The sequence below is a fragment of the Microlunatus sp. YIM B11417 genome, assembly GCF_059617205.1.
The window spans coordinates 114,084-168,822 of the sequence record NZ_JCAMPJ010000004.1 but is presented as its reverse complement, the minus strand read 5'-3'; the positions used below and the strand labels follow the sequence as shown (position 1 = coordinate 168,822).

At 70.6% G+C, this 54,739-nt stretch carries 56 protein-coding genes (2 of these 56 only partly in view); 23 read left to right on the top strand and 33 right to left on the bottom strand.

The features are described from left to right. From AC6CCG_RS20360 to AC6CCG_RS20350, 3 genes are all read left to right on the top strand, one after another. A protein-coding gene (locus AC6CCG_RS20360; RefSeq protein WP_496656458.1) for a winged helix DNA-binding domain-containing protein crosses the window boundary here: on the top strand, window positions 1-697 show its 3' portion. Its footprint begins 302 nt before the window's first position; 697 of the gene's 999 nt are visible here — the last part of the coding sequence; its start codon lies off the left edge, out of view; the stop codon is at window positions 695-697. 70 nt (window positions 698-767) lie between these two features. Further along, complete coding sequence (locus AC6CCG_RS20355) at window positions 768-1,364, top strand: NADPH-dependent FMN reductase (protein ID WP_496656457.1); 597 nt, start codon at window positions 768-770, stop codon at window positions 1,362-1,364. Continuing rightward, window positions 1,361-2,821, top strand: coding sequence for a DHA2 family efflux MFS transporter permease subunit (locus AC6CCG_RS20350; protein ID WP_496656456.1), 1,461 nt, complete (start codon window positions 1,361-1,363; stop codon window positions 2,819-2,821). The genes AC6CCG_RS20355 and AC6CCG_RS20350 overlap by 4 nt, the downstream gene beginning before the upstream one ends. On the opposite strand, the gene dnaB is transcribed toward AC6CCG_RS20350, so the two are convergent. Further along, window positions 2,822-4,183 carry a replicative DNA helicase gene (gene dnaB / locus AC6CCG_RS20345; RefSeq protein ID WP_496656455.1) on the bottom strand — a complete coding sequence of 454 codons (1,362 nt, stop codon included), beginning with the start codon at window positions 4,181-4,183 and terminating at the stop codon, window positions 2,822-2,824. A 600-nt stretch (window positions 4,184-4,783) separates the two neighbouring features. Here dnaB and AC6CCG_RS20340 point away from each other — a divergent pair. Beyond that, window positions 4,784-5,086: a metal-sensitive transcriptional regulator gene (locus AC6CCG_RS20340; RefSeq protein ID WP_496656454.1), complete on the top strand. Its 303-nt coding sequence runs from the start codon at window positions 4,784-4,786 to the stop codon at window positions 5,084-5,086. A gap of 18 nt (window positions 5,087-5,104) precedes the next feature. Here the strand turns inward: AC6CCG_RS20340 and AC6CCG_RS20335 are convergent, their stop codons facing one another. The 10 genes from AC6CCG_RS20335 to AC6CCG_RS20290 form a co-directional block, all read right to left on the bottom strand. Then, complete coding sequence (locus AC6CCG_RS20335) at window positions 5,105-8,887, bottom strand: LysM peptidoglycan-binding domain-containing protein (RefSeq protein ID WP_496656453.1); 3,783 nt, start codon at window positions 8,885-8,887, stop codon at window positions 5,105-5,107. Between the two features lie 124 nt (window positions 8,888-9,011). Further along, window positions 9,012-9,908 carry a type II secretion system F family protein gene (locus AC6CCG_RS20330; RefSeq protein ID WP_496656452.1) on the bottom strand — a complete coding sequence of 299 codons (897 nt, stop codon included), beginning with the start codon at window positions 9,906-9,908 and terminating at the stop codon, window positions 9,012-9,014. A gap of 13 nt (window positions 9,909-9,921) precedes the next feature. Then, window positions 9,922-10,794 (bottom strand): type II secretion system F family protein, encoded by an 873-nt coding sequence (locus tag AC6CCG_RS20325; RefSeq protein ID WP_496656451.1) that lies wholly within the window; start codon window positions 10,792-10,794, stop codon window positions 9,922-9,924. After that, complete coding sequence (locus AC6CCG_RS20320; RefSeq protein WP_496656911.1) at window positions 10,794-12,308, bottom strand: TadA family conjugal transfer-associated ATPase; 1,515 nt, start codon at window positions 12,306-12,308, stop codon at window positions 10,794-10,796. The genes AC6CCG_RS20325 and AC6CCG_RS20320 overlap by 1 nt, the downstream gene beginning before the upstream one ends. Window positions 12,309-12,310: 2 nt before the next feature. Beyond that, window positions 12,311-13,093, bottom strand: a complete 783-nt coding sequence (locus tag AC6CCG_RS20315; protein WP_496656450.1) for a CpaE/TadZ family protein — start codon at window positions 13,091-13,093, stop codon at window positions 12,311-12,313. Between the two features lie 2 nt (window positions 13,094-13,095). Then, window positions 13,096-13,830, bottom strand: coding sequence for an SAF domain-containing protein (locus AC6CCG_RS20310; protein ID WP_496656449.1), 735 nt, complete (start codon window positions 13,828-13,830; stop codon window positions 13,096-13,098). A gap of 73 nt (window positions 13,831-13,903) precedes the next feature. Then, window positions 13,904-14,317, bottom strand: a complete 414-nt coding sequence (locus AC6CCG_RS20305; protein ID WP_496656448.1) for a pilus assembly protein TadG-related protein — start codon at window positions 14,315-14,317, stop codon at window positions 13,904-13,906. Further along, a complete protein-coding gene (locus AC6CCG_RS20300; RefSeq protein WP_496656447.1) occupies window positions 14,314-14,766 on the bottom strand; it encodes a TadE/TadG family type IV pilus assembly protein in 453 nt (150 codons plus the stop codon). The genes AC6CCG_RS20305 and AC6CCG_RS20300 overlap by 4 nt, the downstream gene beginning before the upstream one ends. Beyond that, complete coding sequence (locus AC6CCG_RS20295) at window positions 14,763-15,140, bottom strand: TadE/TadG family type IV pilus assembly protein (RefSeq protein WP_496656446.1); 378 nt, start codon at window positions 15,138-15,140, stop codon at window positions 14,763-14,765. Before AC6CCG_RS20295 ends, AC6CCG_RS20300 begins: the two co-directional genes overlap by 4 nt. Window positions 15,141-15,146: 6 nt before the next feature. After that, window positions 15,147-15,338 (bottom strand): hypothetical protein, encoded by a 192-nt coding sequence (locus AC6CCG_RS20290; protein ID WP_496656445.1) that lies wholly within the window; start codon window positions 15,336-15,338, stop codon window positions 15,147-15,149. Between the two features lie 738 nt (window positions 15,339-16,076). Between AC6CCG_RS20290 and AC6CCG_RS20285 the strand changes: the two genes are divergently transcribed. After that, window positions 16,077-17,318, top strand: a complete 1,242-nt coding sequence (locus AC6CCG_RS20285; RefSeq protein ID WP_496656444.1) for an MFS transporter — start codon at window positions 16,077-16,079, stop codon at window positions 17,316-17,318. 22 nt (window positions 17,319-17,340) lie between these two features. Here AC6CCG_RS20285 and AC6CCG_RS20280 read toward each other — a convergent pair whose 3' ends face one another. Continuing rightward, on the bottom strand, window positions 17,341-17,775 hold the full coding sequence (locus AC6CCG_RS20280) for a cytidine/deoxycytidylate deaminase family protein (RefSeq protein ID WP_496656443.1): 435 nt from the start codon (window positions 17,773-17,775) through the stop codon (window positions 17,341-17,343). A 50-nt stretch (window positions 17,776-17,825) separates the two neighbouring features. Here AC6CCG_RS20280 and AC6CCG_RS20275 point away from each other — a divergent pair, with 50 nt between their 5' ends. The 3 genes from AC6CCG_RS20275 to AC6CCG_RS20265 are packed head-to-tail and all read left to right on the top strand — an operon-like array spanning window position 17,826 to window position 21,016. Then, a complete protein-coding gene (locus AC6CCG_RS20275; RefSeq protein ID WP_496656442.1) occupies window positions 17,826-19,196 on the top strand; it encodes a dihydrofolate reductase family protein in 1,371 nt (456 codons plus the stop codon). A gap of 33 nt (window positions 19,197-19,229) precedes the next feature. Next, a complete protein-coding gene (locus AC6CCG_RS20270) occupies window positions 19,230-19,883 on the top strand; it encodes a TetR/AcrR family transcriptional regulator (RefSeq protein ID WP_496656441.1) in 654 nt (217 codons plus the stop codon). Next, on the top strand, window positions 19,880-21,016 hold the full coding sequence (locus AC6CCG_RS20265) for an acyltransferase family protein (protein ID WP_496656440.1): 1,137 nt from the start codon (window positions 19,880-19,882) through the stop codon (window positions 21,014-21,016). Before AC6CCG_RS20270 ends, AC6CCG_RS20265 begins: the two co-directional genes overlap by 4 nt. On the opposite strand, the gene AC6CCG_RS20260 is transcribed toward AC6CCG_RS20265, so the two are convergent. Next, entirely contained in the window at window positions 21,009-21,563 is a 555-nt protein-coding gene (locus tag AC6CCG_RS20260) for a TetR/AcrR family transcriptional regulator (protein ID WP_496656438.1), read from the bottom strand. The genes AC6CCG_RS20265 and AC6CCG_RS20260 overlap by 8 nt on opposite strands. Before the next feature lie 84 nt (window positions 21,564-21,647). Here AC6CCG_RS20260 and AC6CCG_RS20255 point away from each other — a divergent pair, with 84 nt between their 5' ends. Continuing rightward, window positions 21,648-22,019, top strand: a complete 372-nt coding sequence (locus tag AC6CCG_RS20255) for a nuclear transport factor 2 family protein (RefSeq protein ID WP_496656436.1) — start codon at window positions 21,648-21,650, stop codon at window positions 22,017-22,019. 37 nt (window positions 22,020-22,056) lie between these two features. Here the strand turns inward: AC6CCG_RS20255 and AC6CCG_RS20250 are convergent, their stop codons facing one another. Then, window positions 22,057-23,049 (bottom strand): LLM class F420-dependent oxidoreductase, encoded by a 993-nt coding sequence (locus AC6CCG_RS20250; protein ID WP_496656435.1) that lies wholly within the window; start codon window positions 23,047-23,049, stop codon window positions 22,057-22,059. A gap of 78 nt (window positions 23,050-23,127) precedes the next feature. Between AC6CCG_RS20250 and AC6CCG_RS20245 the strand changes: the two genes are divergently transcribed. Next, a complete protein-coding gene (locus AC6CCG_RS20245) occupies window positions 23,128-24,240 on the top strand; it encodes a hypothetical protein (RefSeq protein WP_496656434.1) in 1,113 nt (370 codons plus the stop codon). Here AC6CCG_RS20245 and AC6CCG_RS20240 read toward each other — a convergent pair. After that, window positions 24,163-24,672, bottom strand: coding sequence for a 2'-5' RNA ligase family protein (locus AC6CCG_RS20240; protein WP_496656432.1), 510 nt, complete (start codon window positions 24,670-24,672; stop codon window positions 24,163-24,165). The genes AC6CCG_RS20245 and AC6CCG_RS20240 overlap by 78 nt on opposite strands. Window positions 24,673-24,754: 82 nt before the next feature. On the opposite strand from AC6CCG_RS20240, the gene AC6CCG_RS20235 reads away from it, so the two are divergent. Continuing rightward, entirely contained in the window at window positions 24,755-27,115 is a 2,361-nt protein-coding gene (locus tag AC6CCG_RS20235) for a phosphoketolase family protein (RefSeq protein WP_496656431.1), read from the top strand. 7 nt (window positions 27,116-27,122) lie between these two features. Here AC6CCG_RS20235 and pyrH read toward each other — a convergent pair whose 3' ends face one another. The 4 genes from pyrH to AC6CCG_RS20215 form a co-directional block, all read right to left on the bottom strand. Beyond that, entirely contained in the window at window positions 27,123-27,845 is a 723-nt protein-coding gene (pyrH, locus tag AC6CCG_RS20230) for a UMP kinase (RefSeq protein ID WP_496656430.1), read from the bottom strand. Further along, entirely contained in the window at window positions 27,845-28,369 is a 525-nt protein-coding gene (locus tag AC6CCG_RS20225) for an SRPBCC domain-containing protein (protein ID WP_496656428.1), read from the bottom strand. The genes pyrH and AC6CCG_RS20225 overlap by 1 nt, the downstream gene beginning before the upstream one ends. After that, window positions 28,366-28,746 (bottom strand): ArsR/SmtB family transcription factor, encoded by a 381-nt coding sequence (locus tag AC6CCG_RS20220; RefSeq protein WP_496656427.1) that lies wholly within the window; start codon window positions 28,744-28,746, stop codon window positions 28,366-28,368. Before AC6CCG_RS20220 ends, AC6CCG_RS20225 begins: the two co-directional genes overlap by 4 nt. A 76-nt stretch (window positions 28,747-28,822) precedes the next feature. Continuing rightward, window positions 28,823-28,963, bottom strand: a complete 141-nt coding sequence (locus AC6CCG_RS20215) for a DLW-39 family protein (protein ID WP_496656426.1) — start codon at window positions 28,961-28,963, stop codon at window positions 28,823-28,825. Between the two features lie 72 nt (window positions 28,964-29,035). Between AC6CCG_RS20215 and AC6CCG_RS20210 the strand changes: the two genes are divergently transcribed. The 5 genes from AC6CCG_RS20210 to AC6CCG_RS20190 all read left to right on the top strand — a co-directional run bounded on the left by AC6CCG_RS20210 (window position 29,036) and on the right by AC6CCG_RS20190 (window position 35,220). Beyond that, on the top strand, window positions 29,036-29,650 hold the full coding sequence (locus AC6CCG_RS20210; protein WP_496656425.1) for a hypothetical protein: 615 nt from the start codon (window positions 29,036-29,038) through the stop codon (window positions 29,648-29,650). 144 nt (window positions 29,651-29,794) lie between these two features. Beyond that, window positions 29,795-31,099 carry a sensor histidine kinase gene (locus tag AC6CCG_RS20205; RefSeq protein ID WP_496656424.1) on the top strand — a complete coding sequence of 435 codons (1,305 nt, stop codon included), beginning with the start codon at window positions 29,795-29,797 and terminating at the stop codon, window positions 31,097-31,099. A gap of 10 nt (window positions 31,100-31,109) precedes the next feature. Then, window positions 31,110-31,769, top strand: coding sequence for a response regulator (locus tag AC6CCG_RS20200; protein ID WP_496656423.1), 660 nt, complete (start codon window positions 31,110-31,112; stop codon window positions 31,767-31,769). Between the two features lie 181 nt (window positions 31,770-31,950). Further along, window positions 31,951-32,739 carry an ABC transporter ATP-binding protein gene (locus AC6CCG_RS20195; RefSeq protein ID WP_496656422.1) on the top strand — a complete coding sequence of 263 codons (789 nt, stop codon included), beginning with the start codon at window positions 31,951-31,953 and terminating at the stop codon, window positions 32,737-32,739. Beyond that, complete coding sequence (locus AC6CCG_RS20190) at window positions 32,740-35,220, top strand: ABC transporter permease (protein WP_496656421.1); 2,481 nt, start codon at window positions 32,740-32,742, stop codon at window positions 35,218-35,220. A gap of 22 nt (window positions 35,221-35,242) precedes the next feature. On the opposite strand, the gene AC6CCG_RS20185 is transcribed toward AC6CCG_RS20190, so the two are convergent. Next, entirely contained in the window at window positions 35,243-35,629 is a 387-nt protein-coding gene (locus tag AC6CCG_RS20185; protein WP_496656420.1) for a winged helix-turn-helix transcriptional regulator, read from the bottom strand. A gap of 55 nt (window positions 35,630-35,684) precedes the next feature. Here AC6CCG_RS20185 and AC6CCG_RS20180 point away from each other — a divergent pair, with 55 nt between their 5' ends. After that, on the top strand, window positions 35,685-36,527 hold the full coding sequence (locus AC6CCG_RS20180) for an NAD(P)H-binding protein (RefSeq protein WP_496656419.1): 843 nt from the start codon (window positions 35,685-35,687) through the stop codon (window positions 36,525-36,527). A gap of 22 nt (window positions 36,528-36,549) precedes the next feature. Here the strand turns inward: AC6CCG_RS20180 and AC6CCG_RS20175 are convergent, their stop codons facing one another. From AC6CCG_RS20175 to AC6CCG_RS20165, 3 genes are all read right to left on the bottom strand, one after another. Further along, a complete protein-coding gene (locus AC6CCG_RS20175; RefSeq protein WP_496656418.1) occupies window positions 36,550-39,426 on the bottom strand; it encodes a helix-turn-helix transcriptional regulator in 2,877 nt (958 codons plus the stop codon). A gap of 66 nt (window positions 39,427-39,492) precedes the next feature. Continuing rightward, window positions 39,493-39,795 carry a hypothetical protein gene (locus AC6CCG_RS20170; protein ID WP_496656417.1) on the bottom strand — a complete coding sequence of 101 codons (303 nt, stop codon included), beginning with the start codon at window positions 39,793-39,795 and terminating at the stop codon, window positions 39,493-39,495. A 147-nt stretch (window positions 39,796-39,942) separates the two neighbouring features. Further along, window positions 39,943-40,539, bottom strand: a complete 597-nt coding sequence (locus AC6CCG_RS20165) for an acyl-CoA-like ligand-binding transcription factor (protein ID WP_496656416.1) — start codon at window positions 40,537-40,539, stop codon at window positions 39,943-39,945. Window positions 40,540-40,644: 105 nt separating this feature from the next. Here AC6CCG_RS20165 and AC6CCG_RS20160 point away from each other — a divergent pair, with 105 nt between their 5' ends. Then, window positions 40,645-41,535 carry an SDR family oxidoreductase gene (locus tag AC6CCG_RS20160; RefSeq protein ID WP_496656415.1) on the top strand — a complete coding sequence of 297 codons (891 nt, stop codon included), beginning with the start codon at window positions 40,645-40,647 and terminating at the stop codon, window positions 41,533-41,535. A 26-nt stretch (window positions 41,536-41,561) separates the two neighbouring features. Here the strand turns inward: AC6CCG_RS20160 and AC6CCG_RS20155 are convergent, their stop codons facing one another. Next, a complete protein-coding gene (locus AC6CCG_RS20155) occupies window positions 41,562-42,389 on the bottom strand; it encodes a phytanoyl-CoA dioxygenase family protein (RefSeq protein WP_496656414.1) in 828 nt (275 codons plus the stop codon). 113 nt (window positions 42,390-42,502) lie between these two features. Between AC6CCG_RS20155 and AC6CCG_RS20150 the strand changes: the two genes are divergently transcribed. After that, on the top strand, window positions 42,503-43,030 hold the full coding sequence (locus AC6CCG_RS20150) for a PadR family transcriptional regulator (protein WP_496656413.1): 528 nt from the start codon (window positions 42,503-42,505) through the stop codon (window positions 43,028-43,030). After that, complete coding sequence (locus AC6CCG_RS20145; RefSeq protein ID WP_496656412.1) at window positions 43,027-43,413, top strand: hypothetical protein; 387 nt, start codon at window positions 43,027-43,029, stop codon at window positions 43,411-43,413. Before AC6CCG_RS20150 ends, AC6CCG_RS20145 begins: the two co-directional genes overlap by 4 nt. On the opposite strand, the gene AC6CCG_RS20140 is transcribed toward AC6CCG_RS20145, so the two are convergent. From AC6CCG_RS20140 to AC6CCG_RS20120, 5 genes are read right to left on the bottom strand one after another with little or no spacing between them, the layout of a single operon-like run. Then, the gene (locus AC6CCG_RS20140; protein ID WP_496656411.1) at window positions 43,397-44,416 is read right to left on the bottom strand and encodes a Gfo/Idh/MocA family protein; all 1,020 of its coding nucleotides are present in this window, start codon (window positions 44,414-44,416) and stop codon (window positions 43,397-43,399) included. The genes AC6CCG_RS20145 and AC6CCG_RS20140 overlap by 17 nt on opposite strands. Further along, window positions 44,409-45,203, bottom strand: coding sequence for a ThuA domain-containing protein (locus tag AC6CCG_RS20135; RefSeq protein ID WP_496656410.1), 795 nt, complete (start codon window positions 45,201-45,203; stop codon window positions 44,409-44,411). The genes AC6CCG_RS20140 and AC6CCG_RS20135 overlap by 8 nt, the downstream gene beginning before the upstream one ends. A gap of 22 nt (window positions 45,204-45,225) precedes the next feature. After that, complete coding sequence (locus AC6CCG_RS20130) at window positions 45,226-46,044, bottom strand: carbohydrate ABC transporter permease (protein WP_496656910.1); 819 nt, start codon at window positions 46,042-46,044, stop codon at window positions 45,226-45,228. Beyond that, complete coding sequence (locus AC6CCG_RS20125) at window positions 46,044-46,958, bottom strand: carbohydrate ABC transporter permease (protein WP_496656408.1); 915 nt, start codon at window positions 46,956-46,958, stop codon at window positions 46,044-46,046. Before AC6CCG_RS20125 ends, AC6CCG_RS20130 begins: the two co-directional genes overlap by 1 nt. After that, window positions 46,955-48,151 carry an extracellular solute-binding protein gene (locus AC6CCG_RS20120; protein ID WP_496656407.1) on the bottom strand — a complete coding sequence of 399 codons (1,197 nt, stop codon included), beginning with the start codon at window positions 48,149-48,151 and terminating at the stop codon, window positions 46,955-46,957. Before AC6CCG_RS20120 ends, AC6CCG_RS20125 begins: the two co-directional genes overlap by 4 nt. A 162-nt stretch (window positions 48,152-48,313) precedes the next feature. On the opposite strand from AC6CCG_RS20120, the gene AC6CCG_RS20115 reads away from it, so the two are divergent. Further along, window positions 48,314-49,330 carry a LacI family DNA-binding transcriptional regulator gene (locus AC6CCG_RS20115; RefSeq protein ID WP_496656406.1) on the top strand — a complete coding sequence of 339 codons (1,017 nt, stop codon included), beginning with the start codon at window positions 48,314-48,316 and terminating at the stop codon, window positions 49,328-49,330. A 102-nt stretch (window positions 49,331-49,432) separates the two neighbouring features. Continuing rightward, the gene (locus tag AC6CCG_RS20110) at window positions 49,433-50,668 is read left to right on the top strand and encodes a DUF418 domain-containing protein (RefSeq protein ID WP_496656405.1); all 1,236 of its coding nucleotides are present in this window, start codon (window positions 49,433-49,435) and stop codon (window positions 50,666-50,668) included. Here AC6CCG_RS20110 and AC6CCG_RS20105 read toward each other — a convergent pair. Continuing rightward, window positions 50,641-51,168: a hypothetical protein gene (locus AC6CCG_RS20105; protein ID WP_496656404.1), complete on the bottom strand. Its 528-nt coding sequence runs from the start codon at window positions 51,166-51,168 to the stop codon at window positions 50,641-50,643. The genes AC6CCG_RS20110 and AC6CCG_RS20105 overlap by 28 nt on opposite strands. A 35-nt stretch (window positions 51,169-51,203) precedes the next feature. On the opposite strand from AC6CCG_RS20105, the gene AC6CCG_RS20100 reads away from it, so the two are divergent. Continuing rightward, window positions 51,204-51,530, top strand: coding sequence for a hypothetical protein (locus tag AC6CCG_RS20100; RefSeq protein WP_496656403.1), 327 nt, complete (start codon window positions 51,204-51,206; stop codon window positions 51,528-51,530). Window positions 51,531-51,637: 107 nt separating this feature from the next. On the opposite strand, the gene AC6CCG_RS20095 is transcribed toward AC6CCG_RS20100, so the two are convergent. The 3 genes in view from AC6CCG_RS20095 to AC6CCG_RS20085 are tightly spaced (at most 22 nt apart) and all read right to left on the bottom strand, a layout consistent with a single transcriptional unit that may run on beyond the window. Then, window positions 51,638-52,954, bottom strand: coding sequence for a family 43 glycosylhydrolase (locus AC6CCG_RS20095; protein ID WP_496656402.1), 1,317 nt, complete (start codon window positions 52,952-52,954; stop codon window positions 51,638-51,640). A gap of 22 nt (window positions 52,955-52,976) precedes the next feature. Then, a complete protein-coding gene (locus tag AC6CCG_RS20090) occupies window positions 52,977-53,999 on the bottom strand; it encodes a glycoside hydrolase family 43 protein (protein WP_496656401.1) in 1,023 nt (340 codons plus the stop codon). Between the two features lie 22 nt (window positions 54,000-54,021). Further along, window positions 54,022-54,739, bottom strand: partial view of a glycoside hydrolase family 43 protein gene (locus AC6CCG_RS20085; protein ID WP_496656400.1) — the end only. It continues 1,529 nt past the right edge of the window; only the last 718 of its 2,247 coding nucleotides appear in the window; its start codon lies beyond the right edge, outside the window; it ends in the stop codon at window positions 54,022-54,024.

Below are 54,739 nucleotides of genomic sequence, written 5' to 3'. Positions count from 1 at the left end.
CGGGCTGTGGCAGCAGGTCGATCATGATCGACTCCTGGACGCCGGCACCCGGCTGCTCCGGGACCGTCCCGGCCTGTCCCGCACGGAGATCGGCGCGGCGCTCACGGACGCCTTTCCCGGACCCGAACCGCGACGACTGGGCTTCGCGATCCGGATGTTGCTGCCGGTGGTGCAGGTCGCCGACCCGTCCTGCTGGTCCCCCGGCCGGACCCGTTACGTCCTCGCCGAGCAGGTGATCGACGAACCTCTCACCGACCCGGACGACGGCGTTGCGGACCTGATCCGGACCTTCCTCCGCGGCTACGGTCCGGCGACGGTTTCCGACGCCGGCTACTGGTCCGGGCTGACCCGGCTCCGGCCGGTGCTGGACGAGGTGGCCGACCGGAGGACGGCGGAGGCGTACGACGTCGAGCCGATCATCGACGAGCCGCCGCGGCGCACCGTCGTGCTGCCGGAGTTCGACAACATCTACTTCTGCTCCAAGGACGACTCCCGCGAACTCGTCGCGGCGAAGCGGCGCCTGGTCCACGGCGGGGCGATGCCCGGCTCCATGATCACCGACGGCGTGGTGCGGGCCGACTGGACCGCCACCACCACGACGGCACCGGAGCTGCACGCCTGGGACACAGCTCTGGACGAGCGCGAGGAAGTCGAGTTCGCCCGGTTCCGGGCGTGGTGGTCGGACCAGGCTCGGTGACCGTACTCACAGGCCGTGGCCGGGACGCGGCCTTGACCTGAACCTCGCTTGAAGTCCTACCGTGCTGATCATGACCTTGCCCGATCAGCACGGTGATCCGCTCCGCCTCGTCGTCCTGCAGGGCAGCGTCCGCTCCGAACGGGTCGGGCCGGCGATCACCGACTGGGTGCTGGACCGGGTGGAGCGCAGCGACCGGTTCGTCCTCGACGTGATCGATCTGGCCAAGGTCCGGTTGCCCGAGCCGGAGGAGCTGCGGCCGGGCGGGGCCGGCGAGCGCAGCGAGATCGCCGACCGGATCGGAGCCGGCGACGGATTCATGATCATCACACCGGAGTACAACCGCGGGCTGCCGGCGACCCTGAAGCACGCGGTCGACTGTCATTACGTCGAGTGGATGTTCAAGCCGGTCCTGCCGGTGACGTACGGGATGACCGGCGGGGTTCTCGCCGCCGAACACCTGCGCAGCGTGTTCGGCGAGCTGCATGCCGTCACCACCCGCCGGGCCGTCACCATCGCCGAGCCCTGGGCCCACCTTGATCAGCACGGTCGGCTCGAACCGACCGCGACCGCCGAGCGGACCCTCGGCTTCGCGCTCGGTGAGCTGGCCTGGTGGGGCGCCGCGCTCCGGCGACAGCGTCTCCTCGAACCGTTCCCGCACCCGCAGTGAACGGCGTCCGCCGGCTCGCGCTGGTCCTGGTCCTGGGCGGACTGCTGGTCGTCCTCGACGCGGTGGCGACGATCATCGCGCTGCCCGCCATGGTGGCCGAGTTCACCTCGACACTGCCGGTCCTGCAGTGGGTCACCACCGGTTACACGCTGGCGATCGTGGCGATCCTGCCGGCCACCGCGGCCTTGACCGGGCGGTACGGGACCAAGCCGGTCTACCTGGGCGGGCTGGCCGTCTTCACGGCCGCGTCGGCCCTGTGCACCATCGCGTGGCGCCCGGAGTCACTGATCGCGTTCCGGGTGCTGCAGGGTCTCGGCGGCGGTGTCCTCAACCCGGTCGGCCAGACCATCGCCCTCGGCGCCGTCGCGGCGGAGCGTCGCGGCCGGATGATGAGCTACCTGGGCCTGCCCGTCCTGATCGGCCCCCTGGTCGGCCCTCTGCTGGCCGGCTGGCTGATCGACGTGTCGTCCTGGCGCTGGATCTTCGCGATCAACCTGCCGCTCGGGGTCGTCGCCGTGATCTGCGCGGCCAGGCTGCTGCCCCGGCAGCCGAAGCCGGACCGACGGCCGTTGGACGTACCCGGGCTGGCCCTGCTGCTGCCGAGCGTGGTCGCCCTGGTGCTCGCCGCCTCGCTGATCGGGGACGCCGGCGGCCGGGTCACCTGGCCCACGCTGACCACCCTGGCCGCCGCCGGTGCGCTGATCATCGTGTTCGTCGTACGTTCCCGACGGCTGGACCATCCGCTGCTCCGGATCAGGCTGCTGCAGACTCCGGGCTTCGCCCCCGGGGTCGCGGTCCTGTTCTGCTTCGGCGCGGCGTACTTCGGGGTCGGCACCGTGCTGCCGATCTACGTCCAGGCCGTGCGCGGTGACTCGGCGGCGCAGGCCGGGCTGCTCGGCATCACCACCGCGCTCGGCGCCGGCCTCACCATGCAGGTGGCGACCCGGCTGGTCGACCGCTTCCCGGCCCGCCGGATCGTCCTGTTCGGTACCGGTGTCGGTCTGCTCGGCCTGGCCGGCCTCGCCGTCTCGGTCGGGCTCAACGCCGCGTACCCGGTGATCATGATCGTGAACCTGGTGCTCGGCATCGGCTCCGGCGCCGCGATCCTGCCCACGATGGCCGCGACCCTGCGCCGGCTGGACGGCGACCAGACCCCGCACGGCGCGGCGATCATGGGCACCCTGCAACAGATCGCCAGCGCCCTCGGCATCGCCGCCAGCACGGCGACCCTGACGATCATGCTCATCCAGGCGGCACCGGACCTGACCGGAGGCCTGAGCACCCTGCTCGAGCTCGGCCCCGCTCAGCGTGCGGCGCTGCTGCCTCGCCTCGGTGGTGCCGCCGGGCTGACGTACCTGATCATGCTGGTGCCGATGCTCGCGTCCTGGCTGATCGCCCTGATCCTGATCAGGGAACCGGCCCGCGCCGAACCCGTCGGCGCACCTCGGCGCTCGTGATCAGTGCTGCATGTCGACGAAGCGGGAGTAGTGACCCTGGAAGGCCACGGTGATCGTCTTCGTCGCGCCGTTACGGTGCTTGGCGATGTCGAAGTCCGCCTCGCCGGCCCGCTCCGACTCCTTGTCGTAGAGATCGGGCCGGTTGAGCAGCATGACCAGGTCGGCGTCCTGCTCCAGCGAGCCGGACTCGCGGAGGTCGGACAGCATCGGCTTCTTGTCGGTGCGCTGCTCGGGGCCGCGGTTCAGCTGGGACAGCGCGACGACGGGGATCTCCAACTCCTTGGCCAGCAGCTTGAGCTGCCGGGAGAACTCCGAGACCTCCAACTGGCGGGACTCGACCTTCTTGCCGGACGTCATCAGCTGGATGTAGTCGATCAGGACGAGCTTGAGGTCGTGCCGCTGCTTCAGCCGGCGGGCCTTGGCCCGGATCTCCATCATCGTCAGGTTCGGCGAGTCGTCGATGTAGAGCGGCGCCTCGGACACCTGGCCCATCTTCGTGGCCACCCGCTGCCAGTCGTCGTCGCTCATCCGGCCGCCACGGATGTGCGACAGCGGGATCGACGCCTCGGCGGACAGCAGCCGCATGGTGATCTCGATCTGGCTCATCTCCAGGGAGAAGATCGCCGAGGTCAGGCCGTTCTTGATCGAGGCGGCGCGGGCCAGGTCGAGCGCGAGGGTCGACTTACCGCAACCGGGCCGTGCCGCGACGATGATCATCTGGCCGGGATGCAGCCCGTTGGTCAGTTCGTCCACCTCGGCGAAGCCGGTGGGCACACCGGCCAGGCCGCCGCCGCGGGAGGAGATCGCCTCCATCTCGTCCAGGGTCGGCTGCATCAGCTCCGACAGCGGCTTGTAGTCCTCGCTGGCCCGCCGGTCGGTGACCGCGTAGACCTCGGCCTGGGCGCGGTCGACGATGTCGTCGGCGTCGCCCTCACCGGCGTAGGTCAGCTGGGAGATCCGCAGCGCCGCGTCGGCGAGCCGGCGCAGGATCGCCTTCTCGCGGACGATCTCGGCGTAGTAGCCGGCGTTGGCGGCGATCGGCACGCTGGCCAGCAGCGTGTGCAGGTACGGGGCGCCACCGACCCGGGTCGTCTCACCCCGCTTGGTCAGCTCGTCGGCCACCGTGATGGCGTCGGCCGGCTCGCCCCGCCCGTACAGGTCGAGGATCGCCTCGTAGATGAGCTCGTGGGCCGGGCGGTAGAAGTCGACGCCGCGGATCACCTCGACCACGTCGGCGATCGCGTCCTTGCTCATCAGCATCGCGCCGAGGACGCACTGCTCGGCCGCCATGTCCTGCGGCGGGGTGCGATCCGGGGATCGCGGAGCATCGTCGTAGGACGGGACCACCTCGGCTACGCTCATCACACCTTCTGTTCGTGGCTCGTTCGTACGCCGGCGACACCTCCGACCGGCCGTCGCCGCGCACCTGGCGGTGCGACTCCCGGAGGGGTCACAACCACCCGCGAGAGCCGCTGACGCCGGTGCATGAACAACGGTAGGACCGAGGACTGACAACCCCGCAGCAGGTCGCCGTTCCGGACGCGTATCGCTCGACTTCGCGCAACCGTACGCCCTGCAAGAGCCACCCCGAAAGCCAGTTATCCACAGGTCCTGGGGACAACTTCGTGCAGCCTGTGCGGGACACGCTCAGGCGTTGTGCGCAGCCTGGGTACGAAGTTGGGGACAACTTCGGAACAACTTCGCTAATCACCGTTTGACCAGGGAGAACGTGATCTACACACGGTGGACGAAAATCGGTGGGCGAGAATCTCCAAGGACCCGGACGACCCCGGTTCAACTTGACACCGACACCGTCCGACCAGTAGTTACGCACAGCGACTGGGGATAACCAAAGCAGTCCATCGCTAAGTCCTTTTATCGACATATCGCCGTATGACCAGCTTCCATCGACGGGTTCGCTTGAATACCCTAGGGGGGTACACTGCCTGGTGGAGGTGCAGGATGACCGAAGAGCACGATCACAGTCACGGCTACATCAGCAACAAGGACGCCTACCTGAAGCGGATGCGTCGGATCGAGGGGCAGGCCCGTGGCCTGCAGAAGATGATCGACGAGGAGAAGTACTGTATCGACATCCTCACCCAGGTGTCCGCGATGACCAGCGCGCTGCAGTCCGTCGCCCTGGGGCTGTTGGAGGAGCACCTGAATCACTGTGTCGCCGGGGCGCTGGAGAACGGCGGGGCCGAGGCCGACGCGAAGCTGAACGAGGCGACCCAGGCGATCGCCCGACTGGTGCGTTCCTGATCTCCTTTCCGAGCCGGGTCAGACGAGCCGGGCCCTGACCTGGCCCTCCATCACCTGCTGCAACACCCGGACCGTCTCCGGGTCCAGATCCACGCCGAGGACCCTGGCGTGCCCGGCCAGTTGCAGCGCCAGCCGCTCGGTCTCGGCGTGGTTGCCGGCCTGGTGTTCGGTACGGATCCTGGCCACCAGCAACAGTTCGTCGCCCGGCGCCGCGACCAGGGCGCGCGACGCCGACCACCGCGCCAGATCCAGATCGTTCCGGTCCAGGGCGCGGCGGCACAGTTCGACACCGAGGTCGCGCACGACGGACACCATGTCGGTCCGCAGTTCCTCGGCCCAATGCCACTGTCCGGGCGCGGCGTCGGCCAACGGGGCGCCACGAACCAGTTCCAGCGCGGCGAACAGCGCGTCGTCGTCGGCCCGGTTCACGCCGCCGAGGGTCAGGATCTGGAGCCGATGCCAGTCCGAGCTGACCGCCGGATGCAGCGCGATCCGGCCGCTGTACGCATCGGGCAGATAGGGATCGCCGTCGCTCGACGTACCGAGCCAGGTCCGCAGCCGGCTCATGTTCGACCGCCGGGTGCCCTCGGCGACCGCGAGCGCCGCGGCCATCGCCCGAGCCGTACTGCCGGGATGTTCCAACAGCCAGCCGCAGTACTCCAGGCACTGCTTGTCGGCGCGCGGCGGGATCGGGCCGGAGGCGCCGGCGAGCTCGATCGGGCCGAGGATGCGCAGGGTCGGGTGATGAACCGTGCCCGGTCCATTCGCTCCCGATCCGTCCATCGCCACCCTCGCTCGTTCGTGCCCTGTCGTTGACTCGCCCCAAGCCCCGCCCGTCACCGGGTCCGGGGGATCGGCGCCGAGCGGTGGCGACTCGGTCACGTTGTCGGGCGGCGAACCCGCCGCCGGGGTCGGCAGGGTGAGGGGCGCCTGGTCCAGCCGGTGTCCGTGGGCCGAATGTCCGTTGGTCTCGTGCCGCCACCAGGGCGCCGGTACGGTCTCCTCGGTGCCGGTCGCCGTGATCAACTCGACCACGGCATCGACGGCAGCGGGCCGCAGCAGTTGCGGGACGAGTTCGAGCCCGAGCGGCAGCAGTTCGGCACGGACGGCCGGCGCGGTGGGGTCGGACGGGTGCAGCCGCAGGGTCCAGTCCGAGCCTTCCGAACCGCCCGGGACGACGATCGCCATGGTCACGGCCGGGAGTTCGCCGACGATCCGGCCGATCCGCTCCAGCTGGTGGTCGGTCGGCCGGCGGTCGATCAGGACGATCTCCGGCGCCCACGGGTCGGCGAGATCGGGATCGCTGCGCAGTAGTGCGACCGGGCGCTCCCCCTGCTCCCGGCGTTGCACCGCGGCTCGCCGTTCGAGTTGGGTGAGCAGACCGTCGAGGTTGTCGGTGTGGGTGACGTTGTGCCGGCCGAGCGGTCCGACCAGTCGCGGGTGGTCGCCCACCAGGGTCAGCACCATCTCGTCGGCCCAGGGGGAGAAGGAGAGCTCGGTCGCGGCGGCGGCGAGGAAGGCCGGCGCCAACTCCGGATCCTCGGAGTCGACCGCCAGCACACCTATCCCCTCGAGGTCGGCCAGCACGGCGCGACCGCGCGGATCGGTGCCGATCCCGACCAGCGCCGGATAGGGCCGAGTCGCCTCGCGGAAGCCCGGGATCGTCCGCAGGTAACGCAGGTCGTCGGCGGACACCACCCAGGTGGTGCCGCGGACCGTGAACCCGGCCGGAGCCCGGTCCACGAACTGTTCCATGATCAGTTCCAGTTCGTCGTCACCCACGACCGCGAGCCGCAACGGCGGCAGCGCGGTGCCCGTCGCGTGGCAGTGGGCCGAGAGTGCCCGTAGCACCTGATCGAGATCACGCAGGCTGAGCGGTCGCTGCCGGCGACCCAGGGCCGACTCGACCGCCCGGGCCGGCGCCGTCGGCGGGAGCAGGCGGCGGCCGAGCGGACGGCGATGCAGTTGCACCAGCCGGCGCGCGGCCAGCCCGTTCACCACCGCCGCCGCGAACAGGCCACCGACCCCGGCCAGGCCCGCGACCGCCGACGCCACCTCGGGAGCCTCGAACTCGACCGCGCCGAGGGCCTGCGTTGCCGCCGGCCGGTCCCGCTCCCGTGGCGAGGAGGTCGGGCCGGGGGATGGTCGGGGCGGCACTTCCGGGGTCGAAGCTTCTGCTGTCGGGGTCGCCGCGCCGGGTGCGGGCAGCCCTGGCACGCGCCCTTGGCCATGCCCGTCGGGCGCACCGACTCCGGTCCCGAACCCCGGACCCGGCTGGGGCGCGCCATGGCCGGAACCCGAACCGCGCTGCGCATCGCCGTACTGCTCAGGTGTTCGGTTCGGCTTGTCCCACGGCGACTCGCCCTCGGACTCCGAATCCTGCCCCCGTCCCGCCTCGCGCCCCCGGTCCGGCCCTCCGCCGTGCTTCGATCTCTCGCCTCGCCCGGTCTCCCCGTCCTGCCCGCTCTCCCCTTCCTGCCGCGCCTCCCCGTCCTGCCCGGTCTGCCGATCCGGTCCGGCTTCTCGATCGCGCGCCGTCTCACGATCCCCGTCGGTCTCTCGGTCCCGCGGCGCGTCGCGATCCCGCCAGGATTCCCGGTTCCGTCCTGCTTCTCGGTCCCGCGCTGGCTCCTGATCGCGCGCCGTCCCACGATCTCCATGGGCCTCTCGGTCCCGCGTCGCGTCGCGGTCCCGCCCAGTCTCCCGATCCTGCCCAGTCTCCCGATCCCGCGCCGCCCCACGATCCCCGTCGGGTTCCCGGTCCCGCGCGGCCTCGCGATCCCGCCCGGCCTCTCGATCGCGCGCGGTCTCTCCGTTGCGTCCGGTCTCCCGGTCTCGCGGCGTTTCGCCGTCACCCTTCCTCGCGCGGCCCTGGCCACGTTCCGACTTCCGGTCGGTGCGGCTCTGGTCGCCCCGGCCGTCCTCACCCGAGGGCAGCAGGAGCAGCATGCCGGCGTCGATCGCGTCGGGATCGCTGAGCTGGAACCGGTTGGCGCGGTAGAGCTCCGGCCACCGCTCCGGGTCGCCGTAGAGCCGTTCCGCGATCGACCACAGGGAGTCGCCCTGCCGAACCCGCAGAGTGTCCCCCGGCGGAGCGGCTCGCCGGCCGGCGTCGGGAATGATCAACCGCCAGCCGGGCCTCAGCACATCCGGCCCACCACTCAGCAGATCGGGGTTGGCCAGGGCGATCTTGCGCCACTGCCGGCCGTCGCCGTAGTAGTGCTCGGCCAGGCTCCACAGGTCGTCACCGGGCTTCACGACGTGCCGGCCCGCTGAGGCAGGCGGCTTCGCCGGACTCTCGGCCCGGGGCGTCCGTCCCTCCGGCGGCCGATCACGGGCAGCCTTCGGCGAGCCGGCCACCGGCGGGACCGGGGCGTCCGAGGCCTGCGCCTGATGATGATCATCGCGTTCGACCAGGACGATCGGTGCCGCCTCCGCCCGGGTCTCCGCCTCGGCCGGGATGCTGATCATGGTGATCACCGCGACCACCAGGCCGGCCGCCCAGCGCTGTGGCGCGGCCATGCCGGGCAGTTGGAGCGTGATCTCGTACCCGGAGATCCGGCCGGTGATCTCCACGAACACCGACAGCGTGAACACCAGCCAGGCCACCCAGGCGACGATCGTGATCAAGCCCATCAGCACGGTGCCGTCGTCGGGCCGGAACAGCGCGGCGACCAGTTCCTCCCACCCGAGACGCTCGGGGAACGGATTGCCGCCGAGCAGGATCAAGGCGAACGGGACGCCCGCGACGACGGCGATCAGGAGGATCAGGGCACCGAGGCCACGCAGGAATCTCCCCATCACGCACCGCGTTCCGGAGACGTCGGGCCGTTCATCCGTCCAGCGTGACCGATCATGACCCGTCGCTGAAGAGGTGCGGTGTTGTCCGTCGATCCACGATGTTGTCCGATGATGATCATCACGGTCACCAGCCCCCGACGATCCGCAGGACGGCGGGTGTGATGAAGATCAGTCCGAAGATCAACACCGGCACGGTCATGTAGATCGTCATGCCCTCGGCGGCGCTGCTCGCCGCGACCTGCTCGGCGTTGATGTGGGCGTCCCGGAGTTCACGAACCCGGGCCCGCAGCGTCCCGGCTAGGGCCGCGCCGGTCTCGTCCAGTTGCATGATGTCGGCGAGATCGGCCAGCTCGGGAAGTTCGAGCTGGTCGGCCAGCCGACGCAGTTCACCGTACGGAGGCTGTTGCTCGAGCCGGGCCCGGTCCAGGGCGAGCCGGATCTGCCGGAACAGCGGCACGTCACTGATCTCCGCCGCGTTGTGCAGCGCCTGGGTCGCCGAGGCGTTGGCCAGCCGCTCCAGGGTGACCAGATCGATGTACACCAGCAGAGCCTCCACCGCGGAGGATTTCCGCTGCGCCGTCGTACGCAACAACAACAGGTCCGGCACGAAGAAGCCGGTCACCAGCCCGACCAGTGCGACGATCACCAGCAGCGCCGGGGTGACGCCGGCGAGCAGGCTGATCGCGGCGCCGACGAAGGCCGGCATCACGGCGCCGACGATCGCCATCACCACCTTGTCGGCGTAGAACTCGGCCGTCGACTTGCCCTGCATCAGGAGCCGCCGGCGCTGTCCGGCGGTGATCGCGAACGGCAACCTGCGGTAGAGCCAGGCGCCGAGCTGTTCGGACGTGCCCTCGGCGGCGACCTGATCACGCTGCGGAGCCGCGGCCCAGCCGGAACCACCCTCGATCCGCGCGAGCGCCGACGCGAGTCGCGGCGTCGACGGCAGGACGGCGGCGAGGCAGGCGACGACTCCACCGGCCACGAGCAGCCCGGCCAGCAACACCAGTCCGACGGTCATCCGAGGGCTCCCGTCATGTCGGCGTACCGATCAGGATCCGATCACCGGCGCGGTGTCGGGCCTTGCGGCGCATCAGCACCAGCGACCCGACATAGGCCATGATCAACACCGCCAGCAGGACCTGGCCGAGCGGCGTCCGGTACGGCTCGAAGAAGGCGCCGTTGAAGGCGAAGGCGAGGGTCAGCGCGACCAAGGTGATCACGGTGACCTGCCGAACCACGATGTACGGCTTGGCCCGCTCCGTCTCGATCAGCCGCCGTCCCTTCAGCTGCGCCTGCAGGGAGTCGGCCAAGGCCTGCAGGGTGATCGAGGCGCCGGTCGCGCCGCGCCGGTCCGCCAAGATCACGGCCGCGATCACCGAGTCGGCGTCGGCGGAGTCGAGTTCGTCGGCGAACCGGAGCAGTGCGTCCGCGGTCGGCCAGCGGTTGTCCAGCCGATTCACGAGCAGGTGCAGGGACTCGGCCATGATCGGCGGAGCGGTCCGGCGCGAGGTCCGGATCGAGTCGGTGATCGACTTCCCGGTGGACAAGGTCGAGGCGAGCGACCGTACCCAACGGTCCAGGGCCTCGAGCATGATCACGTCCTGCGCCTTCGGCAGCAGCAACAGGTACGGGATACCGAAGGCCAGCACCGGCCCGAGTGGGATCGCGATCAGCCAGCCGGTGAGCAGGGCGACCACCAGACCGACCAGCAGGCTGCCGAGCAACACCAGATCGCGCTGCCGGCCGCGGCGTCCCGGCGGGCGCCGGGTCAACCGGGACCAGGCGTCGCCGAACCCGGCCCGCCGTCGGCCGCGCGGAGTCCAGGTCCGCTGCAGCCCGGCCACGACCGCGACCAGTCCGGCAGCGACCAGGATCCCGGCGGCGGCGGCGAGGACGGCGTTCATCACGCCTCCCCGTTGATCATCGCCGCGGGCAGCGGGCGTCGGAACGCGGCGAGTTCGTTGGCGAGGTCGGGATGCGGGAAGAAGCCGGCCGGCTCGTTGCTGGTCGGCGCGGCCTGGTAGGTCAGGTGGGTGACCGGCCGGTTGTTCTCGATCGCTCGGGTGAGCTGCCGGATCTCGGACACGTACCGTCGCCGTACACCGCCCCGCCAGGTGTCGTCGACGAGTGCGATGTGCAGCAGCAGGTCGACGTTGAGAGCAATCTGGCGGTAGGCCTCATCGATGGTCAGCACGCCGCCCTGCGCGACCCGGGAGGCGAGCCGATCCATCGTGGACTCGGCCGAGTGCGAGTGCGTCGTGCTCAAGGTGCCCAGACCCGTCTGGGCCGCCTCGAACATGGCGGCGGCCTCCCGTCCACGGACCTCGCCGACGATCAGCCGGGACAGGTTCTGCCGCAGCGCTTCCGGCATCAGCTCGGACAGCCCGAACTCTCCGACGGCCGCGCCGCCGGCCGTTTCGCCGTGCCCGACCCGCGACTGCAGCGCGACCACGTGCTTCCGGCCCGGTTGCAGATGCGTCATCAGTTCGTAGTCGGTCTCCAGCGTGCCGAAGCGCTCGGTCTCCGGGATCGAACTGATCAGGGCGCGGAGCAGCGTGGTCTTGCCCGCTCCCTGGTCCCCGGAAATGATGATCGACTTCCGGGCGAGGACGGCGGCGTCGAGGAACCGGGCCACCTCGATCGGCATGGTGCCGGACCGGGCCAGGTCGGCCAGCGTCACGTTGGTCAGGGTGTGCTGCCGGATCACCACGCTCGGCCGGTGGGAGAGGCCGAAGCCGATCGCATGCAGCCGGAACCGGTCACCGAGCGCGATGGTGAGGGTCGGATGCGCGTCGTCGAACGGGCGGGACGGGCGGGCGTTCTGGCCGATGAAGCGGACCGCGTCGACGAGCTCGGCGTCGCTGTCGGCGACCGGCGGCATGGCCTCCCGGCGGCCGTCACCGTACTGGACCGTCACGCAGTCCCAACCGTTGATCTCGATGTTCTCGACGTCCGGCCGGAGCAGCAACGGTTGCAGCCGGCCGTACCGGAACACGGCGTCCTCGACCGCCTGGACGTACCGCTCCTCCTGGGCCGTCGACCACAGCTCGGCACCGGACCGGTGCAACGACCGGACATGATCACCGACGATCCGCCTGATCAACGACCGGCCGAGCAGCAGCCGGTCGGTCTCGGTCAACGGCGTTGCGGTACGGGAGCGCGCCGCCTCGGTCTCGGCCGTGATCGCGTCCGACACGAGCCGGCGCAGCTCGACCACCTGGGCCCAGTCGACGTCCTGCGTCGGCAGCGCCTCCCGGCGAGCCGCGAGCGTCTCCCGGCCGAAGGTCGCGAGCCGGTCGAGATCCGGGCCCGGGCCATGATCATCGGTGGTCGCGGGAACCAGCCGGGCGGCGGAACCGTACCCGGCGAAGAGTGGATTGTCCGACAGTGCCGGACCGGTGCTCGTCGTATCGTCCATGATCATCGGCCCACCAGTTCGGCGGCCGCGGCGCAGCGTTCCCGGAAGGCCTGTGCGGTCGTGTGCAGCGAACGCGTCAGGGCTGATCGCTCGAACCGGCGCGGCCGCGGAGCGCCGTCGGAGAGGTGGCCGGCGGCCACCGGATCCAGGGCGAGCCGGGCCAGCACCGGGCGGCCGAGGGCGGCGGCGATCTCATGGCCGGCGTAGGGCCGGCCCTCACCGACGACGACCAGCCCCGGCCCGGTCGCACCGCCCACCGGAATCCCGCGGTCCTCCATCGCGGCCAGCATCACCCGCGTCGACATCACCGAACGCAGGCTCGACCGGAGCACGATCCCGACCAGCTCGGCGGCGTCCACGAGGGCCGGCGGCAGGCCCTCCCCGGTGGCTCGGCCGAGATCGATGATCACGTCGATCCCGAACTCGTCCAGGCGCCGCATCGCCTCCAGCAGCTCCGGCCACACACCGGTGAACAGGCGGGCGTTGCCGGGTTTGCTGAAGCCGGGCAGGAACAGCCGCCGGGAGCCCGCGTCCTCGGCGAGCTGGATGGCCTGGTCGATGATCACCTCGCGCAGCGGCCGCTGATCCCGGTGCGCCTCGGCGACCCGGACCAGGCCGCGACCAGCAGGATCCTGTCCGGCCAGGAAGCCGGCGAGCACGGCCTGGTGGGCGCCCGGATCGGCGTCGACCAACACCACCGAACGCGGCCAGCAGAGGGCGAGCCCGACCGCGGTCGTGGTGGCGCCCGGACTGCCGCCGGCCGCGGTCAACGCGATGATCGCCATGATCAGCGCCCGCCGTCCGAGTCGCGGACCGCGGCCAACCGGTCCTGGGCGGCGAGCAGCGCCACGGTTCCGGCTTGGTCGGCCGGTACGTCGACGTTGACCAGCACCGACATGCCGTCGGCACCTGGCGCGGCGTCCACGACCAGGGCCGGGTACGCACTGCCGGTGTGCTGGTCGGTGAAGTCCGGCTCGGCGCCTTGCGGCGGGATCGCGATCAACCTGACCGCCGCACCCGGGTGCAGCAGGCCGGTCGGCGCCCGGCCCTCGACCAACCTGATCCCGACGACCGTCCGGCCCTCGGCCGGGACGGTCACCTCACCGATCGCCTCCGCGGGCACGATGCTGCCGGCCACCAGGTCGTAGATCGCGGTCTGCCCGACCAGGTCGGCGGCCCGGCCGGCCGGGATGGCATTGCCGACGCCGGAGCCGCTGACCGTCACCGTCGCCAGGTCCCCGGCGGCGATCACCGAGCCCCGATAGACCGTCCTGGTCATGATCACCACGGAACTCTCGGCGGCGACCTTCGCATAGATCAGGTACGAGAGGAGAGCGCCGAGACAGATCGCGATCACACCGAGGGCGATCCACTTCGGGTTGCGCCGACCGGGCAGCCGAGGCGGAAGCGAGGTCGGGCCGTCCGGAACTGCGGCACCGAGCTCGGCGGCCGCCTGATCATCGCCCAGCCCGCCGTCCGCGGCCGCGCTGCTGCCCCTGTCCCGTCGCTCGATTCTGAGCATCCGTGCCTACCCCTCTCCCCTCGACCCGCACCCCGTCAATCCGCCCATCGACCCCGCAGCCCCGACCCCGCCGTCAGCCGTCCACCCCGGCCGGGACCACCCTCGCCTCGGCGGATCCCTGCGCCGTCACCTCCCGGATCCCGATCACGCCGAGGAACAGCGTGGGCTGGCGGGCCACTGTCGTCACCCGGACGGTGCCGCCGCTGAGCCTGACCTCGCCGGCCACCTCGGGCTGCCCGGCCAGGTAGGTCCGGGCGGCCCGGACCGCGGCCGTCGCCTGCCGGTACCCGGCCAGCCGTTGTGACGCCGCGGCGTTGCCCGCCGCTCGAGCCGCCTCGGCCGCCACCGCCTCGGCCCGGCTGGCCGCGGCGATCTGCTGCCCGCCGTCGACCACCAGTCCGGTGGCGACGATCAGCGCGGCCAGGACGACGATCGCGTACACGCTGACCGACTGGCCCCGTTGATCACGCTCCGGCGCCGAACTCATCCCCGGCTCCGGTAGGTGTCGAGCGCTGCCGCCCCGGACGCGGACAGCTCCATCCCGCCGGGCAGCCCCGGCAGCACCACGTCGGCCAGCGACACGGTGCAGCGGACCGTCGCCGAGACCGTCGCGGGCCGGCCGGCCGGGACCCGGAAGGCCGCCGTGGCCACCGAGACACCGGCCTGCTCGCACATCAGCCCGGCCGTCGCGAGGGACTGGCGACCGGCCGAATCCGCCGCGATCCGTGCCTCGGTCGCGGTCCTGGCCAGCGAGCCGGCCCGGGCCGCCGCGTAGCCCGCCTCGAAGACGATCGTCCGTGCGTACCAGAGCCGGCCGCCGGCCACGAGCAGGGCGAGCATCAGCATGAAGGCGGGGACGATCATGGCCAGTTCGGCAGTCGCAGCACCGCGTTCGTCCCGCATGCTGAACGGTCCGCGACCGCCGATCCCGGTCATCGTCCCGGAACTCGTTCCAGGGGCGCGGTCGCGCGTTCCTCGACGCGGCCGATCCCGAAGCCGATCAGGGAGTGAGCCTGGCCGGTCACCTGGGCCTCGGCCCGGCCCTCGAGCCGCAGCACCCGGACCTTGACCTCGCTCAGCCCGGCGTGGGTCGCGACGTCCAGGGCCAGGGCGCGGGCCCGGTCCGGCGACCCGGCCGCACCGCGGGCCTCGTCGACGGCCACGTTCGCCGCGCGGATCGCCGCGTTACGGCCGTGCAGCCACAGTCCAGCCTGGATGACGGCGACGGTGGCCATCAGCACCACCGGCCAGATCAGCACGAGTTGCAGGGATTCGGCGGCACCGCGCTCCGCCCTTCGCGAGGTCGTCACCTCGGATCACTTGGGCATGTGGTTGGTCACGTAGATCGTGATCGCGCCGATCACGATCGTCGCGACGGCGACGGCACCGGCCAGCAGGATCGCGTTCTCGGCCGACTGGCTGAGGCCACGCTCGTCACGGACCGCCGGAGATCGCAGGGACACGATCGTGCCAATCAGGAGCTGGAGCTGTTGCCGGAGTTGGTGCATCGAAGTCCTCCTTCACCACCGGTCGAATGCGGGCGTGACCGGTGAAGCCGCCCTGAGGTGGTCCGCAGCAAACGGCCGCACTTGCCCGCCGGTCGCTCTGGTCCGTGGTGCCGAGCCGGGTCCCCGATGACCCCCGCCCGGAAGTACGTGTTCCTGCTAACGCTAGGCCAACCCGCCGCAGATCCGATCGGAATCACCGTGACCGCTTGATGACATGTCCTCAACCGGACGCGACTCCTTCGGCGTGTCGCCGGGACCCGCCGCAGGGTGGATGCCGATCCGAGCACGGCCCTGGAGTAACTCCGTGAGTGGCCACTCGACCTCCGGTCTGTGCCCGGATCGACGCTCGTGGTCCGCCGCCCGGCCGGGTGGACTCCCCCGACGAGGTCCCCCGGACGGCGGCGCGGACCGGCCACGCAAAAGGCCCTCCGGCTGGGACTTTCGATCTTCGTTCGCACGATCGGGCTCCTTTCCGGGTCGTGGTCCGTTGTGGTGTCCATGCTGGCGAGCGGGTGTTGGCAGAGGTGTTGTCCGAATGGCCCGATGTGTCGTTCGAGCGCCGCGCCTGTTGTCGGATGGGCGTCATCTCGTCCAGGATTGGCTCCGAGATTCCAGAGCGGGATGCCTGCTTGGCGCCGACGTCGGGTCCCTCAGAGGCTCGCGGGGCCATTCGGGATGCACGTCGTTGGCCACGGGCGGGGTGAGGATGAGCCAGCAAGGACTGAGTAGGTTGAGGCGGTGATCGCTCCGCGCCGCGCCGTCTTCCCGATGAACGCGCCGCGAAACGTGGTCGGCTGGATCTTCGGGTTCGTGTCCTCGCTGCTCGCCGACAACGTGTACTTCATCGCCCTCTCGGTGGTCGCGAGCCAGACCACGGATCCGGCGATGGCGGGTGTGATCGTGGCAGCCGCGGCGATCCCGCGGCTGCTCATCCTGCTCGTCGGCGGCACCATCGCCGACCGGGTCAGCGCGAAGTGGATCATCCTGTTCACCGACACCGCCCGGGCCCTGATCCTGATCGGGATGGCCGTGGTGCTGTTCACCCAGGCCGAGGCACTCGGTGCCGTCGGGCTGCTGGTGATCGCGCTGGTGTTCGGTGCCCTGGACGGCCTCTTCGCCCCGGCCATGGGTGCCGTACCGGCCCGGATCGCCTCCGACGATCAGCTGAGCCGGATGGCCGCCGTCCGTACGGTCGGCCAGCGGCTGGTCCTGCTGGCCGCCGGCCCGCTGACCGGCTGGCTGATGCTCCTGTTCGGTCCGCCCGCGGCCTTCGCGGCCGCGGCCGTGCTGTTCGTCCTCTCGGTCAGCTCGCTGTTGCTGTTGCGGGTGCCCCGCCCGCTGCCGTACGAACTGCGCGAGATGGCCGAACGGTCCATCCTCAGCGACACCGTGGACGGACTGCGCTCGACCTGGGCCAACCGGCCGGTGTTCTGGCTGCTGGTGGTGATCGCCGCCGTCAACCTCGGCTTCACCGGCCCGGTCACCCTCGGCTATCCGCTGCTCGGCAGAGAGACCGGTTGGGGCCCGGTCGGCGTCGGTTACCTGTTCGGCGGGCTCGGGCTCGGCGCCGCCGTCACCGCCACCGTCCTCTTGATCATCAAGCGCCCACCGCGGGCCGGCCTGTTCGCCTTCGCCGCGCTCGCCGTGATGGGGACCGCGCTGATCCTGCACGGCCTCGCCCTGTCGCTCGAGACGGCCGTCGTCACGGCTGTCCTGCTCGGCTTCGGCACCGGCGCGTACGGGTCGCTGCTGCTGGGCCACCTGATGGCGATCACGCCGAAGTCCGAGATCGGCCGCGTCATGGGCCTCCTCTCACTCGCCCTCGAGGGCGTGGCCCCGATCAGCAACTGGCTGACCGGACTCCTGACCGGCCCGTTCGGCGCCAAGCTCCCGTTCGTCTGCGGCGGCATCATCGTCCTCGCCTCCACCCTGCTGGCCCTGTCCCAGCCGCGGCTGCGCCGGTTCGACCAGCACCGGTGATCATGGACGGTCCCGCTGTCGATCAGAGTCCGAGGTGACGGTTCGGTTCTCGGGCGGCGGACTCGTACTCGGGGAGCAGGTCGACGGTGATGCCGGCGGCGCGGAGGAGTTCGACGCCTTCGCAGCGGGCCACGAAGATCGGTGGTTCGCGCCAGGCGATCACGACGCGGCTGATGCCGGCCTCGATGGTCAGGGCGGCGCAACTGTACGGGCTGGAGGCCCGGGTCGAGCAGGGCTCGAGGGTGGAGTAGAGGGTTCCACCGGCGGCGGCGCCGGCCGCGAGCTTGGCGAAGGCGGACTCCTCGGCGTGCAGCCGGCCGGTCTCCCGCGAATAGCCGCGCGCCAGCTCCCGGCCGGACGGGTCGATGATCACCGCACCGACGGCGAAGGCGCTGTCGCTGTGCGGCGACAGCCGGCTCAGCTCGAGGGCCAGTTCCATCCAGTGACGGTCGCTCATCGGTCCTCCCCAGTCATGATCACCCGATCGTCGCACACGGTCGGCGGACCATGATCGACCGCCCGTACGTCACGCTCAGCTGCGCGGTCTCGCTGGACGGCCGGCTGGACGACACCTCACCGGACCGGCTGCTGCTGTCCAACCCGGAGGACTTCGACCGGGTCGACGCGGTACGGGCTCGGCACGACGCGATCCTGGTCGGCGCCGCCACGGTCCGCCGGGACCGGCCGCGGCTGATGATCAGATCGCCACAACGCCGCACAGCCAGGGAAATCCGCGGCCTTCCGGTGGATCCGGTCAAGATCACGATCACCGAGTCCGGCGACCTCGATCCGGAATCTCCCTTCTTCGTCGCCGGTACGGCAGCGAAGATCATCTACACTCCCTCGCACGCCCGGGTCGCCGTCGCCGAGCGCGGTTTCGACGCCGCGGTCGTCGCCGCCGGAGAGCCGCTCGACCTGAGTCGCCTGCTGCGCGACCTGGCCGGGCGCGGGGTCCGACGGCTCCTGGTCGAGGGCGGCGGAATGATCTTGAGCGAGTTCCTGGCCCGCGGCTGCTACGACGAGCTGCACCTGGCCATCGCGCCGATCGTCGTCGGTGACCCGACCGCACCCGGCCTGGCCGCCACGACGCTCGACAGCCGGATCCGGCTCGAGGAGGCGCGCCGGCTCGGCGACGTCGCCGTTCTGCACTTCCGCACTCCGGGCGCCCTGGAGCGGTCCCTGCGCCGGCTGCTGGCTCCGGTCCGCGCGGTACTGCTGGACTTCGACGGCCCGGTGTCCCCGCTGCTGGCCGAGGGCCGGGACGCGCTGGCCGCCGACCGGGTCCGGCAGGCTCTCGCCGCTCGCGGGGCCGAGGTGCCCGGCGAGCTCCGTACCACCTCGGATCCGCTCGACCTGCTGGACTGGGCCGGCACGGCTCGGCTCGGCGCCGCCACCGCCGGCGCGGCCGACCGCGCCTGCACCGACGGGGAGCTGGCGGCGGCGGGGATCGCGCCGTTGACCACCGGCGCCGACGCCCTGCTCCGGGCCTGCCGGGAGGCCGGACTTCCGGTGATCGTGGTCAGCAACAACGCCGCCGCCGCGGTCAACGCCTTCCTCGAGCGGCACGGCCTGCGCGACCTCGTCGCCGGCATCGTCGGCCGCGTGCCCGGCCGACCGGAGCTGATGAAGCCGGATCCCGACCCGATCCACCGCGCTCTCGCCCTGCTCGCCCCGTACGGCATCGGAGCCGGCTCCGACTGCGTCCTGATCGGCGACTCGGTCACCGACATCGAGGTCGCTCAGCGCACCGGGATTCCGACGATCGGCTACGCCCGCTCGGGCCGGCGGCCGGCGCTGGACCGGGCCGGCGCCGACGTCATCGTCGACGAGCACGCCCCGACCGTCACCGCCCTCACGAATCAGGGGATACCCCGGTAGACGACTGTTGACCGCTCGGCTAAATTTTTGGCCATGGGGTCAGATTCTGAGCAGACCGAGGAGAAGCCGGAGAGTTTCATCCGGTCCAACCGGCGTCGGCAGATCCTCGAGGGGGCGATCGCGACGCTCTCCGAGGTCGGCTTCGCCGGCGCCTCGCTGGCCCGGATCGCCAAGGATCTCGGCATCTCCAAGGGCGTGATCTCGTACCACTTCGCCTCCAAGGACGACCTCATGATCAAGGTCGTCGAACACGGCTACCAGGGCATGGTCGAGGCCGTGCTGCCGCAGATCCTGGAGCAGAAGACCGTCGCCGACAGTCTGCGGACCCACATCCCCGAACTCGCCCGGTACGCCCTCGACCACCGGCCCACCCTGCTCGCGCTCGGCGAGGTGATGGGGCACCTGCGCCGGCCGGACGGGCGGCTCCATTTCGGCGCCGAGGGCAACGAGGTCTTCTACGAGGGCCTGGAACAGCTGTACCGACACGGCCAGGAGACCGGCGAACTACGCGACTTCGACGTCCGGGTGATGGCGATCACCCAGCAGGCCTCGATCGACGCCATGTTCGCCTACTGGGCCAACCATCCCGAGCACGACCTGGTCGCCCATGCGGAGCAGCTGGCCGACCTCTTCATCCATGCCATCCGGCGCGAGCCAACCCCGCGAACCACGAGGAAGACGTCATGAACACCGACACCCGCGCCGCAGCGGCGCCCGACGCCGCCCGACCATCCAGTCGGCCCCGGCTCCACTGGATCGACACCGTCCGGATCGCCCTGACCGTGCTGGTGCTCGCGCACCATTGCGCCGTCACCTACGGCAACATCCCGGTCTGGTTCTACAACGAGCCGCCACACGACCCGTCCGCCTCGGCGTTGGACATCCTGGTCGTGATCAACCAGAGCTACTTCATGGGCCTGTTCTTCCTGATCTCCGGCTACTTCGTGCCCGGGTCGATCGACCGCAAGGGGCCCGGCGCCTTCGCCCGGGACCGGCTGATCCGGCTCGGCCTGCCCCTGCTCGCGTTCGTGATCTTGATCCGGCCGCTGGCCACGCTCTGGTCCTGGCGGACCCAGCACGCCGACGTGCCGTACCCGCTCTACTACCTCGTCTCGATCGATCCCGGCCCGACCTGGTTCCTCGAGGTGCTGCTGGTCTTCTCGCTGATCTACGCCGGCTATCGGGCTCTGCGCTCTCGGTCCGTACGCAAGCCCGCGGACGACGGCAAGCTGCGCTGGATCGTGGCCGCCGGCACGGTGGTCGGCCTGATCGTGATCATGGGCGTCCTGATGGCGGTCTGGCGGCAGTTCGTCCCGGACGGCACCTACTGGCCGATCGTCGGGCTGCCCAGCCCGGCCTTCCTGCCGCAGTACGCCCTGATGTTCGCGGCCGGCGTGCTGGCGGCCCAGCGTCGTTGGCTGGAACGGATGCCGGGATCACTGGCCTTCCTCGGCGGCGGCCTGTCCCTGCTCGCAGTGATCTTGCTGGGCCCGCTCGTGATGTCGCCGGACCCGGTCCTGGCCGGTGTCGCCGGCGGTGTGGCGATGGCGGTCCTCGGGGTCGGGCTCAGCCTGGTCGTGCTGGTGATCTTCCGCCGGTTCGCACCCGGCACCGGACCGATCCGGCAGTTCCTGTCGGCGAACGCCTTCACGGTGTACGTCATCCATCCGGTCGTCCTGGTCGCGATCGCCCTGCTGCTGCAGGGGCTGGTGGCCCCGGCGATCGTCAAGTTCGCGGTCCTGTTGATCTTGTCGATCCCGGCCTGCTGGCTGCTCGCGGCCCTGCTGCGCCGGATCCCGGCGGTCGCCAAGATCATGTGATCAAGGTCTGCACGGCGGGCCGGAGCAGCTCGACGAGCTGCTCCGGCTCGGCGTCGTGCAGGCCCTCCAGCTTGAGCAGGTCGCGGCCGAGCACGGTGGCCAGGGTGATCATGCCGACCAGCGCGGCCCGGGTCATCGCGTCGTCGCCGCCCAACCCGGCGGCGACCTGCCGCTGCTGGTCGGTGATCGACTTCCGGACACCCTCGGCCGCGGCGGGGTGGGTCAGCATCGACCGCAGCAGGGCGAGCGTGCCGGCGTCCTCGGTGGCCAGCTTGTCCCGCAGCGCCGCGAGCAGCAGCTCCTCCATCCGCCCCGGTGAACCCTCGATCGGCGGTTCCGCGCCGGCCTCGGCGACCTGCCGGAAGAGCTCCTCCTTGGAGCCGAAATGGCGCATCACCAGGGCCGCGTCGGTCTCGGCGGCGGTCGCGACGGCCCGGATCGTGGTGCGGTCGAAACCGTTCTCGGCGAACAGGTCCCGGGCCGCGCCCAGGATCCTGGCTCGGGTCTGCTCGCGGCGTTCGGCCCGACTGGGCGGCTCGGTGCTCACGAAGGTTCAGTCTACAGCCGTTGACTCAATCCGGGGATCGAGCTACGGTTTCAGTCAACACTTGTTGATTGAATGGAGTTCCGGATGCCCGGCCAAGCCACACCGCACCAACTGCTGGAACGGTCCCAACAACTCTTCCTGGCCAAGGACCTCGACGCGTTCGCCGACCTGTTCGCCGAGGACGGCACCCACGAACTGCCCTTCGCCCCACCCGGCGTGCCGGCCCGCCTGCAGGGCCGGGAACCGATCCGCCGCTACCTCACCTCGATCACCTCGACCCCACTGGAGATCACGGAGTTCCGCGACCAGGTCGTCCACGACACGGCCGATCCCGAGGTGATCATCGGTACGTCCAGCTGCTCCGGGCCCGGGCCGGCGAGATCGTCACCTGGCGCGACTACTGGAGCCCGCTGGACGGGGTCCGGGCGCTCGGCCTGCGCCGCCTGCTGCCGGTGATCGTCCAGACGATCCGGGCCCGGATCGGCCGCAGCCGTCAGGCGACCAGGGGCGCCAGCGTCTTCCCGGCCAGCTCGACGATCCCCGGTACGTGACCGTTGGTGATCATGTTGATGATCACGCCGTCGACCCCGGCGTCGATCACCTTGCGCTGCAGCTGATCGGCGATGTCGTCCGGCGTCCCGACGAAGACCCGGTCGGTCATCGCGGCCTTCGCCTCGTCGTCCAGCGCGTCGAAGTCGACACCGGTCCGGGCCAGTTGTTCCCGCATCAGCCGCCGGGCCGTGTCGCCGTTCTCGTCCATGATCACCATGGCCAGCGCACTGGTCTCCAGGTCGGCGAAGTCCCGGCCGATCTCGGCACAGCGTTCGGCCAGCACCTCCAGCTTCCGCGGCAGGTCCGCCGGCGCGCAGTTGATGTTGAGGTGATCGGCATAGCGGGCGGCCAGCCGGAACGTCTTCTTCTCGCCCTGACCGCCGAGCATGATCGGCAGGTCGTCCCGGAACCGTGGCTCGTTGAGCGTGCCCTTGGCGCGGTACCAGGTGCCGTCGTGATCCGGAATGCGGCCACGCAGCATCGGCTCGATGATGTCGAGGGCCTCGGTGAGCCGCTCGAACCGGTCGCCGAAGGTGCCGAACTCGTAGCCCAGTTGATCATGCTCGAGCTCGTACCAGCCGGCGCCGATGGCCAGCACGGCCCGGCCGCCGCTGACCACGTCCAGCGTGGTCACGGTCTTGGCCAGCATCGCCGGATTGCGGTACGTGTTGCCGGTGACCAGCGTGGACAGCTTGATCGTCTCGGTCGCCGAGGCCAGCGCGCCGAGTGTCGTGTACGCCTCCAGCATCGGCTCCTCGGGCTTGCCGATCATGGGCAGCTGGTAGAAGTGGTCCATCACGAGCACGGTGTCGAAGCCGGACGCCTCGGCCTCCCGCGCCTGCGCCGCAACGGTGTCGAACAGGGTGGCAGTACCGCCGGGATAGCTGAAGTTGGGGATCTGATAGCCGAGTCGGATGCGTCGTGCCTTCGTCATGATCGCGACGCTAGACCTTAGAGCGCGCTCCAACGCAAGCCCCGATCCGCGGACCCGGGCCCGACTAGGCTGGCGCCGGTGATCGAGTTGCCCCGGACCCCACTCGCCTGGGCGACCTGGCTGCTCCGGATCGCCCCGCTGCTGTGGTTGATGCTGTTGGTCAACGACACGGGCATGGTCACCCTGGTCACGCTGTTCGGTGAACCGCTGGCCTTCCCGGGACAGGATCCGCACGACGCACCGTACGACCTGCCGATGGTGCCGATCTCGCCGGAGCCGCTGATCGTCGTCGCCGTGCTGGCCGCCGTCTGCTCGGTCGCCGACCTGCTGATCGCCGCCCGGTTGCCGGCCGGCCGCGGACCCGCCCTGGTGCTGCTCGGCGTGGCCACGGCACCGTACGCCCTGCTGGTGGCGGCCGCGGTCGCGTTCAACCCGTTGACCGTGATCACCTTCGGCGGCGGCGACGCCGGCATGCCGGAGGTCGCCCCCGGCCCGTTCTGGTACCAGCCGACCCGGGGCCTGCTGTTGGTGACGATCACGCTGCTCCGGCTCGGCGCCCTGATTCTCGCCGGCCGGCGCGACCCGGTCCGGCCCGCCGCACTCGCCCTACCAGGCCGCCGCCCGTTCGGAGTCCGGCTCGCGATGGTCGCGCTGCCGACCCTGGTCGGCGTCGCCGGCCTGATCATGATCAGCAATGGTGCCGCAGTGGTCGACCAGCTGAGCCAGGCCAGGGCGCTCGGCCCGGAACCCTATGCCCTCAGGACGTTCTGGTGGCGCACCGTCAGCCGAATGCTGATCCTGGTCGCCGTGCTCGGGGTGATCGGCGCGGCGTCGGTGATCACGTTCCGCCGACTGCACACGGTGCCGGCCCGCCCGGCCCGGGCGATCGGCGCCGGCTTCGTGGTGGCCGGCTGGCTGCCGGTGCTCTATCTGTGCCTGTTGATCAATCCCGGCGGCTGGCGGGCGCCGCTCCGGCTCGGCGCCCAGCGGATGGAGGTCGGTTGGTATCCGCCGGTGCTGACCGTGATCATGATCATCGCCGTCCTGGCCCTGGTCGCGCTGACGGTCGCCCTGATCTGGCCCGGGACCGCACGGTGGCTGGCCGGCGGCGGTTCACCGGATCCGGGTCAGCTCGCCGCTGCCGACCACGACGGCGTTGACCGAGACGGCGGTGCCGCTGATCGGCAGTGAGGAGCGTACGGCAGCCACGGCCGGCCCGACCTGCTGCTCCGGCAGGCGCTTCGCGACCGTACAGTGCGGGACCAGGCGGCCCGGCCGGAGTTGATCAAGCTGCCGTACCGCGCCGTCGTCGAGGATCGCGTGCAGCACCCGGTGCAGCTCGGCCAGCTCGGGCGTGAACCGTACGGCGAGGAAGACGACTCCGCCACGACCGGGGAAACACCCGGCCGCATCCAGGTGGATCGCCGGCAACGGCGGCAGCTCGGCGGCGATCCGGTCGATGATCTTCGGGTCCGGTTGATCACCGACCGCGAGCGTGAGATGCGGATGCTGCCGGGCCGGGGACGCGGCCAGGGAGGCGATCCCCTGCCGCTGCAGCGTTTCCCAGACCTCCCGTACCGCCTGGTCGGTCCGTTGATCGAAGAACAGTTCGATCGCGATCATGACCTGAAGCCTAGGTGTAGCCAGATCCGGTCGCGGGTACCTACGGTGGAGGCGCACTCGGATCACACGACGAGGGGACCCGATGAACGAACTGCCGGACTCAGAACTCGCCAGCATCGACGCCTGGTGGCGGGCCGCCAACTATCTGACGGTCGGCCAGATCTATCTACGGGACAACCCGTTGCTGCGCCGGCCGCTGACGCCCGAGCAGATCAAGCCGCGGCTGCTCGGCCACTGGGGCACGAGTCCGGGCCTGTCCTTCATCTACGCCCACACGTCCCGGATCATCCGCGACACCGGGCAGTCGGCGATCTACCTGACCGGGCCGGGTCACGGCGGCCCGGCCCTGGTCGCGGCCGGCTGGCTGGAAGGGACCTACAGCGAGGTCTTCCCGGAGGTCACCCGCGACGAGACCGGCATGCGCCGGCTGTTCCGCCAGTTCTCCTCGCCCGGCGGCATTCCCAGCCACGTCTCGGTCACCACGCCCGGTTCGATCCACGAGGGCGGGGAACTCGGCTATGTGCTGGTGCACGCGTTCGGCAGCGTGTTCGACAATCCGGACCTGCTGACGATCGCCGTGGTCGGGGACGGCGAGGCCGAGACCGGGCCGCTGGAAGGGTCCTGGAAGGGGATCTCGTTCCTCAACCCGGTCCGCGACGGTGCCGTGCTGCCGATCCTGCATCTCAACGACGCGAAGATCTCCGGCCCGACCGTGCTCGGGCGCAAGGCGCCGGACGAGGTGCGGTCGCTGCTCGAGGGGCACGGCTACCGGGTGCTCGAGGTGACCGGTTCCGATCTGCCGGGGATGCACCACCGGTTCGCCGCGGCGCTGGCCGAATGCCACGCGTCGATCAGGGAGATCCAGCGGACCGCCCGTGATCGGGGAACTCCGGGCGAACGGCCGCACTGGCCGATGATCATCCTGCGGACGCCGAAGGGCTGGACCGGGCCGGAGACCGTGGACGGCGAGCAGGTCGAGGGCACCTGGCGGTCGCACCAGGTCCCACTCTCGGGGGTACGGGACAATCCGGATCACCTGGCCCAGTTGGAGTCCTGGCTGCGGTCGTACCGGCCGGACGAGCTGTTCGACCGGACCGGCGCCCCGATCGCCGAGGTGCTCGCGGCGAACCCGGCCGGGCCACTCCGGATGAGCGCCTCACCGCACGCGAACGGTGGCCTGCTCACCCGCGATCTCGATCTTCCCGACCTGCGCCGGTTCGCGGTCACCGAAGACGAGTTCGGTACGGCGATCGAGTCGACCCGCCGGCTCGGCGAGCTGATGGCCGAGCTGTACCGCCGCAACCCGGACCGGTTCCGGCTGTTCTGCCCGGACGAGGTGAACAGCAACCGGCTCGGCGCGGTGTTCGACGTCTCGGACCGGATGTTCGCCGAACGGGTCGAGCCCGGCGACACCAAGATCAGCGCCGGTGGCCGGGTGATGGAGGTGCTCAGCGAGCACAACTGCCACGGCTGGCTGGAGGGCTACACGCTGACCGGGCGGCACGGGCTGTTCGCCAGCTACGAGGCGTTCGCCATGGTCAGCGCGTCGCAGACCGTCCAACACGGCAAGTGGCTCGAGGAGGCGAACCACCTGACCTGGCGGGCCAAGGTGCCGAGCCTGAACATCCTGCTCACCTCCACCTGCTGGCGCAATGATCACAACGGCTTCTCCCATCAGGGGCCGGGCCTGATCCAGAACGTGATCACGCACCGCGGCGACGTCTCCCGGGTCTACCTGCCGCCGGACGCCAACTCCCTGCTGCACGTCGCCGACCACTGCCTGCGGTCCCGCTCCTGCGTCAACCTGATCGTGATCGACAAGCAGCCCCAGCAGCAGTGGCTCACCTTCGACGAGGCGGCCGACCAGGTGCAGCGCGGTGCGGCGATCTGGCCGTGGGCGGGCAACGACGACGGGTCGAGCGACCCGGACGTGGTGCTGGCCTGCGCCGGTGACGTGGTCACGATGGAGACGATCGCCGCGGCCGAGATCCTCAACGAGCGGATGCCCCAGTTGACGGTACGGGTCGTCAACGTGATCGACCTGATGGCGCTGCCGCGCCGCCGTGATCATCCGCACGGGCTCACGGACACGTACTTCCGCGAGCTGTTCACCGATCATGTGGACGTCGTGTTCTCGTTCCACGGCTTCCCGGGAGCGATCCACCACCTGGTGCACGGCCGACCGGACGCGGACCGGTTCCATGTCCGCGGCTTCATCGAGCAGGGCAGCACGACCACCCCGTTCGACATGACGGTCCGCAACCGCGCGTCCCGGTTCCATCTGGTGATGGACGCGATCAACAACGCCCGGCGCACCCCGCCGGGAGCGTCGGAGCTGCTGGCCTGGTGCGAGGAGCGCCTCGCCGATCATGAGCGCTACGTCGTCGAGGAGCTGGAGGACCTGCCCGAGATCAAGAACTGGTCCTGGACCCGGAAGGGGTGATCGACGATCAGCGGTGCACGATGGTGCCGAGATCCTCGCCCTCGCAGATCCGCTGCATGACGCCCTGCCCGTCGATGTCGAAGACGTGCATGACCAGGCCCTGCTCGCCGGCCAGCACGAAGGCGGCCGCGTCCATGATCGAGATGCCCTTCCGGATCGCCTCGTCGTAGGTCAGCTCGGTGTAGCGGCAGGCGTCCGGATTGATCTTGGGATCGCTGTCGTACACGCCGTCGACGCCGCGCTTGGCGACCAGCAGCGCGTCGGCCTCGAGCTCGAGGGAGCGCTGCACGGCCGGGTAGTCGGTGGTGACGTACGGCTGGCCGATGCCGCCGGCCAAGATCACGATGTAGCCGCGGGCCAGGTGGGCCATCGCGCGCAGCCGGATGAACGGCTCGGCGACGCTCTGGATTCCGATCGCGGTCATCACCCGGATCTCGGTCTTCGCCTTGGCGGTCAGCACGCCGCGCAGCATCAGCGCGTTCATCACCGTGCCGAGCATGCCGATGTTGTCCGCCTCGGCCCGGCCGATGCCCCAGGTGTCGGCCATCCGGCCGCGGAAGTAGTTGCCGCCGCCGACCACCACGGCCACTTCGACACCAAGATCGTGAACGGTGAGCACCTCGTCGGCGAGCCGGTCCAGCACCGCGGGGTCGACGCCCCAGCCGTCACCACCACCGGCGAGTGCCTCACCGCTCAGTTTCAGCACGACCCGTCGGTAGCGCGATGCCATCAGCCGTCCCCTTCCAGCACGCGTCGCCAGGCCTCGTGCGCCGCACGCTCATGATCGTCGAGCCGGTCGGCGGTCCAGCGCTCGGCTCCGGCTTCGGACCCGAGCGCGAGCAGGCACCACTCCCAGCCGCCACCGTACCCGACGACGAGCGACTCCGAGGCCACCGCGTGATGTCGGAGGGTGAGCTCGACGTGATCTTGGTCCACCGGCCGCAGCTCGGCGGTCACCAGCGATGCCGGCCGGCCCTGCCACGCCCAGTCCACCGCGAGCTCGGTCGGCGGGGCGCAGTGGCGCACCACGACCCGGGCCGGCGCCAGCGCGTCGCCCGAGCCGATGTCGATCACCAGCGTCCGCCCGTCGGCCGACCGTTCCGCGACCGCCCCGAGCCAGCGCGCGATCCGGTCCGGCGTCGTCAGCGCCGCCCACAGGTCCTCGACCGAGGTCCGGTAGCGGTGCCGGAAGGTCTGGTCGAAACCGCTGTCGGTCCTGGTCACCGACCGGTCGAAGAGTTCGGCGCCGTTCATGCTGAGGCCTTTCCGGACTGGTCGGCCGGCGGGTTCCGGCGACGGGAACGGTGGCCGCGGGCCACCTCGGTCTCCAGCGCGGACAGGGCCCCGGTCCAGCCGGAGCGGCGCCGGCGCAGCCAACCCTCGGCCTCCTCCAGCGACTCGGGACGCAACGTGTAGATCCGGTGCCGGCCCTCCGGGGCGCAGTCGGCGACCCGGGCGTCGCGGAGCAGTCGCAGCGCGTTCGAGACGGCGGGCTGACTGACCCCGAACTCGTCGATCACTGCGCCGGTCAGCTCACCGGCCGTGTGCGGGCCCTCCGACAGCAGCTCGATCAGCCGCCGCCGGACCGGGTCGGCCAGCACCTCGAAGATGCCGGTCCGCGGATCGTTCACCGTACATTTATATCATCATTCAGTGATATTTGGGTACGAGAGCCGGCGTTGACCCGGCTCCACCAGGGGTTTCCGGCTACTTGTGCGGACTGGGCACGGGGTCAGTCGCCTCGGCCCAGAGCTCGGCATCGGCCTGCATCTGGAGGTTGCGTCGCCGCGCCGCGATCAACGCTCCGGCCACGACGGCCCCGACTACCAGCAACACCTTCCATTTCACCCGGCCACCATAGCCGTGGTCCGAAGGCGAGGCGATGCGCGGCGGCGCCGGGGCTCCGATTACCGTGTGTCCATGAGTCGCACGGCGGCCACCGCCGCACCCGCCCGCCGGACCCCTGATCGGTGGCTGACCCGCCGCCTGGTGCCGGCGCTCACCACCGGACTGCTGCTGCTCGGGGCCGGCTGTACCTCGACTCCACCGCCGGCCGCACCGCCGAGCGAGGCGCCGTCGACCCCCGCCGCGACGGCGACCACGTCCGAGGACGCCTTCACCTTCGACGACATCGCGGAGTTCGAGAACGGGCTGACCATCGAGGTGGCCGGGGCGCCGCTGGCCCGCAACGCCGGCAGCCACGAGAAGGGTGCCGAGCAGACCAACGGCGAACTGATCGTGGTCGCCGTCCTGATCAGCAACGGCGGCACCGAGCCGTTCCCGGCCCAGGACAGCCTGATCACCGTGCAGTACAAGGATGTCGAGGACGCCAAGCTGATCGTCGACGAGACCGGCGAACTGCAGGCCGGGTTCAGCGAGCCCATCCCGGCCGGCGACGACGCGACGGCGACGCTCGGCTTCGCGGTCCCGTTCAGCGCGCTCGACCAGATCTCCGTCACCGTCGACCCGGGCGACGACGTGAACGAGCCGGTCACCTTCACCGGCGCCGCCGAACGCGAGGACGAGGGCGGCTGATCCGACCCCGGACACGCACCGGTTCCGACCGTGGACCGATGAACGGGTCCGGATCTGCTTCTAGTCTGGCCCCGTCATGAAGTCACCCCACGACGCGCCGCTCCTCCGCCGCGCCCTGCCGAATCGTGCCGCGGGGGTTCTGTCATGACCGCGGCGCCCGGGCACCTCAGCGGACCTGCCCCGGCCGGCCCGCCGCCGACCGTCCGCGACCCGCACTGGGCCTTCGACTTCGGCTTCTGCGTCGCCCTGCAGATCGTCTGCGTGGTCCCGTACCTGCTCGGCTACGAGGGCCTGACCACCGGCGACGGCCTGATCGCCGCGTCGCTGTCGTTCGCGCTGACCGCGACGGTGATGATCCGCCGGCAGTTGCCCCGGCTCGCCGTCCTCGCCGCCGCCGGGATCGCGCTGATGATCGCGGCCCTGATCAGCGAGCCGGTGATGGCGATCATCGTCGTGCCGATCATCGTCTACACGGCGGCCCGGTGGACCGACCGCCGCTGGGGCCGGATCGCGGTGGCGCTGGCCATGTTCGGGTCCGTGGTCGGACCGGTTCGGTGGGTGTTCCGGTTCGGCTTCGACGTCGACAAGGGTGCCCTGCTGATCGTCACCGCGTTCGCCTGCGCGTCGATCACCGGCGGGGCCTATCTGCTCGGCCGGCGCCGCAACGAGTGGGCCGAGAACGCACACCAGCGGGCCCAGTCCGAGCTGGAACGGCAGCGGTTGCTGATCGCCGAGGAGGCGCAGCGGGAACGCGCCGCGACGATGACCGAGCGGCAACGGATCGCCCGGGAGCTGCACGACATCGTGGCCCATTCGCTGTCGGTGATCGTGGTCCAGGCCGAGGGCGGCAAGGCGCTGGCCGCCAAACGTCCGGAACGGGCACCCGAGGTGCTCGGCACGATCGCCGAGACCAGCCGGCAGGCGCTCGCGGAGATGCGCCAGATGGTCCGGCTGCTGCGCGGCGAGGCGGAGGAGTCCGACGCCGAGTACGTACCGACGCCGGGGCTCGATGATCTTGGTGACCTGGTCCGGCGGACCAGTCCGCTGGCCGGGTTCAACGAGTACGGCGACCGCCCGATGGTCAACCAGGCGCTCGGCCTGACCGTGTACCGGATCGTCCAGGAATCCCTGACCAACGTGCTCAAGCACGCCGGCCCGAACGCCCGGTGCTGGGTCCGGATCGCGTACACGCCGGGCAGCATCGAGCTGGAGATCAGCGACGACGGCCGAGGGGCGGCCGCGGTCGGCGACGGTCGGGGCAACGGGCTGCGCGGCATGTCCGAGCGGGTCGGCGTGCACGGCGGTAGGCTCAGCGCACAACCGAGGCCCGGGGGTGGATTCGTCGTGCGGGCATCCCTGCCGCTGGACGGTTTCCGTCCCCAAGCGCCCCAACAACCAGCACCGCCGCAGCAACCAGCACCACCGAACCCGAACGTGCGTCCCTTCTAGGAGTCAGAGCGTGCCCATCCGTGTCTTCCTCGTCGATGATCAAGCCCTGGTGCGGGGCGGCTTCCGGATGCTGATCGAGGCCGAAGACGATCTTGAGGTGGTCGGCGAGGCGTCCGACGGAGCCAGCGGACTCGCCACCCTGCAACGGACTCCGGCGGATGTGGTCCTGATGGACATCCGGATGCCACGGATGGACGGCGTCGAGACGACGAAGCGGCTGGCGGCCGCCGGCAACCCGGTCAAGGTGCTGGTGCTGACCACCTTCGATCTCGACGAGTACGTCTTCGCCGCGCTCAAGGCCGGCGCCAGCGGCTTCCTGCTCAAGGATTCCCGGCCCGAGGACCTGCTCTCCGCCATTCGCAACGTGGCGGCCGGCGACGCCGTGGTGGCCCCGAGCGCGACCAAGCGGCTTCTCGATCATGTGGTGCCGAAGCTTCCCGGCACGTTCCCCGGCAAGACCGACGAGCGGCTGGATCTGCTGACGGCACGGGAGATCGAGGTGCTCGAGGAGATCGCGATCGGCGCCACCAACTCCGAGATCGCCGGCAAGCTCTACATGGCCGAGGGCACCGTGAAGACCCACATCGGCCGGCTGCTGTCGAAGCTGCAGATCCGGGACCGGGTGGGCCTGGTCCTGTTCGCGTACGAGGTCGGGGTCGTCGACCGCTAGACGTGACGTCCCTGAGCCTGTCGAAGGGCAAGGTCCGATCCGGGCACTTCGACAGGCTCAGTGCACGTTGGGCGCCGTTCAGACCGGGGTCGTAGCGGACTCCGGTCCGCACTCCGATGTCTGGATCGGGCGCGGTTTCTAGGTTCGGTGGTGCAACGTCACCCATCGAGGAGTCCGCCTGATGTCCACCCCTGCCGCAGCCGCACGCCGGGCCGCCGTCGCCGAACCACCGGTCGACGAGCAGCCGCGTGTGATCGCGTCGACGCTCAACCTGACCAAGGTGTACGGATCCGGCGCCACCGCCGTCCGGGCCCTCGACTCGGTCAGCGTCAACATCCACCGCGGCACGTTCACCGCGATCATGGGGCCGTCCGGCTCCGGCAAGTCGACCCTGATGCACTGCCTCGCCGGGCTCGACGCGATCACCTCCGGCCGGGTGTTCCTCGGCGGGCACGAGCTGAGCGGGCTCGGAGACCGGGAACTGACCCGGCTGCGCCGCGACAAGGTCGGCTTCGTCTTCCAGTCGTTCAACCTGCTGCCGGCGCTGACCGCGGCGGAGAACATCGCCCTTCCGCTGGACCTGGCCGGCCGCAAGCCCGACGAAGATCATTTCCAGGCCGTGGTCGAGTCGCTCGGGCTGACCGGGCGGCTGCACCACCGGCCCAGCGAGCTGTCCGGCGGCCAGCAGCAGCGGGTCGCCATCGCCCGTGCCCTGATCACGCGGCCGGACGTGCTGTTCGCCGACGAACCGACCGGCGCCCTGGACTCCAAGAACGGCCACGCGCTGCTGGCCGAGCTGCGCCGGGCCAGCCGGGAGCTCGGTCAGACCATCGTCATGGTCACCCACGACCCGATCGCGGCCAGCTATGCCAACCGGGTGTTGATCTTGGCCGACGGCCGCCTGGTCGATGATCTTGATCATCCCGGGTCTGAGGACATCTTGGCGACGATGCGGGAGCTGGGTCAGTAGATGTTGCGCCTCGCCCTGCGGGAACTGCGGAACGCGCCCGGCCGGATGGTCGCCGTGCTCGGCGCGATCGCCATCAGCGTCGCGTTCCTCTCCGCCTGCATGACCTTCCTGGAGACCGAACAGGCCGCGGTCGCCAAGGCCGCGACCGAGTCCGTCTCCACCAGTGATGTCGTGGTCGACGCCGAGTCGTCCGACCCGGACCAGTTGGCCGCGATCCGCGCCGTGCCGGGCGTGACTGCGGCCGAGCCGCTGTGGTCCGGCCGGCTGCAGTTCCGCGGGCCGGAGGGCGCCGGGGTGCTCCGGATCAGCTCGGTCCCCGAGGCACCGGCGCTGCGCTGGGCCGACCTCACCGAGGGCAGCTGGCCGCTCAGTGCGGACCAGGTCGCGGTCGGCCAGGCCACGGCCCGGCAGCACCAACTCAAGGTCGGCTCCGAGGTGTCCGTCGACGACGGCACCGACCAGCCCCGCACCATGATCGTCACCGGCATCGTCGATCAGTCCCAGTCCCTGTTCTCCGGGATCCAGGACTCCGGCTACGTCGCCGGCGCCTATTTCCAGGACCAGCTGGCCGGTGATCCGGAGAGCGCCGGTCAGTGGCCGGTGCGCTATCTGATCACCACCGCGCCCGGTGCCGATCCCGGTCAGGTGATGGAGGCGCTGCGGGCCGCACTGCCGCCGACGGCCCTGGTCGCCACCGCGGACGACGTGGCCCAGCAGACCCTGCTGGCCCTGTCCGGCGGTGTGGACACGTACGGGATCCTGCTGCAGGGGTTCGGTGCGGTCGCGCTGCTGGTCGGCGGGATCATGATCGCCAACACGTTCGCCATCCTGGTCGCCCAGCGGCGCCGGCAGATCGGCCTGCTCCGGGCGGTCGGGGCCACCGGCAGCGATGTCCGCCGGATGGTGCTGGCCGAGGCGGTGCTGGTCGGCGTGATCGGCTCGGTCGCCGGAGTCGCGCTGGGCATCGGGCTGGCCACCATCGGCGCCGCGGTGTCCGGCTCGATCGGCAACGGGCTGGCCCTGCCCTGGCTGCGGCTGGCCCTGGCCGCCGCCGTGGGCGTCCTGGTGACGGTGGTCGCGGCCAGCGTTCCGGCCGCCCGGACCAGCCGGATCACGCCGCTGGAGGCGTTGCGGCCGGTCGATGATCATCGGGTGGAGCGGCGCCGGACCATGATCATCGGCGGGCTGGCGTTGATCTTGATCCTGGCCGGCGGTGCGGTGATCGCCTACGCCCTGACCGCGCGCAGCGGGGTGCTGCTGCCGGCGATCGCCGGTGCGTTCGCGCTCGGGCTCGGCATCGTGGTCGCGGCACCCGTGTACGTACCGCTGCTGGTCCGTGCGGTCAGCCTGATCCTGCGCCGGTTCGGTCCGGTGAGCCGGGTCGCGGCCGCGAACACGCTGCGCCATCCCGGCCGGGCCGCAGCGACCTGTGCGGCGCTGATGATCGCCGTCGGCCTGGTGGTCACGCTGCAGGTCGGCGCGGCCAGCGTGAAGGCGACGACGGACGCCGACGCCCAACTGCGCTTCCCGGTGGACGTGACGGTGTCGGCCGGCACCGAGCCGCTGCCGGTCGACCTGATCACCGGGCTGTCCGAGGTGCCGGGGATCAGCGCGACCACCACGGTCCGCCAGGTCGGCGGCAAGCTGACCGGCCGCCAGGACGGGCCGCAGGACGTGACGCTGGCCGGGCTCGGTGAGAACGCCGGCACCGTGATCCGGGACGGGCTGGACCGACTGGCCGCGGACGACGTGGCGATGATCGGCCCGTACACGGCGCGGCTGCTCGATCTTGCCGAGGGCGACCAGGTGTCGGTGACGGTCGGCGACCGTACGGCCACCTACCGGCTCGTGTTCAGCCGGATCCCCGAGGACTTCATGCTCGTGGTCCGCGACTCGGCGCTGGCCACCGTCGCCCCGAAGGCACCGATCGCCGCGGTCTGGGCGTCGGCGGCCAACCGATCGGCCGCCCAGGCGGTGTCGGCGGGCGTGGTCGCCGCCGTCGACCAGCGGCAGGGAGTCGTGATCGGCGGGTCGCTCGCCCAGGCGGCGGAACTCAACCAGTTGATCGACGGCCTGCTGGCCGGCGCCACCGCGCTGCTCGGCGTCGCCATCGTCATCGCCCTGATCGGCGTCGGCAACACCCTGGGCCTGTCGGTGATCGAGCGTGAGCGCGAATCGGCCCTGCTCCGGGCGCTCGGCCTGGAGCGCCGTCAGCTGCGCCGGATGCTCGCGATCGAGGCGGTCGTGCTGGCCCTGGTCGCGGCCGCGGTCGGCGTCGGTGCGGGGATCGGCTTCGGCTTCCTCGGTACGACCGCGCTGGCTCGGGAGTCCGGCATGACGGGAACGGTCTATGCCATCTCGGCGCCGCAGACGGCGTTCGTGGTCGCCGCGGCGCTGCTGGCCGGCGCGGTCGCCTCGGTCCTGCCGGGCATCCGGGCCGCGCGGACGCCGCCCGCCGCCGCCCTCGCCGCCGCGACGTGACCGCGTCCGGGTCCGTACGGGCTCAGCGCGGCAGCGGACCTGTGTACGCCGCCCTCGCCTGCTCGACCTCGGGCAGGTGGGCGGCGGACCATTCGCCCAGGGCGGCGAAGACCGGGGCCAGGCTCCGGCCCAGGTCGGTGATCTCGTACTCCACCCGGGGCGGCACCTCGGCGTGGTAGCGCCGCTCGACCAGGCCGTCCCGCTCCAGCTGGCGCAGCCGCTGGGTGAGCACCTTCGGGGTGATCTGGTCCAGCCGCCGCTCCAGCTCGACGAACCGGTGGGTGCCGAACTCGTGCAGCGCCCACAGGATCGGGGTCGTCCACCGGCTGAACACGACATCCACGACGGGCGCGATCGGGCAGGCCTGCACCGGATCGGTCGCCGGATCGGGCCGCCAGGTCTTCTGCATGGCGCCGATACTATCCTGGAGGAACCTGCTTTCCGGATCCTCGTACCGTGCCGTCATGATCACTGTCACCGGTGCCACCGGAAACGTCGGACGACCGCTCGTCACCGCCCTCCTCGAGGCCGGCCATCCCGTCACCGCAGTCTCCCGAGGCCTGTCCGGATCGAACGCCGACCGGCCCGGGCTCCGTACCGTCGTCGCCGATCTCGCCGATCCGGCGACCCTGCCGCCGGCCTTCGCGGGCGACGAAGCCCTGTTCCTGCTCGTGTCGGGAGCCGGCGCGCACGTGGACGGTCCGCGGGTGCTGGCCCTGGCTCGCGAGGCCGGGATCGGTCGGGTCGTCCTGCTCTCCTCACAGGCCGCGACCACCCGCCCCGAGCAGCCGTCGCACGAGCCGCTCCGCGTCCTGGAGCAGGCCGTCCGAGGGTCGGGGTTGGATTGGACGATCCTGCAGGCCGGCGGCTTCCACAGCAACGCGGTCGCCTGGGCGCCGAGCATCGTCTCGGAGAAGGCGGTCTACGCGCCGTTCGGCGACGTGGCGCTGCCGAGCGTCGATCCGCGGGACCTGGCCGAGGTCGCCGCCGCCGCGCTCACCGAGCCGGGGCACACGGGCCGGACCTACACACTGACCGGGCCCGTCGCGACGACTCCGCGGGAACGGGTGGACGCGCTGGCGGAGGTGCTGGGTCATCCACTGAGCTTCGTCGAGGTGAGCCGGGAGCAGGCCCGCACCCAGCTGCTGCAGGCGATGCCGGAGCCGGTCGCGGACGGCACGCTCGCCATCCTCGGCGACCCGACTCCGGCCGAGACTGCCGTCAGCGCGGACATCGAGACGGTGCTCGGACGCGCTCCGCGGACGTTCCGGGACTGGGCGGAACGGCACGCTGAGCTGTTCCGCTGAGCTCGGTGGCCTCGCCGACCGGTCACTTCCGCAGCGACACGCCGCCAGAACGGCTGCTTTGGTGACCGGTCGGCAGGTTTCTGGCGAGGGCGGCCGCCTCGCCGCGGTTGGTGACGCCGAACTTGGTCAGGATGTTCGAGACGTGGACGCTGGCCGTCTTCGTACTGATCACCAGTTCGCGGGCGATCTCGCCGTTGGTCCGGCCCTGCGCGACGAGGGTCAGCACCTCGCGTTCGCGCGGGGTCAGGCCGTCCAGCGGTCCGGCGGGAACGCTCGGCTCGTCGGTGGGTACGAGTCCGGACCGCCGGCCCGCCTCGCGAAGGGCGCCGACCAGCAGGCCCGAGCCAAGCCTGGTCGCGGCCGCCGTGGCCTCGGTGATCACCTCGGCAGCGCCGTCACCGGTCGCGGCCAGCGTCTGGGCCAGCCGCAGGCCGACGTAGGGACGGATCACGGCCGGGCCGTTCGAGGTGGCCGTCGCGGTCCAGGCCTCGCGCCAGGGTTCGGCCGTCCCGGCCAGTTCGGCCTCGATGACGGGCTGCCAGAAGTCGCGGATCGTCATCGGCAGGCTGCGCCGAAGATGATCACGAACCACCTCGACCCGCTCCCCCGCGCCGCCGTCCAGCAGCCGGGCCGCCCAGGCGGCGACGGCCAGCGGCTCGAACACCATGCCGCCGTGCAGCCGGTCCCAGTTCCGCAGGATCTGACCGGTGGCCCGCCAGGTCCGGTCCGGATCCTCGGTCCAGCGGCCCAGCCACAGTTCCAGGCCGAGCGCCATCATCCCGTACTGCGGCGAGGTGAGGTCCTCGGTGATCATGGACCGGAACTCGGCGAGCACCTGTTCGGCGGCCGGCACGTCGCCCCACCACAGGGTGAGCCAGCCTCTGATCATCCGGAGGTGGGTCCGGTGCTTGGCCGGCGGCTCCAGCCGCAGGGCCGCGTCGACCACCCGGCCGGCCTCGGTCCAGTCGCCGAGGGCCAGCAGCGGCCAGGCGGAGTTGCCGGCCAGCATCGCACCCATGGTCCGGTCCAGGCCGAGGCCGTAGGCGGCGTCGATGCCGGCCCGGGCGGTCTCCGCCGCCGTCCGGTAGCGGCCGGCCCAGTACTCGGCGTCCGATCCGTTGATGTAGTACCTGATCATGGTCGCGGCGTCGCCGCGGGCCAGCGGTTCGGCGAGCGCCAGTTCCGCCAGCCCGGCCTCCTCCTCGCCGGCGGCGACCAGCAGGCTGCCGGCCGTGTTGTGGGCGTGCGACTCCAGGTCCGGCAGCCCGAGCCGCCGGGACAGCTCGACCAGCTCCCGGGCGACCGCGAGCCCCTCGACCTGGTCGCCCTGCTCCAGCATCAGGTCCATCGCCAACCGGTTCAGCACCTCGGCCCGCAGCGGCGTCGGCGGCTCGGCGGGCACCAAGGCCACGGCCTGTCGCGCGGCCTCGACGCTGCCCGGCCGGATCAGCGTCGTCAACAGCCGGGCCTTGATCATCAGCCGGGCGGCCCGGCCCTCATGATCATCATCGGCGGACTCGGCCAGGGATTCGTTGATCAACGCCAGCGCCCGCTCCGGCTCCACCGCGGCCAGCGCCTGCTCAGCAGCCGCCTGCAGCACCCGCGCCCGCGGGCCGGTGATCGTCTCCGGCGCCTCCACCTGGTCCCAGAGCTCCAGCACCCGGTCGTACATGAGCAGCGACTCGTGCGCGGCGACATCGTCCGTCCGGGCCGCCCGGTGGGCCCAGGAGAAGGCCAGTCTCTGATCATGAGCGCCGAACCAGTGCCGCGCGATCTCGGTCACCCGGATCCGCTCCGGTAGCTCGGTCAGCCCCTCCAGCACCGTGGCGTAATTGGCGTGCAGCCGGGCCCGCTGACCGGGCAGCACGTCCTCGTTGATCGTCTCCTGCAGCAGGGCATGGCTGAACACGTAGCCGGTGTCGTCGGTCCGCAGCACCTGCGCGTCGGTCGCCTCCCGGAGCGCGTCGTCGAGCTCGGCCGCCGTTGTCCGGCCGGCGACCCGGGCCACTCCTTCGAGCACCGTGTGATCGACCCGGAGACCGCCGATCGCCGCAATCCGCAGCACCGCCTGGGTCTCCTCCGACAACGCCTGGACCCGCAGGCCGAGGGCGTCCCGCAGGCTGTCCGGAAGACAGTCCCGGCCGTCCTGACTGGACCGGGCCAGCTCCTCGATGAAGTACGGTACGCCCTCGCTCCGCTGCATGATCAACTCGATCATGGCCTGGTCCGGGTCCCGGCCGATCAGGTCGATCAACAGTTCGGTGGCCTCGTCCCGGGACAGCCGGGGCAGCTCGATCCGGCGTACCTGCGGCAGCCGGCCGATCTCGGCCAGGAAGGTCCGGACCGGATGGCGACGGGTCAGTTCGTCCCGGCGGAAGGTCATGATCATCAGCACCGGCGCGTCGACCAGGGCGCGGGTCAGGAAGCCGAGCAGCTGCCGGGTGGACTGATCGGCCCAGTGCACGTCCTCGATGATCAGGACCAGCGGGCGGACCCGGCTGGCCTGCTCGATCACGTGCGCGACCGCCTCGTACAGCTGGAGCCGCAGCGTCTCCGGCGCCACCGGCGTCGCGACCAGGTCCGGCAGCAGCGCGGACAGGCCACCCCGGGACGCACCGGCCCAGGCGAGCACCCGGTCCGCGCCGTGGACGTCGATCATCCGGCGCAGCAGCTGGCTGATCGGGGCGTAGGCCAGACCCTCCAGCGGCACGCACTCGGTCAGTTCGACCGCGATGTCGGCGCCGGCCAGTCCGGTCGCGAAGGCGTGCACCAACGTGGTCTTGCCGCCGCCGGTGTCGCCGCCGACCAGGATCAGTCGACTGCTGCCACCGGCGGCGGCTCCGAGCAGGCGGTGCAACTCCTCGAGTTGCGGCTCGCGGCCCACCATGCGTTTCGGCATGTTATGTCCGAATCTCGTACCGCCCGGACGATCCATGCGTCCATCGTGTCACCACGGCGAACCCGATCAGATCCCGTTGACCCGTCCGGACCCGACCAACTCACGGGCCGAGGCCTTCGGTCCGGTCTCGACCGGCTCGGGCTGGGCCGGCTCCGGCTGCTGAGCCGGTTCCGGCTGCGGGGCGGGCTGCGGCGCCGACTCGAACCCGGCGGGGTTGCGGCGCCGACGCTTGGCGAAGTGCCGCTGCAGCCAGTTCGGCCGGCCGGCCAGGGCTTCGCGCGCCAGTCGGTCCCGGTCGGCCTCCGCGGTCAGCTCGGCCACCCGCTGCGTCACTACGGCGGTGATGAAGTAGTCACTGTTGAGGCTCATCGGAGTACCTTCCACATCGTTCTTTCTCGATGTATCCAGACTCGGTCTAAGCCCCCGTGCGGGACATGAGTCAACTGCCCGATCTTTGCGGCCGAGTGCCTCAGGCGAGCGGCCTAAGGTACCTAAGGCACCGGCTAAGGTGCCCGGTCAGGCCTCCGTCAGCGAGCCCGGACCGGCCTCGAGGTGGCCCAACCCGCGGTGCACGGCACCGATCAGGTCCGGCTCGTCCCGGTCGAAGGCGGCGAACAGGCTGGCGATGATCACGCCGACGACCGCCCCGGTCCAGGCGACCACGGCCTCGTCGTCGGCCGGGCGGCCGACCCGTTGCCCGATCACCTCGGCGAACACCGGCAGCGTGGTCTCGATCTGCGCGGACGCGGCGGCCCGCAGTTCCGGCACCTCACTGACCAGTCGCCAGCGGCTGGCCTCCAGCGCCAACTCGTCCGGACTGAGCTCGTTCAGCACCTTGAGCAGCGCGTTCCGTACGGCCCGCAGCGGCGCCACGTCGGCCGGCTGGGCCAGGATCGCATCGACCGCCAGCGGATCCAGCCGGTCGTACAGCACGGTGTCGGTCTTGGTCGGGAAGTAGCGGAAGAACGTGCTGGGCGAGACGTCCGCGGCGGCGGCGATCTGCTCGGTGGTGGTGCGGGCATAGCCCTGCTCCCGGTAGAGCCGCAACGCCTGCTGCTGGATCGCGGTCCGGGTGCGCTGCTTCTTGCGCTCGCGCAGCCCGGGCGGATTCATGCCCGCCATTCTCTCCAGCGGGTCAGGCCGAAGCAATGTGACAGTGTCTTTTAAATGACAGTAACTGTCACTATTCTGGAGGTACGGACACGAGGAGGAGGACGGATGAGGGACATCGCGGGCCGTACGGTCTTCATCACCGGCGGAGCGCAGGGCATCGGGCTCGGCCTGGCGCGGGCGTTCGTCGAGGCCGGCGCGAGGGTGGCGCTGGCAGATCTCGACGAGGAGCGGTTGACCGCGGCCGTGGCGGAACTGGCCGAACGGGCCGGGCGGCCGGAGGCGGCGGTGGGCTACCGGCTCGACGTCCGCGATCGGGCCGCCTACGGCCGAGTGGTCGACCAGGTCGAGGATCGGTTCGGGCCGATCGAGGTGCTCTGCAACAACGCCGGCCTCGGTACGGTCGCGAAGGCCGGCGACCTGACCTGGGAGAACTGGGACCTCGTCCTCGGCGTGAACCTCGGCGGCGTCGTCAACGGCATCCAGCACGTGCTGCCGCGGATGATCGCCCGCGGCGGTCCCGGGCACATCGTCAACACGGCATCCGGCGCCGGGCTGATCGCGAGCCCGAACCTCACGTACGCGACCAGCAAGTTCGCCGTCGTCGGGCTCTCCGAGTCCCTGCGGCAGCAGCCCGAGCTGACCGAGAACGGGATCGGCGTCACCGTGCTGTGCCCCGGCTTCGTGGCCACCGACGTGATCCGCAACAGCGCCCGGATCGAGGGCCGCGAGGACGATCCGCGGGTGTCGATCGCGGAGACCCTGCTCAAGGAGCGCGGGCTGTCCCCGGACGAGGTCGGCCGGCAGGTGCTGGCCGCGGTCCGGTCCGGCGAGCTGTACGTGATCACCGACCGCTACATCGCCCCGGTGCTCGAGCAGCGCTTCCAGTTGATCTTCGACGCGCTACCGCCCGAGACCGACCGGGACCGCGCCATGGCTCCGGATCTCAAGACCCGGTTGGCCACCCTGGTGCCGCCCCTGGTCGGCGCCGACCGCTGATCATGATCGTCAGCTGACCATGATCATCAGTGGAAGCCGCGGAACCTCGGGCTCTCCTCGCCGCAGGGACCGCCCCAGGCCGTGGTCTCCCGGGTCACCGGGTTGCCGTCGAAGTCCATCATGTGCGGGAGGTACCAGCCGCCGATGTGGGTGGCGCTGACCGGCATGTAGTGGCTGATGAAGGAGCGGCGCCACTCGTTCTCGGTGGCGTTCGGGCCCGAGCCGTGGATCACGCTGCCGGTGAAGAACAGCATGTCGCCGGGAGCGAGGTCCAGACCGACCGGCTCGTGGCCCGCCGGCGGCGCCACGTAGTCGTCCACGAAGCTGGTCGACAGGTCGGCGTCGTCCGGGCATTCCAGGTCCATCGTGTGGGTGCCCGGGCAGACCTGCAGGCCGCCGTTCTCCGGGTACGAGCGGTCCACCGCGAGCCAGGCCGCGATACAGGTGTACGGCTGCACCAGCAGGTAGTAGTTGTCCTGGTGGAAGGCCTGGCCGCGGGCGCCCGGCGGCTTGAAGTAGAACATCGTCTGGCAGCCGATGACCTCCTCGCCCATCAACTGGCGCAGAACCCGCTGCACCCGGCGATCGAGGTAGAGGTCCACGTTGGCCGGGTCGATCTCGTGCGGATGCATGACCCGCGGGTACCGGCCGAGCACGTCGGTCGCCTCCGGGTCGTACGCCCAGTGCCCCTCGATCGCCTCGCGCCGCTCCGCCAGCCGGTCGAACCGGTCCCGGATCGCCCCGACCTCGTCGGCCGAGAACAGGCCGCGGGCCACGTGATAGCCGTCGGCCTCCCAGGCCCGGAACTCCTCGTCGTTCAGCGGAAGGGTCCGCTCGGACTGCACGCTCGTCATGATCACCATTCTCGGCGGAGCGATCACCGGCGAACCATGGAAGATCCCGTCGAGGCACCTGGAAGATTCCGCCGTACCTTGGCTACGACATATCTCGGAGATACATTGACCGGGTGAAGTACTTCATCCTGGGGCTGTTGCTGGCTCAGCCACAGACGCTGTACGACCTGCACCGCCGGTTCGGCTCCGGGATCTCGCACATCTACGCCGCCAGCTTCGGCAGCATTCATCGGGCGCTGCGCCAGCTGGCCGACGCCGGCGAGGTCGCGGTGGTCGAGAGTTCCGACGCGGCGCGGGGCAAGAAGCGCTACCGGGTCACCGCGCGCGGCAGGCGGACCTGGCTGGACTGGATGCGGACGCCGGGATCGGCCGAGGACACCGAGCTGGCCGCCCTGGCCCGGGTGTTCCTGCTCGGCCTGGTCGATGATCCGCACCAGCGTCGCGAGGTGCTGAGCGCGCTCCATCAGCGCGCCGTCGCCGATCATCGCTCGCTGCAGCAGGTCAAGACCGACCTCGAAGCCGATCATGAAACCGGCCGCTATCCCCGCCGGGTGCTGGACTTCGGCCTGAGCGCCGGTCAGGGCCTGGTCGGCTGGCTGGCCGAACTGTTGTCCGAGCCGCCGGCCGGGATCCGAGCATGATCACGGTCGCGCTGGTCGTCGCGCTGGCCCTGTTGACCGGGCTGGCCGTGATGCAGCTTCTGCTGCTCGCCGGCGCACCCCTGGGATCGATCGCCTGGGGCGGCCGGCATCGGGTGCTGCCGAGCCGGCTGCGGGTGGCCGCGGTCGTCGCGCTCGGACTCTATGCCGGCTTCGCCGCCCTGCTGCTGAGCCGGGCCGGCGTCCTACCCGGCAGCACGCTGCCCGTGATCATGGTGCTGACCTGGATCCTGTTCGGCTACTGCGTCCTGAGCATCGTGCCGAACGTGATGTCGCGGAGCCGCAACGAACGCATCGTCCAGATCCCGGTCAGCACCCTGCTCAGCGCGAGTGTGCTGATCATCGCGCTCAGTCCGACCGCGTGAGATCGGCCAGGGCGACGGTCGTCCCGGTCTGACTGGACCGGACCGCGGCCTCGACCATGGCGACGCTGTTGATGTTGGTCCGGGCCTCGCTCTGCGGGGCCTCGCCGGTCCGGAGCGCGCGGACGAACTCGGCCAGGCTGCCGGCGATCTGCTCCGGCTCGGTGCCGACCTCGGACGGGATCGCGGTGCCGTCGGCGAGCTCGGCCACCGGAGCATGGTCACCGTCCCAGCGGGCCGTCCCGGCCGCCGTGCTGGCCCGCCAACTGCCGTTCCAGGAGGTCTCCAGGCCCGGCGAGCACCAGCTGCCGACGAACGTGAACACGGCGCCGCCGGCGAACTCGAACGTCGCCTCCGCCGCCGCGTTGCCGGCGTACCAGCTCCAGGACGGGTTGAAGGAGCGACAGCGGACCGCGACCGGCTCGGCGCCGATCAGCTTGCGGGCCAGGTCGAACTGGTGGATCGCCATGTCCACCAGCAGTGGCTCGGCCATCGCGTCCCGGAAACCGCCGAAGTGCGGCGCCTTGAAGAACTCGCAGGTGAGCAGTTCCGGCCGGCCGAGCTTGGTCAGCTGGCGCTCGAAGGCGTGCAGGGTCCGGAAGTAACGCCGCGACTGCGACACCATCAGCAGCCGGCCGGCCGCCGCCGCGGAGTCGATCATGGTGCGGCACTCGGCGACCGACGGAGCCAGCGGCTTCTCGCAGAGCACCGCCAGGCCGTGCTGAAGGGCCTGCTCCGACACCGGGCGGTGGGCCTCCGGCACCGTGACGTTGATCAACGCGTCGGCCTCGGTGCGCTGCAACAGGTCCGGCACCGAGGTGGCGACCGTGACACCGGCGAAGCCATGATCGGCCGCGGCCGCCTCGGCCACCGCCGGGTCGAGGTCGACCAGCCCGACCAGCTGCACGTCCGGGTTGTCGGCGATCGTCCGGAGCCAGGCCCGGCCCATCCCGCCGGCGCCGGCCTGGATCAGCCGGAGCGGTTCAGCCGACCCGGGTTCAGGCATCGGCGTCCGCCTCCTGGGATTCGCTCTTGATCGCTCCGGTGTAGCCGTGGCCGTTGAAGAAGTCGTCGGTCTCGTACCGGAGCAGGACGGGCAGCTTCCGCTCCACCTCGGGCCGGGCCCACTGGACGCCGTTCGCGATGACGGTCCGGACGTCCTGGTGGTGGTAGACCGGATAGTCCTGATCACCGGGCGAGAAGAAGAAGATCTTGCCGTGGCCGCGGCGGAACGTGCAGCCGGACCGGAACACCTCGCCGCCGGTGAAGGAGGAAATGAAGACCAACTCGTCCGGGGTGGGGATGTCGAAGAACTCGCCGTACATCTCCTGCTGGTCGATGATGATCGGGTTCGGCACGCCCTGGGCGATCGGGTGGGTCGGGTTGACGGTCCAGACCAGCTCGCGGTCCTGCTCGCTTCGCCAGCGCAGGGTGCAGGTGGTGCCCATCAGCTTGCCGAAGATCTTGGACCAGTGCCCGGAGTGCAGCACCAGCAGCCCGAGACCGGACAGCACGTGCTCGTGCACCCGCTCGACCACGGTGTCCGACACCTCGCCGTGCGCCGCGTGACCCCACCAGACCAGTACATCGGTCTCGGCCAGCACCTGTTCGGTGAGGCCGTGGTCGGGCTCGTCGAGCGTCGTCGTGCGCACCACGGCCCGCTCCCCCAGCCGTTCGCTGATCCCCTCGGCGATCGTGGTGTGCATGCCGTCCGGGTAGATCTCCCGGACGTGCGGCTCCACCTGCTCGTGCCGGTTCTCGCCCCAGACGAGCACCCGTACCGGTGCGGTCATGTTCTCTCCCCTGTTTCCTTGATCATTTCACAGCACCGCCGGCGATTCCGGCGGCGACATACTTCTGGGCGGCGATCAGCAGCACGATCGCGGGGATCGCGGAGAGCACGGCGGTCGCCATCACCGCGCTCCAGTTCTGTACCTGGGTGCCCAGGTACTCGTAGATGCCGAGCGTGACCGGCCGCAGGTCCGCGGTGGTGGTCAGGGTCAGCGCGAACAGGAAGTCGCTCCAGGAGAACAGGAACGTGAACAGTCCTGCCGTGATCAAGGAGTTCCGGCTGACCGGCAGCACCACCGAGACGAACGCCCGGAACTGGTTCGCGCCGTCCACCCGGGCCGCCTCGACCAGCGACGGCGGCAGCGCCAGCATGAACGACCTCATGATCAGCACCGCGAACGGGATCGAGGCGGTCGAGTTGGCCAGGATCAGGCCTGGGATGGAGTTCAGCAGGCCGATCCGCTCGTACGCGGTGTAGAGGGCGTTCGCGATCACGATGCCCGGGATCATCTGCGAGATCAGGATCGCCAGCAGGGCGATGCCGGTCCAGCGGAACCGGAACTGCGCCAGGCCGTACGCACACGGCGCCGCCAACGCCAGGCTGAACACGACCGTGCCGGCCGCGATGATCAGGCTGGTGATCAGGTTCTGGCCCTGGTCCTCGATCGCCGACCGGTAGCCCTCCAGCGTCGGCTCGAGCGGAAAGATCGCGCCGGACAGCGTATTGCCGCCGGTCTGGAACGAGGCGTTGATCATCCAGTAGACGGGGAACAGCATCAGACAGAGGATCAGCACCCCGACGGCCGTCAGCAGGCCGCGCCGCAGTGTCGTGTCCCGGTGCATCACGCGGCCTCCTTCCTGGTCCGCCACAGATAGAACCCGGCGAAGATCATCGCGATCGCGATCAGCAGGTTGCTCAGCGCCGCGCCCTGGCCGAACTCGAACTCCACGAACGACCGCTGGTAGGCCACCGTCGCCAACGTCTGGGTCGCGTTGGCCGGTCCGCCGCCGGTCAGGCCGAGGATGATGTCGAGCACCTTCAGCGTGTAGACCACGCCGAGCACCAGCACCACCCCGACGACGGCGCGCAGGTTGGGCCAGGTGATCTGCCAGAAGGCCCGCCAGCCGGTCGCCCCGTCCAGCGCGCCCGCCTCGTACAGTTCCTCCGGGATGTCCTGCAGCCCGCCGTAGAGCAGGGTCACGTTGAACGGGATGCCGACCCAGATGTTGACCATGATCACCGAGATCAGCGCGACGGACGGCGAGGCCAGCCACGGGATCGGGTCCTCGATGATGCCGATCGCCCGCAGCGTCCGGTTCAGGATCCCGCTGTCGGCCTCCAGGATCGAACGCCAGGTCGCACTGGAGACGATCAGCGGCAGCAGCCAGGGCAACAGCAGCAGCGCTCGCAGCGTCGGCGCCAGCGGGAACCGGTTCTTGAAGAACACGGCCAGCGCCATCCCGATCGCGAACTGGAAGATCAGCGAGCCGGCGGTGAACAGGGCTGTGTTGATCAAGGCCCGGGAGAAGATCCGGTCGGTGATCACCGTCGCGTAGTTGGCCAGGCCGACCCACGGTGCCTCGCCGGTGAAGAACGTCCGGAGATCGTACGCCTGCAGGCTCATGATCAGGTTCTGCACGATCGGGTAGCCGAACAGCAGCAGCATGGCGATCCCGGCCGGCAGCACGAAGGCCAGCTTGGCCAGCCGGTCCCGGAACTGGTGCCGGCGCCGGGTCGCAGTCACCGTGCCGGTCATCCGATCACCGTCCGGAACGCGTCGTCCGGTGCCACCTGGCCGGTCAGCGCCAGCTGGATCGACTCGTAGATGATCTTGGCAGCGTCCGGCCAGTCCGGCCCCAGCTTGCCGGTCCGGGCCCGTGCGGTGATCACCTGGTCGGCGAACGGCTTCATCACCGGTACGTCGGCGACGTAGTCCTCGATCAACGCGGTCCGGGTCGGCACCGTGTAGCGGGCCTTGGCCCAGGCCAGCTGGTTCTCCGGCGAGCTGAGGCAGCTGACGAACTCGGCGGCCTTGCCCTGCTTGGCCTCCCGGCCGGTGTGCGGCACCGTCCAGGCCTCCCCGCCGAGCGGCGCGACCGGCGTCTGGCCCGGCTCCCGTACCGGGAACTGGACGACGTCCCACTTGACGTCCGGGGTCTCGCTCATCGACGGGATGTTCCACGGCCCGTTGATCATCATCGCGGCCTTGCCGGCCACGAACTGGTCCTTGACGTCGCCCTGGGACCAGTTGATCACGCTGCGGGAGGCGGACCCGTCCTGCACCAGGTCGACCCAGAGGCGCAACGCCTCGGCGACCTGCGGACTGGTCAGGTCGGTCTCGTCGCCGCCGTTGGTCCACATCGCCGGCAGGAACTGCCAGGCGCCCTCGTAGCTGGCGTCGGCGTCGAAGGCGATGCCGTAGTGCTCCGGCGTGGTCAGCGTGCGAGCCGCCTCCCGCAGCTCGGCCCAGGTCCGCGGCGGCTCGACCCCGGCCTCGCGGAGCAGCTCGGTGTTGTAGAACACCGCGATCGTGTTGACCACCGGGACCAGGCCGTAGTTCCGACCCTGGTACGTCGTCGCCGACACCACCCCGTCCGCGTACTCACCGGTGTCGTCGGCCAGCGGCACCAGGGCCCCGGCGGCCGCGATCTGCTGGACGTCCGGGTTGTCCAGCATCAGCACGTCCGGCAGCGTGTCCGAGGACGCGCGCTGCAGCACCTTCGCGATCAGGTCGTCGCCGGGGACCGACTCCCGGTCCAGCGTCACGCCGAGCTGGTCGGCGCAACGGTCCAGGCCCTGCTGGATCAGCGTGTGATCCGGTTCGTCGTTGTAGTAGTCGAGCACCGAGAGCCGGTTCGGGTCGGCGTTCCCGCCGCCGCTCGACGAGCAGGCCGGCAGGGTCGCCAGCAGGGCGGCGGCACACGCCGCGGCCACGCGTTGCCAGGTCATCGATCATCAGCTCCTTCGCTGGTGTCAAAGCGCTTAACCACTCCGCCTTCCCGGATCTGTGGAAGAGTGGAAAGGAGAGGGATTAAAGCGCTTAACTTGGGCGCAGGTTCGATCCTGCAATGCCGAGTTCGGGGCTGTCAAGGCTGGCAGGAGGTCAACGGGATGGTCACGATGCGCGACGTCGCCGACCGGGCCGGCGTCTCGATCGCCACGGTCTCGTTCGTCGTCAACGGCACCAAGCCGGTCTCCGCGGACACCCGGACCCGGATCGAGCGGGCCATGGCCGACCTCGGCTTCCGCCGCAACGCGGTCGCCCGCGCCCTGGCCAGCCGGCGGACCCACATCCTGGCGATGGCCTACCCCGCGCTGGACCACGAGCTGAGCTCGTCGTCGCTGGAGTTCTTCACCAGCGCCGCCGCCACCGCCGCCCGGCTCGATCATCATCTGGTGCTCTGGCCGGTCAGCAACGACGCGGCCGAGTTGAAGGAGCTGATCGGCGAGGGGCTGGTCGACGGGGTGCTGCTGATGGAGGTGCAGCTGGACGATCCGCGGGTCGCGGTGCTGGAGGCGTCCCGGGTGCCGTTCGCGCTGATCGGGCGGACCGCCGACCCGACCCCGTACGTGCATGTCGACATCGACTTCGACGCCACCATCCGGGAGGCGGTCGGGCACCTGCACGGACTCGGCCACCGCCGGCTCGTGCTGATCTCCGGCGACCGTACCGACCCGGGCATGATCGACTACGGCCCGTACGTGCGCACCGAGGCCGCCTTCCGTGACGCCGCCGAGGAGTACGGCTTCGACCCAACCATTCTGAGCTGCGGTACGACAGCCGCCGCCGGCCGGGACCTGGCCGGGCGGCTGCAGCGCGATCATCCCGAGGTCACCGCGGTGTTGATCATGAAGGAGCACGCGTCGCTGGGCCTGGTCTCCGAGCTGCGCCGTACCGGCCGTGACATCCCCGGTGAGATCTCCGTCCTCCCGCTGGTCGCCTCCCGGGAACTCCCCTCGCTCAGCGACCCCGCCCTGACGATCATGCGCTCTCCGGGACCGGAGCTCGGCCGGCTCGGCGTCGAGTCCTTGATCAAACTCGTGTCGGGCGGGAGCCTCCCTCCCCCGCAGCTCATTCCCTGCCGGCTCGAGATCGCGTCCTCGACCGCGCCACCACCTCGGGACTGAACTCGACCTCCGGTCGAAGATCGCTCTCCATTCGCCCTTGATGAACTTACGTCGTAAGTCTAGTGTTGCTTACAGCGTAAGTCGCGGAAGGGTGGGCCTCGGATGGACGGACCGGCAACGTCAGGGCGGATCGTCGCGCCCGACCTCGCCCGTGGCTTGATGCTGCTGCTGATCGCCCTGGCGAACGTGTCCTGGCACCTGTACGGCGCACCCACCTCCGGCCTCAGCGCCCATCGGAGCGGAGCCACCGGGCCGGACCTGGTCTGGCAGAGCATCGCGATCACCGCGGTCGATGCGCGGAGCTATCCGCTGTTCGCGTTCCTCTTCGGGTACGGCATCTGGCAGCTCTTCACCCGCCAACAGCAACGCGGACAGGACGAACAGGCGGCGCGCCGACTGCTGCGGCGGCGGCACCGCTGGCTGATCGGGTTCGGCGTGGTCCATGCCGCGTTGCTGTGGTACGCCGATGTCCTCGGTGCCTACGGCCTGATCGGGCTGATCGTCGTCGGAGTGTTCCTGCGCCGCCGGGACCGTACCTTGATCGTCTGGATCCTCGGCTTCGGCGGAGTCCTGGCCCTGTTGGCGATCGTGGCCCTGATCGCCGGATTGGTCCTGCCGGCCCAGGCCACGCGGCTGGATCTCGCCGGGCCGCAACTGGCCGCGATCACGCCCTACCTCGACTCCGTACTGCCCCGGCTCCAGTTGTGGCTACCGGTGACGGTCGGCCAGGGCGTACTGGGCCTGGTGGTGCCGCTGGCGGTGTTGATCGCCATCCTTGCCGCCCGGCACGGCGTCCTCGAGTCCCCGGAGCGGCACCGGCGATGGCTCGTCCGGGTGGCGCTGGGCGGCATCGCGGTCGGCTGGCTCGGCGCCGTACCGTCCGTCCTCGTCCAGCATCGGTTGCTGGAGCTGCCGTCCTGGTCACCGGTCCTGTTGCACGGACTCACCGGTCTCTTCGCCGCCCTCGGCTATGCCGCCGTCTTCGCGCTCCTCGCCGCCCGGGTCACCTCGGCACGGCGGCCCGGCCGTGTGGTCGGCGCCCTCACCGCCGTCGGGAAGCGATCGCTGTCCTGCTACCTGTTCCAATCGGTGATCTTCGCCCCGCTGTTCAGCGCCTGGGGACTCGGCCTGGGCGGTCGGCTGACCCAGTGGCAGGCAGCCTTGATCGCGATCATCACCTGGCTGCTCTCGGTCGCCTTCGCCGTCGCGCTCGAGCGAGCCGGCCGCCGAGGCCCGGCCGAGTGGCTGCTCCGCCGACTGATCCATCGGACCAAGATCACCAGCAGCTCGGGATCTTCGGACCGGCAGTCTCAGGAGACCGCGGTCCACCCGTCGTAGTCCCGCTCGAGCCGCCGCTTGAGCCGCGGCCAGGCGTCGCCGTCGACGGGCTCGAGCGGCAGCAGGTCGGTCCGGTCGTCGTGGAAGCGCCGGTAGCCCCAACTGAACCCGACGATCGGCGACAGTTCACGGCGCTCGATGTCGATCAGGAATGCGTCAGCCCGCCAGTCCAGGTCGAGATGATCCGGGTTCGCCGGGGCGTCGGCGAACGTCGGGTGGTAGCCCTGCACGTACAGCGGCTGCCCGTCGATCTCCTCGTCGATGGTCACCCCGTTGCGGACATGCCGGATCAGCTGGATCCAGGAGAACCACCCGGCCGGCCCCTCACCGGCGAACTCGACTTCGGCGGTGAGCACCGGAAAGCCCTTGAACGCCTCATGATCGAAGTTCCTCGCGACGCGATCATGACCGGTCGCGTACGGATCGTCGTTGGCCCGCACCGTGATCACGATCCGCCCGTCCCGACCCCGGGCGTGAAAGGGCAGCGTCAACCTCGACATGTGATCAAGCTACCTGCCCGTGCTCGGTGCTGCTCGTGGCCACCGACCAGGACGACTCCGCGATCGGCTGCTGCACCCTGACCCGCCGCCGGCACCGGCTGGAACGACACCGGGCCGAGATCGGCGGGAAGCTGGTCGAAGGCTGCGCCACCTTCGCACGCGAGCTGTGGTCAGCGCAGACCCTCGAGTTGGGCGTCCGGGGCGGAACGCACGCCGAAGACGCCTACCGCGGCCTCGGCTTCATCGAATGGGCTCGCTTCCCCGCCGGCTTCCGGGACCGGGACGCCACCTACGACGACGTGCGACTGCTCCTCCCCGTGGGCGACGCAGCTGTCGCTATTCCTCCGCGGGCGGAGCGCTAGATGCCGATTCGGGGGTGAAGGGGTCGAACCGTGGAGGTTCGACGACAGCATCCGCGCGCACTGGTTGCCCGCGCCCTGGCATCCCCAGTTGCCCCGCGGCATGACCCCTAAGCAACCTCGATCTGGTCGATCTCGGCCCACCGACTGAGGTGAGTCAGCCGGATGGTGTTGGCCCCTTCCCGGAGCCGCACATTCACCGACACCTCGGTCCAGTTCTCCCACCCATGATCGGTGTAGTTCACGGTGACCGGCTTGCCGCCGTTGATCGACATCGCGTGGCTGGCGTCCCCGTACCCGGCGGCGTAGCTGATGTGGACGGTGTAGTCGCCACCGACCGGCACATGGACGGTGGACTCGACCCAGGAGGTCGGGTTGTCGATCTTGGCGACGACCTCGCCCTCGGAGGCCGTCGAGGTCGAGCGCACGACACAGTCGTTCAGCTTGCCGCGTTCGGCCTCGTACCGGACCCGGGAGCCGCGCATGACCGGGTTGCCGCCGAACCAGCCGAGCTTGGCGGTGTACATGCCGCGACCGCCCTGGGCGAGGTGGCCGTGGAACCAGATCCGGTTGTCGATCACGTCCTGCCCGCCGGGCCCGTTCACGGCCCCGTCGACGGTTTCCGTGGTGAGCAAGGGTCGATAGGCGCGGGTGTAGGTCCCGCGCAGAGTGGCCGACCGGGCGTAGCTGGTGTGATAGGTGCCCTTCGTGTAGACGCCGGCGGAGAAGAAGAGGACGTACCCTTCGGGCCGCTTCACCAGCGTCGGCGCCTCGATCACCCCCTGGTCGGTCGGCGCGCTGTTGCGGAGCAGCTCGGTCCGCTCGCCGATGAAGTTGAGGCCGGTCGCGTCCACCTCCTGCAGCCAGAGGATGGCCGGCTTCTGCACCGCGTTGCCGTCGTTCTTGTACAGCAGGTAACGCTTCCCGTTGCTGTCGACGAAGCTGGACGGGTCGATGTCGCCGCCCTCGTCGGGGTTGCAGACCAGCGGGGTGTCCTCGCTGGTCGGCACGAACGGGCCGTTCGGGCTCGCGGCGGTCGCGGCGCCCAGGCACATCCGGCCGGTGGCGGTGTGCCGGCCGGTGAAGTAGAGCAGCCAGCTGCCGTCGGGCCGCTGGGAGACGTCCGGGGCCCAGAAGCCGTGGTTGGCCCGGGCCCAGGCCGGCTTGTGATCAAGAGCGTCACCGACGACCGTCCACGGGCCGGCCGGGCCCGGCGCGGTGGCGTGCGGCACGGTGCCGTTGCCTCCTGAGCTGGTCGCGTAGGCGTGCCAGGTGGTGCCGTCCGAGACGATGTCGGGATCGGGGAAGTCGTGGTTGATCTGGATCGCCGGGGCGACGGTGCCGGCGGCGTGCGCCGGGCTCGCCGGCAACAGGGTCGCGGCCAGGCACAGGGCGGCACCGGCGATGGCAGCGGTACGGATACGCATGATCATCTCCTCGCAGTCGTGGTCAGGGGCGGATCGGGTAGTCGGTGCGCGGCGGTTCGACGGTCACGGTGCCGTCGTCGCCGAAGGTGACCTCGCTGAGCCACATCATCCGACCCGGCACCGATTCGCCGACCGCGTCCGGAGCCCAGCCGTGATAGACCATCCAGACCCGGCCGTCCTTGGCGAACAAGGCGTTGTGGCCGGGGCCGGCGGCGACGTCGTTGCTCACCAGGATCGGTTCCGGTTGCTTGGTGAACGGGCCGAGCGGGTTGTCCGCGGTGGCGATCCCGACGGCGTAGTCCGGCGAGGTGAAGCCGTTGCCGGAGTAGAACATGTAATAGGTCCCGTCCCGTTCCCAGAGGAACGGTCCCTCGACCAGCGGTCCCTCCCACGGCTGATCCTGCTTGAACAGCTGCCGGGGCTCGCCGACGAGTTCGGTTCCGCTCTCGTCCAGTCGCTGCACCGAGATGTAGCTGTCCACGCCGACGTGGTTGCCGTCGTTCTTCCAGTACAGGTAGCGATTCCCGTCCCGGTCGACGTACGGATGCGCGTCGATGCTGCCACCTTGATCGGATTCGCAGATCAACGGCCCGTCATGATCATCGACGAACGGCCCGCCGGGTGCGTCCCCGATCGCCAGGCCGACGCACTGGTGGCTCGGGTCCGGCGCCCGGGTCGTGTAGTACATCAGGTAGCGGCCATCCGGATGCTTGATCACCTCCGGTGCCCACACCTTGCCCGGGGCGCTCCAGTCCGGCAGCTCGGGCAGCGCGTCCGGGCCCTGCTCCCAGGTGATCAGGTCGGTGCTGATCAAGGTCTGCACGTTGGCCCCGTTGCCGTTGGTGGCGTAGGCCCAGTACCGGCCGTCCTCGTTCGGGGCCCCGTCCGGGCCGGTCAGGATCAGCGGATCGGGGAAGTTGCTGGCGTAGACCGGATTGGTGAAACCCACGGGGGTTGACTCCTCGGTGTCGATCGGTCGGTTCGGATCGGTCGGATTGGGGGTGTTCGTGCACCCGGCCATGATCAGCACTCCCGTGATGATCATGGCCGGGATCGCGCGTCGGGCGTCAGCCCACGGCATAGAACCGCAGGTAGTCGAACGAGGCGACGGTGGCCGGGCTGGCGCCGCCGTGGGCGACCAGGCCGATCTTCGGTGCCTCGCCGGCGGGCAGGGCCCAGGTGGCGCCCCAGGTCCAGTGCTGGCCGTCCCTCGAGCTGGCCGCCCGGTAGAGGTGTTCGCCCGCCGCGTTCTTGTGGTACGCGAGCCGGAGCCAGGTCGTCTTCGCCGGGGTGCCGATCATGGCCGCCCCGTACGAGAGCCGGCCGTCAGCGGACGCCACCAGCTCGCGGCCGTACTCCACCTGCCGGGTGTTCCAGATCGCCACACTGCAGAGCCGGGCCAGGTCGTTGTCGTTGCGGTAGACGACCAGGCCGGCCTGCTGGTAGTTGCGGACCGTGTCGGCACCGAGATCGAGTTCGACCTTCGCCTCGGCGATCCAGGATCCCTGCGGAGCCGTACGCAACAGGGCGCCGGCCTGGTTGCCCGTACCGACCAGATCGCCCGCCTGGACCGGCCAGGTGAACGACCCATCGGTCACCTTCGCCGCCGGATCCTGCCGGAGCCAGGTCCACCCGTCGAGGGCGTCGCTGTCGAACTCGTCGGACCAGAGCAGGTCCCCGGCCACCGGCGTCGGCACCAGCTTGCGCGCCTGCTCGGCGACCGAACGCACGGTGAGGTTGTCGATCACCGCGTCGCCGGCCAGGATCACCGGGGCCGCCGGCAGC

Excerpts from the sequence above, each read along its gene's own strand:
- AC6CCG_RS20165 (WP_496656416.1), bottom strand. The coding sequence starts at position 40,539 with ATGAATCCGCCCGGGCTGCGCGAGCGCAAGAAGCAGCGCACCCGGACC.
- AC6CCG_RS20155 (WP_496656414.1), bottom strand. The coding sequence starts at position 42,389 with ATGACGAGCGTGCAGTCCGAGCGGACCCTTCCGCTGAACGACGAGGAG.
- AC6CCG_RS20195 (WP_496656422.1), top strand. The coding sequence starts at position 31,951 with ATGTCCACCCCTGCCGCAGCCGCACGCCGGGCCGCCGTCGCCGAACCA.
- AC6CCG_RS20305 (WP_496656448.1), bottom strand. The coding sequence starts at position 14,317 with ATGAGTTCGGCGCCGGAGCGTGATCAACGGGGCCAGTCGGTCAGCGTG.
- AC6CCG_RS20130 (WP_496656910.1), bottom strand. The coding sequence starts at position 46,044 with ATGCACCGGGACACGACACTGCGGCGCGGCCTGCTGACGGCCGTCGGG.
- AC6CCG_RS20115 (WP_496656406.1), top strand. The coding sequence starts at position 48,314 with ATGGTCACGATGCGCGACGTCGCCGACCGGGCCGGCGTCTCGATCGCC.
- AC6CCG_RS20310 (WP_496656449.1), bottom strand. The coding sequence starts at position 13,830 with ATGCTCAGAATCGAGCGACGGGACAGGGGCAGCAGCGCGGCCGCGGAC.
- AC6CCG_RS20240 (WP_496656432.1), bottom strand. The coding sequence starts at position 24,672 with ATGATCGCGATCGAACTGTTCTTCGATCAACGGACCGACCAGGCGGTA.
- AC6CCG_RS20095 (WP_496656402.1), bottom strand. The coding sequence starts at position 52,954 with ATGCGTATCCGTACCGCTGCCATCGCCGGTGCCGCCCTGTGCCTGGCC.
- AC6CCG_RS20205 (WP_496656424.1), top strand. The coding sequence starts at position 29,795 with ATGACCGCGGCGCCCGGGCACCTCAGCGGACCTGCCCCGGCCGGCCCG.
- AC6CCG_RS20090 (WP_496656401.1), bottom strand. The coding sequence starts at position 53,999 with ATGATCATCACGGGAGTGCTGATCATGGCCGGGTGCACGAACACCCCC.
- AC6CCG_RS20335 (WP_496656453.1), bottom strand. The coding sequence starts at position 8,887 with ATGGGGAGATTCCTGCGTGGCCTCGGTGCCCTGATCCTCCTGATCGCC.
- AC6CCG_RS20160 (WP_496656415.1), top strand. The coding sequence starts at position 40,645 with ATGAGGGACATCGCGGGCCGTACGGTCTTCATCACCGGCGGAGCGCAG.
- AC6CCG_RS20290 (WP_496656445.1), bottom strand. The coding sequence starts at position 15,338 with ATGCACCAACTCCGGCAACAGCTCCAGCTCCTGATTGGCACGATCGTG.
- AC6CCG_RS20280 (WP_496656443.1), bottom strand. The coding sequence starts at position 17,775 with ATGAGCGACCGTCACTGGATGGAACTGGCCCTCGAGCTGAGCCGGCTG.
- AC6CCG_RS20270 (WP_496656441.1), top strand. The coding sequence starts at position 19,230 with ATGGGGTCAGATTCTGAGCAGACCGAGGAGAAGCCGGAGAGTTTCATC.
- AC6CCG_RS20120 (WP_496656407.1), bottom strand. The coding sequence starts at position 48,151 with ATGACCTGGCAACGCGTGGCCGCGGCGTGTGCCGCCGCCCTGCTGGCG.
- AC6CCG_RS20225 (WP_496656428.1), bottom strand. The coding sequence starts at position 28,369 with ATGAACGGCGCCGAACTCTTCGACCGGTCGGTGACCAGGACCGACAGC.
- pyrH (WP_496656430.1), bottom strand. The coding sequence starts at position 27,845 with ATGGCATCGCGCTACCGACGGGTCGTGCTGAAACTGAGCGGTGAGGCA.
- AC6CCG_RS20210 (WP_496656425.1), top strand. The coding sequence starts at position 29,036 with ATGAGTCGCACGGCGGCCACCGCCGCACCCGCCCGCCGGACCCCTGAT.
- AC6CCG_RS20300 (WP_496656447.1), bottom strand. The coding sequence starts at position 14,766 with ATGACCGGGATCGGCGGTCGCGGACCGTTCAGCATGCGGGACGAACGC.
- AC6CCG_RS20255 (WP_496656436.1), top strand. The coding sequence starts at position 21,648 with ATGCCCGGCCAAGCCACACCGCACCAACTGCTGGAACGGTCCCAACAA.
- AC6CCG_RS20330 (WP_496656452.1), bottom strand. The coding sequence starts at position 9,908 with ATGACCGTCGGACTGGTGTTGCTGGCCGGGCTGCTCGTGGCCGGTGGA.
- AC6CCG_RS20340 (WP_496656454.1), top strand. The coding sequence starts at position 4,784 with ATGACCGAAGAGCACGATCACAGTCACGGCTACATCAGCAACAAGGAC.
- AC6CCG_RS20325 (WP_496656451.1), bottom strand. The coding sequence starts at position 10,794 with ATGAACGCCGTCCTCGCCGCCGCCGCCGGGATCCTGGTCGCTGCCGGA.
- AC6CCG_RS20185 (WP_496656420.1), bottom strand. The coding sequence starts at position 35,629 with ATGCAGAAGACCTGGCGGCCCGATCCGGCGACCGATCCGGTGCAGGCC.
- AC6CCG_RS20170 (WP_496656417.1), bottom strand. The coding sequence starts at position 39,795 with ATGAGCCTCAACAGTGACTACTTCATCACCGCCGTAGTGACGCAGCGG.
- AC6CCG_RS20250 (WP_496656435.1), bottom strand. The coding sequence starts at position 23,049 with ATGACGAAGGCACGACGCATCCGACTCGGCTATCAGATCCCCAACTTC.
- AC6CCG_RS20125 (WP_496656408.1), bottom strand. The coding sequence starts at position 46,958 with ATGACCGGCACGGTGACTGCGACCCGGCGCCGGCACCAGTTCCGGGAC.
- AC6CCG_RS20105 (WP_496656404.1), bottom strand. The coding sequence starts at position 51,168 with ATGTCGAGGTTGACGCTGCCCTTTCACGCCCGGGGTCGGGACGGGCGG.
- AC6CCG_RS20145 (WP_496656412.1), top strand. The coding sequence starts at position 43,027 with ATGATCACGGTCGCGCTGGTCGTCGCGCTGGCCCTGTTGACCGGGCTG.
- AC6CCG_RS20275 (WP_496656442.1), top strand. The coding sequence starts at position 17,826 with ATGATCGACCGCCCGTACGTCACGCTCAGCTGCGCGGTCTCGCTGGAC.
- AC6CCG_RS20190 (WP_496656421.1), top strand. The coding sequence starts at position 32,740 with ATGTTGCGCCTCGCCCTGCGGGAACTGCGGAACGCGCCCGGCCGGATG.
- dnaB (WP_496656455.1), bottom strand. The coding sequence starts at position 4,183 with ATGAGCGTAGCCGAGGTGGTCCCGTCCTACGACGATGCTCCGCGATCC.
- AC6CCG_RS20235 (WP_496656431.1), top strand. The coding sequence starts at position 24,755 with ATGAACGAACTGCCGGACTCAGAACTCGCCAGCATCGACGCCTGGTGG.
- AC6CCG_RS20180 (WP_496656419.1), top strand. The coding sequence starts at position 35,685 with ATGATCACTGTCACCGGTGCCACCGGAAACGTCGGACGACCGCTCGTC.
- AC6CCG_RS20355 (WP_496656457.1), top strand. The coding sequence starts at position 768 with ATGACCTTGCCCGATCAGCACGGTGATCCGCTCCGCCTCGTCGTCCTG.
- AC6CCG_RS20320 (WP_496656911.1), bottom strand. The coding sequence starts at position 12,308 with ATGGACGATACGACGAGCACCGGTCCGGCACTGTCGGACAATCCACTC.
- AC6CCG_RS20265 (WP_496656440.1), top strand. The coding sequence starts at position 19,880 with ATGAACACCGACACCCGCGCCGCAGCGGCGCCCGACGCCGCCCGACCA.
- AC6CCG_RS20135 (WP_496656410.1), bottom strand. The coding sequence starts at position 45,203 with ATGACCGCACCGGTACGGGTGCTCGTCTGGGGCGAGAACCGGCACGAG.
- AC6CCG_RS20110 (WP_496656405.1), top strand. The coding sequence starts at position 49,433 with ATGGACGGACCGGCAACGTCAGGGCGGATCGTCGCGCCCGACCTCGCC.
- AC6CCG_RS20315 (WP_496656450.1), bottom strand. The coding sequence starts at position 13,093 with ATGGCGATCATCGCGTTGACCGCGGCCGGCGGCAGTCCGGGCGCCACC.
- AC6CCG_RS20175 (WP_496656418.1), bottom strand. The coding sequence starts at position 39,426 with ATGCCGAAACGCATGGTGGGCCGCGAGCCGCAACTCGAGGAGTTGCAC.
- AC6CCG_RS20140 (WP_496656411.1), bottom strand. The coding sequence starts at position 44,416 with ATGCCTGAACCCGGGTCGGCTGAACCGCTCCGGCTGATCCAGGCCGGC.